53 protein-coding genes (1 of these 53 only partly in view) are annotated in these 56,240 nt (G+C 72.5%); 29 read left to right on the top strand and 24 right to left on the bottom strand.

Annotated elements, in window-relative coordinates; all coding sequences use genetic code 11:
• The 3 genes from AB0D99_RS07795 to AB0D99_RS07805 all read left to right on the top strand — a co-directional run.
• A protein-coding gene (locus AB0D99_RS07795) for a PP2C family protein-serine/threonine phosphatase (RefSeq protein WP_362358098.1) crosses the window boundary here: on the top strand, window positions 1-641 show its 3' portion. 553 nt of this gene lie to the left of the window's left edge; 641 of the gene's 1,194 nt are visible here — the last part of the coding sequence; its start codon lies beyond the left edge, outside the window; it ends in the stop codon at window positions 639-641.
• A gap of 183 nt (window positions 642-824) precedes the next feature.
• Entirely contained in the window at window positions 825-1,424 is a 600-nt protein-coding gene (locus AB0D99_RS07800; protein ID WP_362358167.1) for a hypothetical protein, read from the top strand.
• 235 nt (window positions 1,425-1,659) lie between these two features.
• Window positions 1,660-2,034, top strand: a complete 375-nt coding sequence (locus AB0D99_RS07805) for a luciferase family protein (protein WP_362358100.1) — start codon at window positions 1,660-1,662, stop codon at window positions 2,032-2,034.
• A gap of 28 nt (window positions 2,035-2,062) precedes the next feature.
• Here the strand turns inward: AB0D99_RS07805 and AB0D99_RS07810 are convergent, their stop codons facing one another.
• Window positions 2,063-2,551 carry a PaaI family thioesterase gene (locus tag AB0D99_RS07810; protein WP_362358102.1) on the bottom strand — a complete coding sequence of 163 codons (489 nt, stop codon included), beginning with the start codon at window positions 2,549-2,551 and terminating at the stop codon, window positions 2,063-2,065.
• A gap of 107 nt (window positions 2,552-2,658) precedes the next feature.
• On the opposite strand from AB0D99_RS07810, the gene AB0D99_RS07815 reads away from it, so the two are divergent.
• From AB0D99_RS07815 to AB0D99_RS07825, 3 genes are all read left to right on the top strand, one after another.
• Window positions 2,659-3,132, top strand: coding sequence for a helix-turn-helix domain-containing protein (locus AB0D99_RS07815; protein ID WP_362358104.1), 474 nt, complete (start codon window positions 2,659-2,661; stop codon window positions 3,130-3,132).
• Between the two features lie 76 nt (window positions 3,133-3,208).
• Window positions 3,209-4,087, top strand: coding sequence for a YhjD/YihY/BrkB family envelope integrity protein (locus tag AB0D99_RS07820; protein WP_362358106.1), 879 nt, complete (start codon window positions 3,209-3,211; stop codon window positions 4,085-4,087).
• Between the two features lie 214 nt (window positions 4,088-4,301).
• Window positions 4,302-4,802, top strand: a complete 501-nt coding sequence (locus AB0D99_RS07825; RefSeq protein ID WP_362358108.1) for an NUDIX hydrolase — start codon at window positions 4,302-4,304, stop codon at window positions 4,800-4,802.
• A gap of 46 nt (window positions 4,803-4,848) precedes the next feature.
• Here AB0D99_RS07825 and AB0D99_RS07830 read toward each other — a convergent pair whose 3' ends face one another.
• Window positions 4,849-5,370: a hypothetical protein gene (locus AB0D99_RS07830; protein ID WP_362358109.1), complete on the bottom strand. Its 522-nt coding sequence runs from the start codon at window positions 5,368-5,370 to the stop codon at window positions 4,849-4,851.
• A gap of 173 nt (window positions 5,371-5,543) precedes the next feature.
• Here AB0D99_RS07830 and AB0D99_RS07835 point away from each other — a divergent pair, with 173 nt between their 5' ends.
• The 3 genes from AB0D99_RS07835 to AB0D99_RS07845 all read left to right on the top strand — a co-directional run bounded on the left by AB0D99_RS07835 (window position 5,544) and on the right by AB0D99_RS07845 (window position 7,719).
• Entirely contained in the window at window positions 5,544-5,762 is a 219-nt protein-coding gene (locus AB0D99_RS07835) for a hypothetical protein (RefSeq protein ID WP_362358110.1), read from the top strand.
• A 57-nt stretch (window positions 5,763-5,819) separates the two neighbouring features.
• Window positions 5,820-6,317 carry a peptidylprolyl isomerase gene (locus tag AB0D99_RS07840; RefSeq protein ID WP_362358111.1) on the top strand — a complete coding sequence of 166 codons (498 nt, stop codon included), beginning with the start codon at window positions 5,820-5,822 and terminating at the stop codon, window positions 6,315-6,317.
• A gap of 256 nt (window positions 6,318-6,573) precedes the next feature.
• Window positions 6,574-7,719, top strand: coding sequence for an epoxide hydrolase family protein (locus tag AB0D99_RS07845; RefSeq protein ID WP_362358112.1), 1,146 nt, complete (start codon window positions 6,574-6,576; stop codon window positions 7,717-7,719).
• 148 nt (window positions 7,720-7,867) lie between these two features.
• Here AB0D99_RS07845 and AB0D99_RS07850 read toward each other — a convergent pair whose 3' ends face one another.
• Entirely contained in the window at window positions 7,868-8,125 is a 258-nt protein-coding gene (locus AB0D99_RS07850; RefSeq protein WP_362358113.1) for a type B 50S ribosomal protein L31, read from the bottom strand.
• 181 nt (window positions 8,126-8,306) lie between these two features.
• On the opposite strand from AB0D99_RS07850, the gene AB0D99_RS07855 reads away from it, so the two are divergent.
• Entirely contained in the window at window positions 8,307-8,522 is a 216-nt protein-coding gene (locus tag AB0D99_RS07855) for a hypothetical protein (protein ID WP_362358114.1), read from the top strand.
• Window positions 8,523-8,540: 18 nt separating this feature from the next.
• On the opposite strand, the gene AB0D99_RS07860 is transcribed toward AB0D99_RS07855, so the two are convergent.
• On the bottom strand, window positions 8,541-11,039 hold the full coding sequence (locus AB0D99_RS07860) for a SpoIIE family protein phosphatase (protein ID WP_362358115.1): 2,499 nt from the start codon (window positions 11,037-11,039) through the stop codon (window positions 8,541-8,543).
• A gap of 208 nt (window positions 11,040-11,247) precedes the next feature.
• On the opposite strand from AB0D99_RS07860, the gene AB0D99_RS07865 reads away from it, so the two are divergent.
• The 6 genes from AB0D99_RS07865 (at window position 11,248) to AB0D99_RS07890 (ending at window position 15,703) form a co-directional block, all read left to right on the top strand.
• Entirely contained in the window at window positions 11,248-12,012 is a 765-nt protein-coding gene (locus AB0D99_RS07865) for an alpha/beta hydrolase (RefSeq protein ID WP_362358116.1), read from the top strand.
• Between the two features lie 75 nt (window positions 12,013-12,087).
• Entirely contained in the window at window positions 12,088-12,357 is a 270-nt protein-coding gene (locus AB0D99_RS07870) for a hypothetical protein (protein WP_362358117.1), read from the top strand.
• A gap of 88 nt (window positions 12,358-12,445) precedes the next feature.
• Complete coding sequence (locus AB0D99_RS07875; protein ID WP_362358118.1) at window positions 12,446-12,955, top strand: DinB family protein; 510 nt, start codon at window positions 12,446-12,448, stop codon at window positions 12,953-12,955.
• Between the two features lie 118 nt (window positions 12,956-13,073).
• Window positions 13,074-14,480, top strand: coding sequence for an FAD-binding oxidoreductase (locus tag AB0D99_RS07880; RefSeq protein ID WP_362358119.1), 1,407 nt, complete (start codon window positions 13,074-13,076; stop codon window positions 14,478-14,480).
• A gap of 52 nt (window positions 14,481-14,532) precedes the next feature.
• Complete coding sequence (locus tag AB0D99_RS07885) at window positions 14,533-14,799, top strand: hypothetical protein (protein WP_362358120.1); 267 nt, start codon at window positions 14,533-14,535, stop codon at window positions 14,797-14,799.
• A 112-nt stretch (window positions 14,800-14,911) separates the two neighbouring features.
• The gene (locus AB0D99_RS07890; RefSeq protein ID WP_362358121.1) at window positions 14,912-15,703 is read left to right on the top strand and encodes an SMI1/KNR4 family protein; all 792 of its coding nucleotides are present in this window, start codon (window positions 14,912-14,914) and stop codon (window positions 15,701-15,703) included.
• Between the two features lie 26 nt (window positions 15,704-15,729).
• On the opposite strand, the gene AB0D99_RS07895 is transcribed toward AB0D99_RS07890, so the two are convergent.
• Complete coding sequence (locus AB0D99_RS07895) at window positions 15,730-17,565, bottom strand: hypothetical protein (protein WP_362358122.1); 1,836 nt, start codon at window positions 17,563-17,565, stop codon at window positions 15,730-15,732.
• Window positions 17,566-17,814: 249 nt separating this feature from the next.
• On the opposite strand from AB0D99_RS07895, the gene AB0D99_RS07900 reads away from it, so the two are divergent.
• The gene (locus AB0D99_RS07900; protein WP_362358123.1) at window positions 17,815-18,492 is read left to right on the top strand and encodes a SigE family RNA polymerase sigma factor; all 678 of its coding nucleotides are present in this window, start codon (window positions 17,815-17,817) and stop codon (window positions 18,490-18,492) included.
• Between the two features lie 19 nt (window positions 18,493-18,511).
• On the opposite strand, the gene xylA is transcribed toward AB0D99_RS07900, so the two are convergent.
• Window positions 18,512-19,705 (bottom strand): xylose isomerase, encoded by a 1,194-nt coding sequence (gene xylA, locus AB0D99_RS07905; RefSeq protein ID WP_362358124.1) that lies wholly within the window; start codon window positions 19,703-19,705, stop codon window positions 18,512-18,514.
• Window positions 19,706-19,851: 146 nt separating this feature from the next.
• On the opposite strand from xylA, the gene xylB reads away from it, so the two are divergent.
• Together xylB and AB0D99_RS07915 are read left to right on the top strand one after the other, a co-directional pair.
• A complete protein-coding gene (gene xylB, locus AB0D99_RS07910; RefSeq protein WP_362358125.1) occupies window positions 19,852-21,330 on the top strand; it encodes a xylulokinase in 1,479 nt (492 codons plus the stop codon).
• Window positions 21,331-21,538: 208 nt separating this feature from the next.
• On the top strand, window positions 21,539-22,372 hold the full coding sequence (locus AB0D99_RS07915) for an NAD(P)H-binding protein (protein ID WP_362358126.1): 834 nt from the start codon (window positions 21,539-21,541) through the stop codon (window positions 22,370-22,372).
• Window positions 22,373-22,499: 127 nt separating this feature from the next.
• Here AB0D99_RS07915 and AB0D99_RS07920 read toward each other — a convergent pair whose 3' ends face one another.
• Complete coding sequence (locus tag AB0D99_RS07920) at window positions 22,500-24,059, bottom strand: pectate lyase (protein WP_362358127.1); 1,560 nt, start codon at window positions 24,057-24,059, stop codon at window positions 22,500-22,502.
• A 193-nt stretch (window positions 24,060-24,252) separates the two neighbouring features.
• Here AB0D99_RS07920 and AB0D99_RS07925 point away from each other — a divergent pair, with 193 nt between their 5' ends.
• Complete coding sequence (locus AB0D99_RS07925; RefSeq protein WP_362358128.1) at window positions 24,253-25,308, top strand: rhamnogalacturonan acetylesterase; 1,056 nt, start codon at window positions 24,253-24,255, stop codon at window positions 25,306-25,308.
• Between the two features lie 106 nt (window positions 25,309-25,414).
• On the opposite strand, the gene AB0D99_RS07930 is transcribed toward AB0D99_RS07925, so the two are convergent.
• Window positions 25,415-28,294, bottom strand: coding sequence for a glycoside hydrolase family 2 TIM barrel-domain containing protein (locus AB0D99_RS07930; RefSeq protein WP_362358129.1), 2,880 nt, complete (start codon window positions 28,292-28,294; stop codon window positions 25,415-25,417).
• 337 nt (window positions 28,295-28,631) lie between these two features.
• Window positions 28,632-29,009, bottom strand: coding sequence for a MerR family transcriptional regulator (locus AB0D99_RS07935; protein ID WP_362358130.1), 378 nt, complete (start codon window positions 29,007-29,009; stop codon window positions 28,632-28,634).
• Between the two features lie 65 nt (window positions 29,010-29,074).
• On the opposite strand from AB0D99_RS07935, the gene AB0D99_RS07940 reads away from it, so the two are divergent.
• On the top strand, window positions 29,075-30,190 hold the full coding sequence (locus AB0D99_RS07940; protein ID WP_362358131.1) for an alkene reductase: 1,116 nt from the start codon (window positions 29,075-29,077) through the stop codon (window positions 30,188-30,190).
• Between the two features lie 155 nt (window positions 30,191-30,345).
• Here the strand turns inward: AB0D99_RS07940 and AB0D99_RS07945 are convergent, their stop codons facing one another.
• The 13 genes from AB0D99_RS07945 to AB0D99_RS08005 form a co-directional block, all read right to left on the bottom strand.
• Window positions 30,346-31,581 (bottom strand): polysaccharide lyase family 1 protein, encoded by a 1,236-nt coding sequence (locus tag AB0D99_RS07945; RefSeq protein WP_362358168.1) that lies wholly within the window; start codon window positions 31,579-31,581, stop codon window positions 30,346-30,348.
• A 44-nt stretch (window positions 31,582-31,625) separates the two neighbouring features.
• Complete coding sequence (locus AB0D99_RS07950) at window positions 31,626-31,763, bottom strand: hypothetical protein (protein ID WP_362358132.1); 138 nt, start codon at window positions 31,761-31,763, stop codon at window positions 31,626-31,628.
• The gene (locus AB0D99_RS07955) at window positions 31,760-33,100 is read right to left on the bottom strand and encodes a sugar ABC transporter substrate-binding protein (protein WP_362358133.1); all 1,341 of its coding nucleotides are present in this window, start codon (window positions 33,098-33,100) and stop codon (window positions 31,760-31,762) included. Before AB0D99_RS07955 ends, AB0D99_RS07950 begins: the two co-directional genes overlap by 4 nt.
• Window positions 33,101-33,139: 39 nt before the next feature.
• On the bottom strand, window positions 33,140-34,588 hold the full coding sequence (locus AB0D99_RS07960; RefSeq protein WP_362358134.1) for a family 43 glycosylhydrolase: 1,449 nt from the start codon (window positions 34,586-34,588) through the stop codon (window positions 33,140-33,142).
• Window positions 34,585-35,424, bottom strand: coding sequence for a PmoA family protein (locus AB0D99_RS07965; protein ID WP_362358135.1), 840 nt, complete (start codon window positions 35,422-35,424; stop codon window positions 34,585-34,587). The genes AB0D99_RS07960 and AB0D99_RS07965 overlap by 4 nt, the downstream gene beginning before the upstream one ends.
• The gene (locus tag AB0D99_RS07970; RefSeq protein WP_362358136.1) at window positions 35,421-36,584 is read right to left on the bottom strand and encodes a Gfo/Idh/MocA family oxidoreductase; all 1,164 of its coding nucleotides are present in this window, start codon (window positions 36,582-36,584) and stop codon (window positions 35,421-35,423) included. Before AB0D99_RS07970 ends, AB0D99_RS07965 begins: the two co-directional genes overlap by 4 nt.
• The gene (locus AB0D99_RS07975) at window positions 36,581-37,414 is read right to left on the bottom strand and encodes a carbohydrate ABC transporter permease (RefSeq protein WP_362358169.1); all 834 of its coding nucleotides are present in this window, start codon (window positions 37,412-37,414) and stop codon (window positions 36,581-36,583) included. The genes AB0D99_RS07970 and AB0D99_RS07975 overlap by 4 nt, the downstream gene beginning before the upstream one ends.
• Window positions 37,415-37,491: 77 nt before the next feature.
• Window positions 37,492-38,430 carry a sugar ABC transporter permease gene (locus AB0D99_RS07980; RefSeq protein ID WP_362358137.1) on the bottom strand — a complete coding sequence of 313 codons (939 nt, stop codon included), beginning with the start codon at window positions 38,428-38,430 and terminating at the stop codon, window positions 37,492-37,494.
• Between the two features lie 91 nt (window positions 38,431-38,521).
• Entirely contained in the window at window positions 38,522-40,243 is a 1,722-nt protein-coding gene (gene araD / locus AB0D99_RS07985) for an L-arabinonate dehydratase (protein WP_362358138.1), read from the bottom strand.
• On the bottom strand, window positions 40,240-41,148 hold the full coding sequence (locus AB0D99_RS07990) for a dihydrodipicolinate synthase family protein (RefSeq protein ID WP_362358139.1): 909 nt from the start codon (window positions 41,146-41,148) through the stop codon (window positions 40,240-40,242). Before AB0D99_RS07990 ends, araD begins: the two co-directional genes overlap by 4 nt.
• Complete coding sequence (locus AB0D99_RS07995; protein ID WP_362358140.1) at window positions 41,145-41,786, bottom strand: GntR family transcriptional regulator; 642 nt, start codon at window positions 41,784-41,786, stop codon at window positions 41,145-41,147. Before AB0D99_RS07995 ends, AB0D99_RS07990 begins: the two co-directional genes overlap by 4 nt.
• A 225-nt stretch (window positions 41,787-42,011) precedes the next feature.
• Complete coding sequence (locus AB0D99_RS08000) at window positions 42,012-42,938, bottom strand: universal stress protein (protein ID WP_362358141.1); 927 nt, start codon at window positions 42,936-42,938, stop codon at window positions 42,012-42,014.
• A gap of 104 nt (window positions 42,939-43,042) precedes the next feature.
• Window positions 43,043-43,942: an Lrp/AsnC family transcriptional regulator gene (locus AB0D99_RS08005; RefSeq protein ID WP_362358142.1), complete on the bottom strand. Its 900-nt coding sequence runs from the start codon at window positions 43,940-43,942 to the stop codon at window positions 43,043-43,045.
• A 208-nt stretch (window positions 43,943-44,150) separates the two neighbouring features.
• On the opposite strand from AB0D99_RS08005, the gene AB0D99_RS08010 reads away from it, so the two are divergent.
• The 4 genes from AB0D99_RS08010 to AB0D99_RS08025 all read left to right on the top strand — a co-directional run bounded on the left by AB0D99_RS08010 (window position 44,151) and on the right by AB0D99_RS08025 (window position 47,144).
• Complete coding sequence (locus AB0D99_RS08010) at window positions 44,151-45,206, top strand: C-terminal binding protein (protein ID WP_362358143.1); 1,056 nt, start codon at window positions 44,151-44,153, stop codon at window positions 45,204-45,206.
• The gene (locus AB0D99_RS08015; protein WP_362358144.1) at window positions 45,203-45,970 is read left to right on the top strand and encodes a class II aldolase/adducin family protein; all 768 of its coding nucleotides are present in this window, start codon (window positions 45,203-45,205) and stop codon (window positions 45,968-45,970) included. Before AB0D99_RS08010 ends, AB0D99_RS08015 begins: the two co-directional genes overlap by 4 nt.
• An 81-nt stretch (window positions 45,971-46,051) precedes the next feature.
• A complete protein-coding gene (locus AB0D99_RS08020) occupies window positions 46,052-46,249 on the top strand; it encodes a hypothetical protein (RefSeq protein ID WP_362358145.1) in 198 nt (65 codons plus the stop codon).
• Window positions 46,250-46,547: 298 nt separating this feature from the next.
• Window positions 46,548-47,144, top strand: a complete 597-nt coding sequence (locus AB0D99_RS08025; RefSeq protein ID WP_362358170.1) for a hypothetical protein — start codon at window positions 46,548-46,550, stop codon at window positions 47,142-47,144.
• 56 nt (window positions 47,145-47,200) lie between these two features.
• Here AB0D99_RS08025 and AB0D99_RS08030 read toward each other — a convergent pair whose 3' ends face one another.
• A complete protein-coding gene (locus AB0D99_RS08030) occupies window positions 47,201-48,565 on the bottom strand; it encodes a serine hydrolase domain-containing protein (RefSeq protein ID WP_362358146.1) in 1,365 nt (454 codons plus the stop codon).
• A 181-nt stretch (window positions 48,566-48,746) separates the two neighbouring features.
• Between AB0D99_RS08030 and corA the strand changes: the two genes are divergently transcribed.
• A complete protein-coding gene (corA, locus tag AB0D99_RS08035) occupies window positions 48,747-49,829 on the top strand; it encodes a magnesium/cobalt transporter CorA (RefSeq protein WP_362358171.1) in 1,083 nt (360 codons plus the stop codon).
• A 46-nt stretch (window positions 49,830-49,875) separates the two neighbouring features.
• Here corA and AB0D99_RS08040 read toward each other — a convergent pair whose 3' ends face one another.
• Window positions 49,876-51,240: an NAD(P)/FAD-dependent oxidoreductase gene (locus tag AB0D99_RS08040; protein WP_362358147.1), complete on the bottom strand. Its 1,365-nt coding sequence runs from the start codon at window positions 51,238-51,240 to the stop codon at window positions 49,876-49,878.
• A 169-nt stretch (window positions 51,241-51,409) separates the two neighbouring features.
• Here AB0D99_RS08040 and AB0D99_RS08045 point away from each other — a divergent pair, with 169 nt between their 5' ends.
• From AB0D99_RS08045 to AB0D99_RS08055, 3 genes are all read left to right on the top strand, one after another.
• The gene (locus AB0D99_RS08045) at window positions 51,410-54,031 is read left to right on the top strand and encodes a SpoIIE family protein phosphatase (RefSeq protein WP_362358148.1); all 2,622 of its coding nucleotides are present in this window, start codon (window positions 51,410-51,412) and stop codon (window positions 54,029-54,031) included.
• A 122-nt stretch (window positions 54,032-54,153) separates the two neighbouring features.
• A complete protein-coding gene (locus tag AB0D99_RS08050; protein WP_362358172.1) occupies window positions 54,154-55,638 on the top strand; it encodes a carboxylesterase family protein in 1,485 nt (494 codons plus the stop codon).
• Between the two features lie 95 nt (window positions 55,639-55,733).
• The gene (locus AB0D99_RS08055; RefSeq protein WP_362358149.1) at window positions 55,734-56,075 is read left to right on the top strand and encodes a hypothetical protein; all 342 of its coding nucleotides are present in this window, start codon (window positions 55,734-55,736) and stop codon (window positions 56,073-56,075) included.
• Window positions 56,076-56,240 lie beyond the last annotated feature (165 nt).

Below are 56,240 nucleotides of genomic sequence, written 5' to 3' on the forward strand. Positions count from 1 at the left end.
CCGGCCGCTACCTGCCGGTCGGCGCCAGGACGCTGGTGGGCGGCGACTGGTTCGAGACGGTACGGCTCCACTTCGGGCGCAGCCTGCTCGTCGTCGGCGACGTGATGGGGCACGGCCTCGACGCGGCCGTCGACATGAACGCGTACCGCTCGGCGCTGCGCGACGTTGCCTCCACGGACCTGCCGCCCCACCGGGTCCTGCGCCAGCTCGACACCGTCGTCGCCGACGACGGCGGGCTGCGGCCCGCGACCTGTCTGCTGGTCCAGGTCGACCCGGCGCGCGGCTCCGCCACCTTCGCCAGCGCCGGGCATCTGCCACCCGTGATCTTCGCCGCCGACGGCTCCGCCGACCTCGTCGAGCTCCCCGTCGGCCCGCCGCTGGGCACCGGAGTCGGCGGCTACGAACCCGTCACCCGCGCGATCGCCCCCTCCGACACCCTCGTCCTCTTCACGGACGGGCTGGTGGAGCGGCGCGGCGAGGACATCGACGTCTCGCTCGCCCGGCTGTCCACCCTCCGGCTCCGTCCCGGCTCCGGCCCCGAGGAGCTCGTGGAGGAGGTCCTCCAGCGCCTCGACGCCCACCACGCCGAGGACGACGTCGCCGTCCTCGCGGCCCGCCTCCGCGAACGCCACGCGCCGTAGCGGGGCAGGCCGCCACGACCGGCGGGGTCCGGTCACCCGAACGCCCCGGCCCGGGTGCGCCCCGGCGGGCCAGGCCGTCGCATGGAGCCGGGAGGCGGGTCCACCCGGGCTCGCCCATGCCCGGCGAGCCCACGCGGGCCCCGCGCCGGGCACGACGAAGGGACCGCTGTGTACGTGCGCACGATGTATGCGACAGGAGATCCGGCCGGACTCGCCGCCGCCGTCGACGCGACCGCTTCCGAAGGCCGCGCACTGGTGTCGGAGCTACCGGGATTCCGGGGCATGGGGCTCTTCGTCGACCGCGAACTCGGCAAGCTCCTGACGGCGACCTGGTGGGACGACGAGAAGTCCCGGCGGGAGAGCGACGAGCGGCTGCGCGAGCGGCGGGCGGTCGAGCTCGCTCCGTTCGCCCGGACCGCGGCCGTCGACAACTGGGAGGCGGCGGTCGCCAAGCCTCCGCGGTCCGTCGGACCCGGGGCGTGGCTCCGGCTGGCACGGCTGGAGTTCGACCCCGCCGACACGGACCTCCTGACGACCTTCTTCCGGGACGTGGCACTGCCCCGACTCGAATCCCTGACCGGCTTCCTGGGCGGCTCCCTGCTCGTCGACCGTGCGCAGGGGCGGGCGACCGTGGGCGTCGTCTGGAGCGACCGGGACACGCTGGCGGCCTCCCGCGCGGGCGTCGCGGCGCTCAGGGGCGAGGCCGGCGAGCGGGCGCGCGTGATCACGCGGAGCATCGAGGAGTTCGAGGTCGTCTTCGCCGGTGTCACCCCGCCGTCCTGACCGCGCACACGACCACCGCGCACGAGGCCGGAATCGCGCCATCCGAGCGCGTCATGACGGGCGCGGCCCGCCCCCTCACGGACCGTGCCGGAGCTCCCGAACAACCCTCTTTACGAGGCGCTTTGTGAGCCCCTGCGCGCCGTGCGTCACCAGGGACGTATCGGTTTCACGCCTCGGCGCGATTCTTTTCCCCGGACGCTTGTGCAAGGCCCTCCGCCCCGGCACGCTCCTGGGTATGAACACAGCCCGGCACGCCGGTGAACGACTGATGAGCTGGCCCTCGCTGGTCCCCGGCCGCACCCCGTGCGGCGCCGAACTCGGACTGGGTACCCCGACACAGGACATCGTGCACTTCCACGGCGAGCACGAGGCCGACGTCCACCTCACCCGAGCCATGATCGCCAAACTGCGCCCCGCCCTGCTCGGCTCCAGTGCCGTCCGACTGCGCGCCGGATCGGGCTGGGTGACGGTCCGTCTGGACACGGGCTCCGACATCGACCTCCTGGCGACGCTCGTCAGCGCCGCCCTCCAGGCGTCCACCCGGCTCCAGGACGCCGCACCCGACGGCTGCACCCGCACCCGAACCTGCCTCACCTCCCGACCCGCCTGAAACGCACGCCGCCGGGGAGGCGACCGCGTCACCCCGTCGGGAACAGCATGCACGTGCTCGTGGCGTGGCCGAGGAGGCGGTCGGAGGAGTCGTAGAGCCCCGCCTCTGCGAGCGCCGTGCGGCGGCCCTGGCTGATCACGGTGCCGATCGCGCGGATCTTCCCCGTGTCCACGGTGATCGGGCGCAGGAAGCGGGTCGACAGGTCCAGCGAGGTGTACGCCATGCCCTGGGGGAGCGTCGAGTGCACGGCGCACCCCGCGGCCGAGTCCAGCAGCGTCGCGTACACGCCCCCGTGCACGCTGCCGATCGGGTTGTAGTGCTCCTCGGCCGGTTCGAAGCCGAAGACCGCGCGGCCGTGCTCCACCTCCTCCAGCGAGAAGCCCATCAGGGCCCCGAGCGGAGCGCCCGGAAGGCGGCCGGCGGCGATCTCCCGCAGGAAGTCCAGACCCGCCATCGTCCCCGCCGCGCTCGCGGTGGCCGCGGCGTCCTCCCACTCGACCGTGCGTGACCGCTTCATGCCCGTTCCGTTCCCTCGTCCGACCGCGCCACCTGGCTGCGAAGATCGAAGCTAGCCCCGTCGTCAGCTGACTGTCAACGACGAAGCCAGCTCGGTAGAGTGTGGCGATGAAGTGGCTGGAGACGGACACCGCGAACTGCTCGGTAGGCCGTACGCTCGACGTGGTCGGCGAGAAGTGGTCCCTGCTCATCGTCCGTGACGCCTTCAACGGCGTGCGCCGGTACGAGGAGTTCCGCCGCCACATCGGCCTGTCCGAGGCCGTGCTCGCCGACCGGCTGCGCAAGCTGACGGCCGCCGGCGTCCTGCGCGCCGAGCCCTACCGCGAGCCCGGGGCCCGTACCCGCTCCGAGTACCGGCTCACGCCCAAGGGGCGTGATCTGTGGCCCGTCCTGCTCGCGCTCAAGCAGTGGGGCGACGCGCACGCCGCCGACCCCGAAGGGCCCTCCCTCGACATCCGGCACGCCGGCTGCGGCGCGCCCGTCCGTGTCGTCGTCGAGTGTCAGGGAGAGGAGCACGCCACCCTCGGCCCGCGTGACGTGTCCGTCCGTCCGGGCCCCGGCGCCCGGCCGCTCACCCGCTGAAACCCGCGCCCCTCGCGTTCCCTCGTTCGGCCGCATGACGGAGGGGTCCGGGCGCCCGGCGGGTACTCCCCGTGACATGCCCTCCACTCCCGGTGCGCCCCACGACGGAGCCCCCCACGAGCACGGCCATTGGTTGCACCGGCTCCATCGGTCCGTCCTGACCTCGGTCGTCGGACTCGCCTGGAACCGGGGGCGCGAGGTGGAGCTCATGCACCGCGCGATGGGCTTCGCGGCGCTCAGCCTGCTCACCCTCGTCCCCCTCCTCATCGTCGTCGCCGCCGCCGACCTCGCCAGCGGCCAGGGCTTCGCCCGCTGGCTCGTCGAGGGACTCGGCGTCTCGGAGGTGTCGCAGGAGGAGATCGAGCGGCTCTTCGGCCAGCCGGGAGCGGCCCTGCAGGGCACCACGGCCTTCGGTCTCGCCGCCCTCGCCGCGTTCGGCGTGACCTTCGGATCCGCCGTGCAGACCGGCTACGAACGGGTCTGGGACCTGCCCACCGCCCGCTGGCACACCATGTGGCGCCACGTGGTCTGGCTCGCGGTCCTCATCGCCGCCCTCCTGATCTTCGTCGAGGCGCCCGAGAACGGATCGAGGACCATCACCGTCTTCGTCGCCGTCGGCGACATCATCGGCGCCTTCCTGTTCTTCTGGTGGTCCCAGCGATTCCTCCTGTGCGGCCGCATCCGCTGGAGAGCGCTCGTCCCCGGGGCCGTCTGCACCGCCCTCGGACTGTTCGGGCTGCGGATCTTCTCCCAGTACGTCTTCTCCCCGCTGATCGCCTCCAACGCGGTGACGTACGGTCAGTTCGGCACCGTCCTCGTGCTGCAGTCCTGGCTCGTGGGCGTCGGCTTCGTCGTCTACGGAGCGGCCCTCGTCGGACGCCTGATCCACGAACACCTGGTCCTGCGCAGGATCGACCGGCTGCCGGGCGAACTTCCGCACGACGAGTCCGGCTGACGGCGGTGCCCGCCCCCGCTCAGCCGGTGCGCCGCCGCCGTCGTGATCACGGCGCCGGCCGGCGCATGCGACCGGGCGGCATCGTCGCGTACGGGCGGACCCGGAGGTTCCGTGATCACACCATCCGGTGACGCACCCCCGGCACGCCGGATGCGGACTCCCGCGACCGATTGGATGGACGTGTTCCATCCGTCCGTCGAAAGAGAGCCGCCCCATGGCGAACACCTGGCTGCCGCCCGCCGAGTACATCGCGACGCTGCCGAGAGCGACGGCGTACGCCTGCCTGTACTTCACGGACACCGACGGCCGGCCGTTCCAGTTGCGCGCCACCTACCGCTCCGAGCTGTGGCAGTGGCCGGGCGGCAACATGGACCCCGGTGAGACCCCGTGGGAGACCGCCGTGCGCGAGTGCCACGAGGAGACCGGGATCGTCTTCGAGGGGGAGCCGCGGCTGCTCGGCACCCACTTCGTGTCCGACCGCGGCGACGAGTGGCCGGCCAACCACATCGGTTTCATCTTCGACGGGGGCGTCCTGACGGACGAGCAGTTGGCCGGTGTCGTGCTCGACCCGGCCGAGCACAGCGAGTTCCGCCTGCGGACCCTGGCCGAGTGGCGGCGGGAGATGACGGCGGACAGCTTCGCACGGCTCGTCGAGATCGACCGCGCCCGCCGTTCCGGCACGACGGTCTACGTGGAGACCGGCGCCGGCCTCTGAGGTCCGGGCGGGGCCGTCACCGCGGCGGCCCCGCCCGGCTCCTTTCTCAGGCCCGGCAACCGACCGGGTGCTTGATGTCGAGCACGAAGCGCTCGGGGGAGTGGAGCGTGAAGGTCTTGTAGCTCGGCTTGGTGTCGAAGGCCGCCCCGATGGTCACCACGCCCTCGAAGTCCCCGGTCAGGGCGACGCCCTTCAGCACGGGCAAGGAGATCTTGACGAGCCGGGGGCCCTGGTAGACGGACCGGCCGGAATCGTCGTGGGCCGCGGCGGGTGAGAACCGGATCTCCAGGAAGTACTTCCCCTTGAGCGGAACGCGCTCGCCCGAGCCGTCGTAGTGCAGTGCGCCGACCGGGGTCACCGTGACCGGGGGCATCGCGCCCCGGACGTCGACGACGAGCCGGTCGAACGAGGGGTGCCCGCCCCAGCGGGCGTTGACCACCAGGGCGGTCGAGGGCGGTGCGGTCGCCCGGGACCGGTCCGTGGAGGCGCCGGCGGGGATCGTGGCACCGATCCCGGCGGCCAGAAGAATGCCGGCGGCCACAGCCGCGAGGCTCTGACGATGAAGCATGACGTCCCCCATTCCTGCCTGTACGGGGACAGTGGTGTCACTGGGAAAGACATCCACCACAACCATACGGTTGCGGCTGTTTCATAGGGATTTACGGTGATATGAACTTCGCGTTCTGTCTCACCTGGAACGCAGGCCGTAACCCGCCGGGCCTCTCGGCAGTTGACCAGGGCATGAAGAAGCGCAGCATGCTCGCCATCGCCTCCCTCGCCGCCGGTGTCGTCACGGCCCTCGTCACCCCGCCGCCGCACGCCTCGGCGGCCGACCACGGCGCGACCGGCACCACCGGTCTCCTGCAGAACGACAACCCGGTCGCCCCCCTCCTGGACGGGGCCGCCCCGCACGTGAGCGACGCCCTGCCCCAGACGCCGGACGCCGGCGGCCTGCTGTAACCCTCCGATGGGCAGCCCGTGCGCGCGCTGCGTGAGCGGGAATGACAGGATGTCCCCATGAGCAACAACGTGTACTTCGACATCACGATCAACGACGAGCCGGCCGGCCGGATCGTCTTCAAGCTGTTCGACGAGGTCGTCCCGAAGACGACGAAGAACTTCCGTGAGCTCGCCACCGGCGAGCACGGCTTCGGCTACGCCGGTTCCCCGTTCCACCGCGTCATCCCCGAGTTCATGCTCCAGGGTGGCGACTTCACCAACGGCAACGGCACCGGCGGCAAGAGCATCTACGGCGAGAAGTTCGCCGACGAGAACTTCGAGCTGAAGCACGACCGTCCGTACCTGCTGTCGATGGCGAACGCGGGCCGCAACACCAACGGCTCCCAGTTCTTCATCACCACCGTGCTGACCCCGTGGCTCGACGGCAAGCACGTCGTCTTCGGCGAGGTCGTCGAGGGCCAGGACCTGGTCAAGAAGATCGAGGGCCTGGGCTCCCGCTCCGGTGCGACCAGCGCCAAGATCTTCGTCTCCGCTTCCGGCGTCGTCGAGGGCTGAGCCGTACCGGTTCGCACACCGCCCCCGTGAGGGGATCCGCCCGGCCGTTCCCGCGCATCATGCCGCGGGGACGGCCGGACGGCGTTTACCGGGATGCGCCGCTCCGGCGCTGCCGGTACGGTCGGAGCACACGCCGAACCAGGAGGTGAGCCCGCATGTACGACGACCCGCACATCGAACGGGCCCTCCGCGTCGCGTCCTTCTGAACCACGCACCGGGAGCGCCCGTCGGCCGAGCACTCCTGAGCGAAGGAACCATGACCGTCACACCTTTCCGGATCTCCGTGTCCGACGACGTCCTGCACGACCTGCGTCACCGCCTGAACCGCACCCTCTTCACCGAACCCTCCGACTCCACGTACTGGGCGGCCGGGGCCGACCCCGGGCATCTGCGCGAGCTCGTCGCCCACTGGGCGGACGGATTCGACTGGGCCAAGGCGGAGGCGGTCCTCAACACCTATCCGCACCACCTCGCCCAGGTGGCCGGGCGACCGGTGCACTACGTCCATCTGCGCGCCCGCCGAACCGGGCACGGCCGGGAGCCGCTGCCCCTGATCCTCACCCACGGCTGGCCGAGCAGCTTCGTGGAGATGCTGCGCGTGGCCGACCTGCTCGCCGACCCGGCAGCCCACGGCGGCGACCCCGCCGACGCCTTCGACGTCGTCGTCCCCTCCCTGCCCGGCTTCCTCTGGTCCGCGCTGCCCGCGGGGCCCTTCACCCGCCGAGGGGTCGCCGAGACCTGGCACACGCTGATGACCCGAAACCTCGGGTACGAGCGCTTCGGCGCCTTCGGCGGGGACATCGGCGGTGGCGTGACACAGTGGCTCGGCGCCCTGTACCCCGGCGAGGTCGCCGGAGTCCACATCACCTCCGCCGTCGTCACCGGGGACTTCGAGGCGCACCCGCCGACCCCCGAGGAACGTGCCTACCTCGACGCGCTCGCCGTCCACGACGAGGCCGACCAGGGCTACAGCGAGATCATGTGCACCCGGCCCGACACCATCGCCGCCGCCCTGCGGGACTCACCCGCCGGACTCCTCGCCTGGATCGCCGACAAGTACCGCGACTGGAGCGACTGCTCGGGCGACCTCGAGTCCCGCTGGGACCGGGACACGCTGCTGACGGTCGCCACCCTGTACTGGGCCACCGGCACCATCGGTTCGTCGTTCCGGCAGTACTACGACTACCACCACAACCGGGCGGTCCCGCCCGTCGAGGTCCCCGCCGCGGTGACCCTGAGCCATGAACCGGCCTACGCGGACTTCCCCCGGAGCCTCGCCGAGCGCACCTTCCGCGATCTGCGGCACTGGAACACCCCGCGCCGTGGCGGCCACTTCATGGCCCATGAGGAGCCCGAGCAGGTGGCCGCCGAACTGCGGGACTTCTTCCGCCCGTTGAGGTGAGAGAAGGGTTCGCGGAGGAGCGTCGGCGCCCGGCAGGCAAGGCCCGCGCGCCGGCGCCTCCGCGAACCCGTACCGGGACAGGACGCGTGTCGGTGCCTCCGCGAATCCGTACCGGGTCACGACGCGTGTCGGCGTCGGCGGCGCCGGATCAGGACTCCTCGCCGCCCTCGCCGTAGCGGCGCTCGAACCTGGCGACACGGCCCTCGGAATCCACCGTGCGGGCCTTGCCCGTGAAGAACGGGTGGCTCTCGGAGGAGATCTCGACGTCGACCACCGGATAGGTCTGCCCGTCGTCCCACTCGATGGTCTCCTCGCTGCTCGCCGTGGACCGCGTCAGGAACGCGAACCCCGCGGAGCGGTCGCGGAAGACCACCGGACGGTACTCGGGCTGCTTGTCCTGCTGCACTCTTCCTCCTCGGGCTGCCTGTTCGATGGGCCCAGCCTCGTCGGGACGGGCCCGGCCGACCAGCGCCGCGGGGCCGACCGGGTGAGGCCGCCGCCGGCGTTCCCGTGTGATCGCTCCCGGAGTAGGCTGGTGCGACGGCGACGTCCGGGGGGACGGCGCGGCGACGTGGGGGGAGCCCGTCTTGACCTCGATCCTCGTGTTCTTCGGTGTGCTGGGCGCGCTCGCCGTGCTGCTCATCGCGAAGTTGCTGCGCCGGGGGAGCGGCCGGACCGAGAACGCCGACGGCCTTCTCATCGAGCAGGCGCGGCGCCACCGGGCACGCGACGACCGCACGTCGTACTCCTCCTTCTCGGCCCACAACGCACCACCGAACCAGACCGACAGCTACCGCTTCTGACCTCCGCGGTACGGCCGTTCAGTCCGTCCAGCGAGCGGCGAGCAGGACGGCGATGTCGTCCGGCCGGTCGGTGGCCTGGCGGGCGTCGCGGATCAGCCGGTCGGCCGTCTCCGTGAGGGGGATCTGACCCGTCACGGAGAAGGTCCGGCGCAGCCACTCGACCCCTTCGTCGATGTCGTGGCCGGGACGCTCCACCAGGCCGTCGGTGTACAGGGCGAGGACCGCTCCCGGGTCCAGAGTCAGCTCCGTGACCGGGTACCTGGCATCGGCGTCGATCCCCAGCACCAGGCCGCCGGCGAGCTCCAGCACCTCCGCCCTCCCGTCCGAGTGCCGCAGCAGGGGCTGCGGATGTCCCGCCCGGACGGCCTCGGCGGCGCCCGTCGTCGGGTCGAGCACCACGTAACAGCAGCTGGCGAACTGCCCGGGATCGAGGTCGATCAACAGCCGGTTGGTGCCCATCAGCACATCCTCCGGCGCATGACCGCCGAGGGCGAAGGCCCGTACCGCGCTGCGCAGTTGCCCCATGGTCGCCGCCGCGGCGACACCGTGGCCCTGGACGTCGCCGACCACGAGGGCCAGCAGCCCGCGCCCCGTCTCGACCACGTCGTACCAGTCCCCGCCCACGTCCATGCCCTGCGTGCCGGGCAGATACCGCGCCACGGTGTCGACATGGTCGCGGACCGGCAGCCGGGCCGGGAGCAGCGCGTCCTGCAGCCCCCGGGCGAGGGCCGACTCGCTGTCGTACCGCCGGGCCCGCTCCAGAGCCTGGGCGATGAGGCCGGCCAGCGCCGTCAGGACCGTGCGCTCCTCCGGACTGAAGCCGCGCGGCCGGTCGAAGCCGAGAATGCACGAGCCGACCGGCCGCCCCGAGGCGATCAGGGGAAGGAAGGCCCGGGCGCCCGAGAGGGAGTCCAGCGGAAGCCCCGGATAGGCGCGGCTCATCTGCTCGATCGACTCGAAGAACAGCGGCCGGCCGGTCGTGAGCGACTCGACACCGGGCAGGTGGGCATCCAGCCCGACACCGTCGAAGGGCTCCAGGAACCCCGGCGGGAACCCGGTCTCCCACGCCAGGTACAGATGCCGTTCGCTCAGCAGGTAGATGGCCAGTTGCCGGCCCCCGAACGCGGGCAGCAGCTCGTCGGTGACCACCGCCGACACCTGGCGGGCCGTGACCGCCTCGGTGAGCGCGATCGCGAGCGCCACCGGCCGGTACAGCGCCGACGCCCGGTCCGCGGGAGAACCGAGACCGGCATCGGGGTTGGCGACCGATCCGGGCTGGTAGGCCGGGTCGGTCTCGGGGAGCAGCACCATCGTGACGCCGTCGTGGCCGGGATAGAGCGAGACCGAGAGCCACTCCTCCGCCGGGACATGGGCGAGGAAGTGGACGGGCTCGTCGGAGAGCAGGGCGGCGCGCAGATGCTCCTCGTACCCCGGGTTGTTGAACCACGGCAGGGCCTCCCACACGGTCAGCCCGGCGAGGGACGCACGGGGCTTGCCGAGGAGGGCCTCGGTCAGATGGTTCACATAGGTGATCCGGCCCAGGCGGTCGATGGCGACGATGGCGCGGGGCAGCCGGTCGGTGGCGTCGGAACCGACAAGGCCGGTGCCGAGGTCGACGAGCGAGCCCTTCAGCCGTCCCGGGCGGTCGCCCGCCGCGCGGGCGGAGATCTCCAGGAGGTGGAGCCCGCCGTCGGGTCCTTTGAGCCGGATCCGGCGCGCCATCTGGGCACCCGACTCGGCCGCGCGGCGGGCCATCGTCCACAGCGCGGCGCTGTCCTCAGGAGCCAGCCGCGCGGTGAGCGCCTCCATGGTCCCCGGCAGGGCAGAGGGGTCGTCCTCGCCGATGATGGCCCGCAGCCCGGCGTCGGCGGTGACCGTTCCGGTGGTCAGATCCCAGTCGAAGTAGCCGATCCGTACCGGCTTGGTGCCGCCCGAGGGGAGCTGGACGCACACCGGTTCACCGGGCCACTCGACGAGAACACCGGTGTCGGAGAGGTCCGCGAGGGCGTCCCCGAGCCGGCGGGCCTCCCGTGCCAGGCGCATCCGGTCCCGGGTGTTCACCGGCACGCCCGGGCTCGGCGCGCGCAGTACGACGAGCACGCCGAAGCGTTCCCTGCCGCTGACGACCGGCGCGTACAGGGATCCGAACGGGAAGGGCAGGCTCGCCACCAGCTGCGGGAACTGCCGCATCGCCTCCTCGACGTCGGCGAGGTGGACCGGCTGGCCCGAGCGGTGGGCCTCGGCGACCGGGAACGGGCGGTTCACGTGCATGCGCCACCAGGGCCGGAACAGCGGGCCCGGGAGTCCCGCGAGCACCGCCATGCGCAGCAGGTCCGGTGTCCCGGAGCGCAGATAGACCCCGCCCGCGTAGCCGCCGACCGCCTCGATCGTCCGGAGCGTGCCCTCGGCCAGGACCAGCGGCAGGGCGTCGAGCAGCTCCCCGTCGGTCTGCGCGCTCCCGGGGACGTACCCGGTCCCGGCCGACGGGGCAGGGCCGGCCGCGCCGTGCGACGTCACACAGTCAGCATGCTCCCGGGCCGCGTGGCCCCGCATCTCGGGGTGATCGCGGGGCGCGCCCGCCTGGGCACACCCGGTCACGCCCGCCGTGCCGCCGTGCGCCCGGCCGGGAGCGTTGACCCGGTCGCCGCGGCTCGCGACACTCGATCGTCGGCGCCGAACGGACCGCGTCGGCGCGACGGCACCCACCTTCTGACCAGGGGGCATCATGACGGGCCAGGTTCTTCCGTACGACATCGAGGGAAGCGGGCCCCGGCGGGCCCTGGTGCTGCACAACTGGTTCGGTGACCGCACGAGCTTCGACGCGCTGCGCCCCCATCTCGACGGCGACACCGGAACGTACGCGTTCCTGGACTGCCGCGGGTACGGAGAGGCGATCGACACCGAGGGCGCGTTCACGATGGACGAGGTCGCCGCGGACGCGCTGGCCGTCGCCGACGAACTGGGCTGGGACGCGTTCACCGTGATCGGCCACTCGATGGGCGCCAAGGCGGCGCAGCTGATGCTGCTCGACGCCCCCACGCGGGTCCGCTCCCTCATCGGCATCTCGCCGGTCTCCGCCGCCGGCTTCCCCCTCGAAGGCGAGAGCTGGGAGCTGTTCGCCGGGGCCGCGGAGGATCCCGCCGCCCGCAGGGTCATCATCGACACGACCACGGGCGGCCGCTACGACGCGGCCTGGCTGGACCCGCTGGTGAAGCGCTCGGTGGAGCGCTCCTCGGCGAGAGCCTTCCGCGCCTATCTCGACTCCTGGTCCCGCACCGACTTCCACCACCGCGTCAAGGACAATCCGGCCCCCGTCCTGCTCGTCGTCGGCGCCCACGATCCGGCGCTGGGCGCCGAGGCGATGGCGGCCGGCTGGCTCCGCTGGTACCCGAACGCCCGGCTGGAGGTCCTCGCCGAGGCCGGCCACTACGCCCCTGAGGAGAGCCCGCCGGCGCTGGCCAAGGCGATCGAGGACTTCCTCGCCCGCTGATACGGGCCCGACACCGCCCCGGCCGGTGCGTTTCCGGCCGGGGTGCGCGAGCATGGACGGCGAGAGGCAGGTGCCATGGAGCCGTCCGTGCTGACCGCGGTGGTCGCCGCCGCGGCGCTCGTGTGCCGGGCGGCGGTGCTGGAGATGCGTACGCCCGGCGCGGGCCGACGCGCCTGGGCGTTCGCCACCGACCGGCGGGCGCTCGGGGCGGGAGCGGGGGCGGCCTGCGCGCTCGGCGCGGTGGGCTGGGCGACCGTCGGCGGAGCCGAGGTCGTCGTGTGGGCCGTGCTGGCGGGGATCATCGTCGCCTCGCTGACGGCCGAGCGGCGCCCGCCGGGGGAGTGACCACGGTCCGTGCGTAAGTCGGTGGAAGCCCGGCCCCGAGGCCACTAGGTTCGGTACCCCTACCGGATCATGACGAGGAGCAGAGACCGTGACCACCGACCCGCGCGTCGCACCGCCCCACCTCGGCAGCGAACGCGACACCCTGCGGGCCTTTCTGGACTATCAGCGCGCGACGCTCGCCATGAAGTGCGAGGGGCTCGGGGACGAGCAGCTGCGGGAGAGGTCGATGCCGCCGTCCACCCTGTCGCTGCTGGGTCTGGTCCGGCACATGGCCGAAGTGGAACGAGCCTGGTTCCGCCGCGTCTTCGAGGACGGCGAGGCGCCGATGGTCTGGTCGGACGAGATCGACTTCCAGGCCGCCTACGACGCGAGCCGGTCGACCCGCGCCGAGGCGTTCGCCGCCTGGGAGGCCGAGGTCGAGACGTCCCGGCGGATCGAACGCGAGGCCGCGTCCCTCGACCTCACCGGCCATCAGCCGCGGTGGGGCGGGGACGTGTCCCTGCGGATGGTGATGGTCCACGTCCTGCTCGAATACGGCCGCCACAACGGGCACGCGGACTTCCTGCGCGAGGGCGTCGACGGGACCGTCGGCGCCTGACCCGCCCACGAGGGAGACGGGGGACACCTCCCACGATCGCGGCCGTACGGCCAGGGCTGGCATCGGATCCCGGCCGGTGGGAGCCTGGCAGGAGGGGCCGATCGGTCGAGGAGTGACGATGGGCGCAGTCCCCGCTGCGGCACACATGGACGAGGCGGCCTTCCAGGAGCTGGAGCGATCCTTCTCCGGACGGCTCGTCCGCCCCGACGACCCCGACTACGACGAGGCCCGGAAGATCTGGAACGGGTCCATCGACAAGTTCCCCGCCCTGATCGCGTACTGCACGGGCGTCGCCGATGTCGTCGCCGCGCTGAAGGGTGCGACGCGCGGCGGGCTGCCGGTCGCGGTCCGGAGCGGAGGCCACAGCTTCCCGGGCCAGTCCCTGTGCGACGGCGGTCTCGTCATCGACCTGTCCACCATGAACGGCATCCGCGTCGATCCGGTGAATCGCACGGTCAGGGCCCAGGCAGGTGTCCTCCTCGGCGCGCTGGACCGCGAGACGCAGCACTTCGGGATGGCCGTGCCGGCCGGGATCGTGACGCACACCGGCCTCGCCGGACTCACCCTCGGCGGCGGGATCGGCTGGCTGATGCGCAAGTACGGCCTGACCGTCGACCAATTGCTCCGCGCCGACATGGTCACGGCCGACGGCGGCTTCGTCACGGCCGACGAGAACCATGAGCCCGAACTCTTCTGGGGACTGCGCGGCGCGGGCACCAACTTCGGCGTGGTCACCGAGTTCGAGTTCCGCCTCCAGCCCGTGGGCCCCACCGTGCTCGCCGGGCCGATCCTGTGGCCGCTGGAGGAAGCACCGCACGTGCTCGCCTTCTACCGGGACTGGATCACCGACATCCCCGACGAGCTGACCACCATCGTCGTGCACCGCATGGCCCCGCCCCTGCCCTCGATCCCTCCCGAGCTGCACGGCAGGCCCGTCATCGCGGTGATCAGCTGCTACGCGGGAGACATCGAGACCGGGGAGGAGGTGCTCCGTCCGCTGCGGCGGTTCGGGACGCCTCTGCTCGACCTGTGCGCGCCCAAGCCGTTCCTGCAGCACCAGTCCATGTTCGACCCGTCGTTCCGCCCCGGCTGGTGGTACCACGTCCGCTCCTGCGACATCGAGCGGCTCGACGACGAGGTCATCGGCATCAGCGCGGCCCACGCCCTGCGCATCACGTCCCCGCTCTCGACGTGCAACATCTTCCACCTGGGTGGTGCGGTGGCACGCGTGGGTGAGGACGACACCGCGTGCAGCGGGCGGGGCGTGGGCCACACCTTCAACATCAACGGCAACTGCGTCGACGCCGAGGGCTTCGACGAGGCGCGCTCCTGGGCGCGCTCCTGGTGGTCCGCCCTGGAGCCGTACCACGCCGGTGTCTACGTCAACTTCCTCATGGACGAGGGCGCGTCGCGCGTCGAGCAGGCATACGGTGCCGACAAGCTCCGCAGGCTGCGCCTCCTCAAGAAGGAGTACGACCCGGGCAACGTCTTCCGCTCCAACCAGAACATCGCCCCGGCCGCCTGAGCGCACCCTCGTGAGCGGGCGAGTGTCAGTGCCGGGTGCGATGCTGCCGGGTATGGACGAGCTGATGAGAGGCCGTGTCTACGGCGCCGACCACGACGATCCCGATCCCGGCCCCCGCCCCGGGCACGTCTACCGCGAGCTGGTGGCGGGCCCCCTGGACGGACTCCTGCTCGACGTGACCGGATGGACCGCGACACAGCTGGAGGAGGGCGCCGCCCTGGCCACGGAGATCGGCTCCTACGGCCCGGGCGGCCACGCCCGCTACGGGCCGCGCGAGGGCGACGCCGTGCACTGGGACTGGGAGGGCGACACCCGCTAGGGAGCAGGCGGACGGTGTCGCCGTCCGCCCGCGGGGCGTCGCGAGCAGGGCGGGACCTTCCGGCCGTTCCCCGGGAACCCCGCCGTCAGTGCCGTGCGCTTGACTGTCCGCCATGGAGCTCACGCACGCGACCCTCGACGACCTGCTGGTCCGGCTCGCCCCGGGGGGCGCCCCCCTGTACCTTCCCGAGGAGCTGGACCCGCATGACCTGACCCGTCTGCTCGACGACAGGTACGGCACCCCTCGCACCCTCGTCCTCGACGGCTTCACCGATCCGACGGCCGACGAGTCCAAGGGCTCCGCCCTCCTCGCCTTCTTCGAGGACCGGGCCGTGACGATACGGGCGTGGGCGTACGGAGACCGGTGGGTCGGCACGGGCACGGCACGGGACGTCGCGGGCGCCGAACGGCCGGTGCTGGTGGTCGCTCACCGGGAGGTGCCGGAACAACCGGCGCCCGCCCCGGAGGGGAACGTGGACGTCGACTGGCTGGAGCGGCTCCGCGGGATCACCGGCTGGACACAGCCCGACCAGCGGCCCGACGTGGACTGGGCGGAGGTCCAAGCGCGCCTCGGCACCGCGCTGCCGAGCGACTACAAGCGCATGGTCGAGACGTTCGGCAGGGGCTCCTTCGACGGGTATCTGGACCTGAACCAGGAGCCGTGGACGGCCTTCCGAGAGGACGCTCTGCTCATGTGGGCGGGCACCGAGCACGAGGATCTGTACTGCTGGCGTGTCGACGGCGACGACCCCGACCGTTGGCCCGTCGTGGTCCGGTCCTGCGACGGCGAGGACGTCGCCTTCGACTGCGGGGCCGCGGAGTTCGTCTGCCGCATCCTCGTCGACCCGCACCACCGCTTCACCATGGCCCACTACTTCGACACGCATTGGTTCATGAGCCACTGAGGCCGGCCCCCGCAGGGGGACCGGACTCAGCCGGACTCCGGCCACGGGAAACCGAGTTCGCGGGCGTGCTCCCGACTGCCGCCACTGACCCGGGCGAAGGTCTTCGGATCGGTCGCCTCCAGGCGGGCCAGTGCGGCGGCCGCCCGCGCCTCCGGGGGCGCGTCGTCGGCCGGCAGCTCCCAGTGGAACTGCAGCCATGGACCGTCCCTGTCCTTCCTCCCCTCGGCCAGGCCCGGCAGGAACGTGAACGACAGGACGGTGGTGTCCGGGTCGCGGTGGTCCGTGGAGACCCAGGCGGGCCGGCAGTCCCAACGCGTCAGGAGCTCCGGCCTGTCACGCAGGCCGGCCGTGAGCAGGCGAGCCGTCATTTTGGCCGGCCACGCCCAGGAGTGGTCGTTCTCGGCACGCGAGATCTCGGTGTCGTACGCGGCACCGTCGAATCGGTACGCCGGCAGCTGCGGCTGCCCGCGTCGACCGGCCTGGGTGCGGCGCCAGTCGCGCCACACGACCTGGTCCCCCTCCCGCCGCACGGTGACGGAGAGCGCGCCGCAGCAGCCCTCGGTGCAGTACGCCTCCGCGAGCTGGACCTCCCGCGGCTCCGAGGTGGCCCGCAGCCGTCCGCTGTCGAGCAGTTCCTCGGGAGCGTTCCCGGGGCCGAGGTCGAACGCCTCCGGCAGGACGGGCCGTCCGCCGACGAGGATGCGGGTCTCCGCGACGTCCGGGTCGGCGGGGTCGCGTACGGCGACCTCCACCCGGAGCCCGGTTCCGCCTGCCCCGGGGTGGCCGAAGGGCTGCCGTGCGGTGCGCCGGATCCAGTCGGCGCGACGGCGGTCGACGGGCTCGACGGGCTCGGCGGGCTCGCCGTCCGCGGCGCCCGCCCACGCGGGCGAGTGCAGCAGGGACTCCAGATCGGTCAGGAGCGCCTCGCGACGGCCCGGAGGCCAGGAAAGGACGTGGCTCGGGCCGCTGTGCAGGTCGAGGGCGAGCGCGAGCAGGATCGCGTGCTGGTCCAGTGTCGGGGGGAGGTCGGAGGCCCGCGCCACGACCGCCTCGTAGACGGTGACCGCGTCCTCGTACAGGAGGATCTCGGGGCGTTGGTCACGCCGGCTCGCCATCCGATTCAGCAGCCAAGCCGCCTTGGCCAGGACGCCGGCGTTCGCCCGATCCTCACGCAGGACGTCGGCGAGCCGGACGGCCTCCGCGATCCTGCGAGCGGTCTCCGGCCCCACGGCGCGCGGGTGCCGGGGGAGCGTCACCAGCCGCGCGCGGGCGGTGTCGCCGTCGCCCGCCGCGAGGGCGTCGACCAGGGCGCGCACGTCGCGGTCCCTGACGCGCACCGCGAGCCGGACGAGCGCGGCCGCGGGGCGGTCGAGCGGCTCGAGCGCCCGCACCGCGTAACCCGTGAAGTCCCGGAGCAGCCCGATCGTCCGCAGGTACGGGATGTCCTCCGGCTCGCCGAGCCGGTCCAGCAGGCCCAGTCCGAGGCTCATGGCCGCGCCGCCGGTGCACGTGCGGGTCAGCCGGCGGCCGAGCGCCCGCGCGGTCGCCTCGTTCTCCAGCGGCAAGTCGGTGAGGGCCCAGCGGACGTGGTGGTCCCGTACGCCCAGCTCGTCCAGGCGACGCTCCACCTCGCCGGCGGCGCGCACGGCGTCCGGGTCGGTCAGGAAGGGAGTGATGGTGTCCGCGGCGATCCGGCGCGCGTTCCGCCGGTCGTTCGGGGAGAGCGGCCGCAGCGGCCGTTCGGGAGAGGGGTATCCGTGCTCGGGGAGGCGGCCGTCGGGCTCAGCGCGGGACAGGCGCAGGGCGTACGCGTACAGAGAGGGCCGAGCGGTGAGCGCCTCGCGCTCGTCCGGGGCGCTCACCGGGCGGAGTGGAACTCGATTCCGTAGGTCATGCGGGGGATCCTGCCAGATCGCGTGCCACCGGCACGAGCCGTTTTCTCCGAGCCCCCCGCGGACCGCGGGGCGAGGCGGGAGCGCTTGTGCCCGCCACCCCCTTCGTCGTGGGCACGCCAAGCGGTACAGTCGCTCCGGCGACACGTAGAAAGCGCTTGCCCCCGGCTGCTCCCGGGTCCGGGTCGGCGCGCAGCGATGCCAGGGAGGGAGGCGGATGTGGTCACAGTCGTCGACGAGGACGCGGCGGAGTTCCGTGAGTTCTTCGCGCGTCACTTCGCCGAACTCGCCCGTCTCGCCCATGTGCTGACGGGCGAGACGGACGCGGCCGACGATCTGGCGGCGGACGCGATGGTCGCCCTCTGGCACCGCTGGGACCGGGTGCGCGACGCCGACCACCCCGTCGCGTACGCCCGTGGAGTCGTCGTCCACCTCGTCCGCAGCCGCATCCGCGGCGCCGTCCGTGAACGGCGCCGCGTCGCCCTGTTCTGGGACCGGCGCTCCGAGCACGTCGACGACCCCGACGTACCGGCGGTCGTCGACGTCCGGAGCGCGCTGCGCACCCTGCCGTTCCGCAAGCGCGCCTGTGTGGTGTTGCGGCACGCCTTCGACCTGTCGGAGCGGGACACGGCGCAGGTGCTCGCCGTCTCCGTCGGTACGGTGAAGAGCCAGACCTCCAAGGGCGTGGTCGAACTGCAGCGTGTGCTCGGGCCGGGGGCGGGGTCCGAACCGGCCGCGCGCCGCGCCGTCCCGGCCGGACGTCATGGTGTCGCCGGCCGCGACGAGCGCACCGAGGGCGGGCACGCCGCCCGGTCGGCCACGTACGCGGTCGCGGCCGGGGACGCCTCCGGCCGGCGGACCTCCGCAGGCGGTGGCCTCGCTCCCACGGCTCCCTGAGGGACGGTCGGCTGCCGCGTCAGCGGACCGCCAGCAGATGTTCCAGAGCCAGCTGGTCCAGGCGCTCGAAGGCCATCGAGCGGCCGGCCGCCTCGGCCGGGTCGAAGGACTCGTAGGCGGTGGGGTCCGCCAGCAGCCCCGCGAGGCCGTCGGCCGCCGTGGGGGTGGCCAGCTCCGGAAGCCGGGAGGCGACCAGGGCCGCCTGGACCTCGGGGTCGGCGCGGAAGGCGGCCGCGCGCTCCTTGAGGATGAGGTAGTTGCGCATGCAGTTCCTCGCGGACTCCCACACCCCGTCGAAGCCGTCGGTGCGCACCGGCTTGAAGTCGAAGTGCCGCGGCCCCGCGTAGCCGGCGCTCTCCAACAGGTCCACCAGCCAGAACGCCTGGCGCAGGTCGCCCGCCCCGAAGCGGAAGTCCTGGTCGTACTTGATGCCGGACTGGCCGTTGAGGTCGATGTGGAAGAGCTTGCCGGCCCACAGCGCCTGGGCGATGCCGTGCGGGAAGTTGAGGCCGGCCATCTGCTCGTGGCCCGTCTCCGGATTGACGCCGACCAGCTCCGGCCGCTCCAGGCGCTCGATGAACGCCAGCGCGTGCCCGATCGTCGGCAGCAGGATGTCGCCACGCGGCTCGTTCGGCTTGGGCTCGATGGCGAACCGCAGCTCGTACCCCTGCTCCGTGACGTACTGGCCGAGCAGGTCGAAAGCCTCCTTCATCCGGTCGAGCGCCACCCGCACGTCCTTGGCCGCGCCCGACTCGGCACCTTCCCGGCCGCCCCAGGCGACATAGGTCGTGGCGCCCAGCTCGACGGCCAGGTCGATGTTCCGGATCGTCTTGCGGAGCGCGAAGCGCCGCACGTCGCGGTCGTTGGCGGTGAAGCCGCCGTCCTTGAAGACGGGATGTGTGAAGAGGTTGGTGGTGGCCATCGGCACCTTCAGGCCGGTGCTCTCCAGCGCGGCCCGGAACCGCTTGACCGCGGCCTCGCGCTCGGCTTCCGAGGCGCCGAAGGGGATGAGGTCGTCGTCGTGGAACGTGACCCCGTACGCGCCGAGTGCGGCGAGCCGCTCGACCGACTCGACCGGGTCGAGCGCGGGGCGGGTGGCGTCGCCGAAGGGGTCGCGGCCCTGCCAGCCCACGGTCCACAGTCCGAAGGTGAAGCGGTCGGCGGGGGTGGGGGTGAAACGGTCTCCGGGGGTGGGGGTGAGGCGTTCCGCCATGCTCTGTCCCTCTTTGCTGCTCGGTCGCGGCGTACACCGCGAACTGATACCCGGCCGGGTCTGGCCCGCGTATTTGTTTTCTGAGATAACTAATACGGCAACGTGCGAGACCGCGCCAGAGGCCGAGTCGAGGAAAGGTGAACGCCATGTCGGCGACACACCCCGTGGTGATCGGCGTGGACAGCTCCACGCAGTCCACGAAGGCAGCCGTGGTCGATGCCGCCACCGGCGCCCTGCTCGCGGTCGGCCGCGCCCGGCACACCGTCGACGGCACTGGCGGCGCACGCGAGAGCGCCCCCGACCAGTGGTGGTCCGCCCTCGCCGAGGCCGTCGCGCGCGGACTGAAGGAAGCGGGCGTCGCCGCCTCCGCCGTCACCGGGATCGCGGTCGCCGGACAGCAGCACGGCCTCGTCGTCCTCGACCCCGCCGGCCGCCCCCTGCGCCCCGCGCTGCTCTGGAACGACACCCGCTCCGCGCCGCAGGCCGCCGACCTCACCGACGCCCTCGGCGGCCCAGACGCCTGGCTGGCACGGACCGGTTCGGTCCCCGTCGCCTCCATGACGGCCGCCAAGTGGCAGTGGCTGTGCGAGCACGAGCCCGCCACCGCCGCGGCCACGGCAGCGGTCCGGCTGCCGCACGACTTCCTCACCGAACGGCTCAGCGGCGTCGCCGCCACCGACCCCGGGGACGCCTCGGGCACCTGCTGGTACTCCACCGCCGACGGTGCCTACGATCCCGCGCTCCTCCAACTCCTGGGCCTCGCACCGGAATCGCTCCCCACCGTCGCCCCGAGCGGCGCCACGCGCGTCGGCACCCTCACCCGCGACGCCGCCGCGACGCTCGGCCTGCCGGAAGGCGTCGCCGTCGCCGCCGGAACCGGCGACAACATGGCCGCCGCCGTCGGCCTCGGCCTCGGCGCCGCCGGACACCTGGACCACCCGGTCGTCAGCCTCGGCACCTCAGGCACCGTCTTCGCCGCCACTCGCACCCGCCCCGCGGCTCCCGGGCTCGCCGGCTTCGCCGCCGCCGACGGCACCTTCCTCCCGCTCGGCTGCACCCTCAACTGCACCCTCGCCGTGGACAGGTTCGCCGACCTGCTCGGCCTCGACCGTGAGGACGCCGTCCCCGGCGACGGACTCGTCGTCCTGCCCTATCTCGACGGCGAACGCACCCCCGACCTGCCCCACGCGGCCGGACTCCTCACGGGACTGCGCCACACCACCACCCCGCGCGCCATCCTCGGCGCGGCCTACGAAGGCGCCGCCTTCACCGTCCTGCGCGCCCTCGACGAACTCCTCTCCGCCTGCGGGCTCGATCCCGCCGATCCGGCGGTCCGGGACCGTCCGCTGCGCCTGATCGGCGGGGGCGCCCGGGGCAAGGCGTGGACGGACACCGTCCGCCGGCTCTCCGGACGGCCCCTGCTGATCCCGCACGCGACCGAACTCGTCGCCCTCGGCGCCGCCGCCCTCGCAGCGGCGGCCGCCGCGGGTGAGGACCCGGTCGCCGTGGCCACCGCCTGGGGTACCGGCCATGGGGAGGTGCTGCCGGCCTCGGCCAGGGACCACGAGACCTGGGACCGCATCGCAGGGACGCTCGATCGCGCCGCCCCCACCCTGCTCTCCTGACAGGAGCCGCGAGGGCCCGAAGCCTCGCCGACCACCCCGGCACGGTCTCCATCGAGGCCGGCCCGGGGCCTGTCGGTAAAGGGCGTTGCGGAGTGAAGGCGAGGCCGTCACGCCCGAACTCGCCCGGTGCGGCTTCCTCTTGACCTGAAGCGCGATTGAGCTCCTAGCGTCTCCTTCAGTCGATCACCTTCGAGAGGGGAAGGCGCTCATGATGCTCGTGACCGGAGCCACCGGGAACATAGGCGGTGCTCTGCTGAGGGAACTGCACGCCTACGGCGCGGGACCGCTGCGGGGCCTGACCCGCGATGCGTCGCGGGCCTCGTTCCCGGAGGGAGTCGAGGCGTGTGAAGGGGACTTCGCCGAGCCCGACTCGCTCACGTCGGCGCTGGACGGCGTGCGGTCGCTGTTTCTCGTGTCACGGCTGGGCCCGGACGCCGAGATCATCGACGCCGCCCGGCAGGCGGGTGTGGAACACGTGGTGCTCGTGTCCTCCATCACCGTCGAGACCCACCCTCATCTGGGCCCGGCCGCCGAGAACCTGGCCGTGGAGCGGCTGCTCAAGGAGAGCGGCCCGGCCTGGACGATTCTGCGGCCGACGCAGTTCGCCTCGAACGCCCTGTGGTGGGCGGAGACGATCCGCGGGGGCGCGACGGTCCGGGTGCCGTACGCGGACGTCGGGCTTCCCGCGATCCATCCGGCGGACATCGCGTCGGTCGCGCGCGTGGCTCTCACCGAGCCCGGTCATCGGGGCCGGACGTACGCCCTGACCGGTCCGGAACGGGTCACGCCCCGAGGCCAGGTGGGAGCTGTCGCGGCGGCTCTCGGACGGGAGGTGCCGTTCGCCGAGATCGGCCGGGAGGAGGCACACCGTCACCTGGCGGCGTTCCTGGGGGACGAGGCCGCGGCCGCGGTGCTCGACCTGACGGGCGGGGACGTGAACGACGCGCTGCTGAGGGTGCGCGACACGGTGCCGCGCGTCACCGGCTCGCCCGCCAGGCCGTTCGGCCGATGGGTGGCGGAGAACGTCGCCGCTTTCCGTTGAGGGCGGTGGCGGCCCGCGGACGACGGTGATGGGGTACGGGCCGCGGGCGAACGTGACAGCGGCGGACGACGGCCGGCCACCCGGCAGGGCGGCCGGACGTCGATGCCCGGGAGCGCGGACCGTGCCGCTACCCGGCGTAGGTCTCGAACTCGGCGACCTTCGGCGTGCCGGTCGAACCGGTGATCTCGAACGTGATCTTGCTCAGCGTGGTCCGGGGGAAGGCGATGGCGCCCGCCCCGCTGCCGGAGGCGAGCACGGCGCCGGTGTCGGCGTCGACGACCCGCCAGGACCCGATGGCCCCCACGGAGCCGGACGCCTCTCGGACGGCGATCGCCGACACGGAGACGGCGGAGCCCCACTTGATCGAGATCGCGCCGGTCGAGCCGGCCGGGGACCAGTACGTGCTCATGTCGCCGTCGCGGACGTTGCCGTAACTCGTCCCGCTCGCCTTGCTGGAACCGTCGGAGCCGGCGCCGATGCTGAGGTTGCCGCCGGACGGCTGGGTGGGCGTCGCCGTCGGAGCGGGTGTGGACGGGGTCGCCGTCGGGCTGGTCGTGGTGGGGGTCGGGGACGGAGTCTGCGGCGCGCAGGAGCCGTCCGACACCAGCAGTCCCTTTCCGGCGCCGGCGGTCCTGCTCACGACGGCCGGCACACAGGAGGCGGCGTCGAGGGAGTAGCCGTACGGGATGGCGACGGTGGTGTTGGACTGCGGGTCCGGTCCGGCCGGGTTGGTGTCGGTGCCCGGGCTCGACCAGGTGACGTTGTCGAAGACGTTGCCGCTGACCTGCCAGTACCCGGCCGCGTCGGTGTAGAAGGTGCCCAGGACGTCCTTGGAGTCCTCGAAGTAGTTGTTCTCCACCTTGGCGCGGGCGCCGGCTCGGGAGTTGATGCCCGACTCGTTGAGGCGCGTGTAGTGGTTGTTGTACATGTGGGCCGTGCCGCCCCGGAGCAGAGGTGCGCGGGAGTCGATGTTCTCGTACAGGTTGTGGTGGTACGTGATGAAGCCGTTCGAGACGTCGCTCTCGCTGGACCCGACGAGGCCGCCACGGCCGGAGTTGCGCAGGACGCTGTAGGACAGGGTCACGTACTGGGTGCCGTCCTTCATGTCGAAGAGTCCGTCGAAGCCCTCCGACTCCCCGCCGGATGCCTCCAGGGTGACGTGGTCGACCCAGACGTTGCGGACGTCGCTCTCCATGCCGATGGCGTCACCGCCGTTGGACGTGGGCGAACCGGACTTCTTCACGTTCCTGACGGTGACGTTCTGGATGACGATGTTGCTGGACTCGCGGATGTGGATGCCCACCTGGTCGAAGAGCGCCCCCGCCCCGACCCCGACGATGGTGACGTTGCTGATCTGCTTGAGCTCGATCACCCCGTCGGCGGTGCTGCAGCTGCCGCCCGACACCTTGGCGGTGTTGCCGTGGTCGATCGTCCCCTCGACCTCGATGGTGAGCGGGGTGGCGCTGTCGGCCCGGCCGCACAGGGCGGCGTGGATCTCGGCCCCCGTGGTCGCCCGCACGGTCCGGCCACCCGCCCCGCCCGTGGTACCGCCGTTCTGTGTCGCGTACCCGGTCGCGCTCCCGGTCGCCGCCGATGCCGAGGGCATCAGCAGCACCGCCCCGGTCCCGGCCGCGACCGCCATCGTGGCCATCGCCGCGGACAGGCGCCGTGCGACTGGTCGTCTCATCGTGGTCTCCCTCTGACGTCGAGCACCGGCTCTCGGGGCTCCGAGCCGTAGTCGCCACCACCGACAGGGAGGTTGCCGCCCCGCGGGGCGTTTCCGCCGACACGCCGAGCCGCCCGGGGAAGGGTCCGGACTCGCCGCCGCCCGCAGCCCCGTCCTCACGGTCGACGGCCCGTCGGCGTAGTAGGCAGAGGCCATGACACGCATTCCCCGGCTCACCGCCACCGCGACCGTCGTCGCCGCGCTCACCGCCGCGACCGTCGGCGCCGCTCCCTCCCACGCCGACGGCCCCCGCGGCCGGGGCCTGGAGCACTGCACCACCGCGGCGCCGTTCGTCTGCCGCTTCGACGTGCCGCCCGGCACCTACCACGTCCAGGTCATGCTCGGCGGGGACACCGCGGGCTCCACGTCGGTCACCGCCGAGACGAGGCGGACCGTACTCGCCGAGACGGCCACGTCGACCGGGGAGAGGATCCACCGCTCGTTCACCGTCGACGTGCGCGTCCCCGAGGGGCAGCCCACGGGACCCGCGGGCAGCCCCGGACTCGACCTGACCTTCGGAGGCACGGCACCGCTCCCCGCCGGGGTGGTCGTCACTCCGGCACCCTCCGCGACACGGATGTTTCTGATCGGGGACTCGACGGTCTGCGACCAGCCGGGGGCACCGTACGCGGGCTGGGGCCAGCAGCTCCCGCAGTACCTCAAGCGCGGCGTCGCGGTCGCGAACCACGCCGACTCCGGTGAGAGCACGGTGAGCTACCTCGCCCACCCCGCGCTCTTCCCGGCGGTCCAGCCGCTGATCAGGGGAGGCGACCCGGTCCTCATCCAGCTGGCTCACAACGACAGGCAGACGGACGCGGCCACCTACCGCGCGAACCTCACCACCCTCGTCGACGGCGTGCGGGCGCGGGGCGGCAGGCCCGTCCTGGTGTCGCCGATCGTCCGCCGCTGGTTCGGCACCGACGGCACCTTGGACAACGGCACCGCCCTGCTCGTCAACGGCCTCGGCGTGGACCATCCCGCCGAGGTCCGCCGCCTGGCCGCCGACCTGGCCATCCCGCTGATCGACCTCACCGCGCTCACCAAGGCGCGGGTCGAAGCGCTCGGCCAGGAGGCGTCCAAGGCGCTCTACCTGACGACCGAGCGGAACGACGACACCCACACCTCGGTGCGCGGGGCCACCGAGTACGCCGCCCTCGTCGTCGCCGAACTGAGGGCCCAGCGGATCGTCCCGGTGCGCCTGATCCGCTGAAGGCCGCTCCGCCGTCCGCACCCGAGAGGGCGCGGCCGGCGAATCGATTCGCGGCCACGGCCGCGATGCCGCGAGGATTCCGAAGGCGGACGACCAGTGGACCGACTCAACAAGGAGAGCCCTGGCCTCCGAACGGCGTGAGGGTGAAGGAGAACGTCGCGGGGGCGGCGTCCAGCCGGTACGAGGGCAGGACTCCCGGGCCGCAGGACTGGGAGCCGACGCCGTGCTGGGCGTGGTCGAGGGTCATCCAGAGCGTATCGCCGGGCGTGAGGTCGGTCCGGTGCGCGGCGGCGTCGAGCTGTTCGCTGGTCCAGCGGCGGGCCGTGAACCCGAACAGCGGGTCGCCCTCGACCCTCAGCCCGGCCGTTCCGTCGTCCAGTTCGACCCACCGGGTGTCGATCCGGGCGCCGTTCTCCTGCGGCCGCGCGTAGGGCGTCTGCAACTCGTCCACGGTGGCCCCCCAGCGGCCGGTCCGCGCCGCCGTCCGGGTGTCGGGGTACGCCTCGCCCGGCCCGTCACCGAACCACACCACCCGGTCCAGAGCCGCCGGAAGCCCGAGCCGGACGCCGAGCCGGGGCAGGGGCAGCCGCCACTCGCCCTCGGGCGTGACGCTCACCGTCAGCCGGAGCCGAGCTCCGTCCGACGTCCAGCGGTACGTGGTCACGAGGCCCAGGTCCAGGGCCGCCGGCGCGACCCGGGTCCGTACCGTCAGGGCCTCCCCGTCCGTCTCCACCGCGTCCGTCCGATGCCTCATCCGGTGCAGACCGAGCTCGCGCCAGAGCGTCCCGAGGCGCCCTTCCGGAGCCCCGCCGTCGTCGTTGTCCGTCGGCGCCCGCCAGACGTCCAGGCGCAGCCCCGTGAGCGCGATGCCGCCGACGGCCAGCGGCTCGCCCGTGCGGGCGTCGAAGACGGCCGGGCCGAGGCGGATCCGCCCGCTGTCCCGCACCGGCGGCACCCCGGCCGCCGCCGTGGGCGGAACCGGCTCGGACACCGGGAGCTGGCCCCAGGCGATCTCGTGCCCGGACGCCGCCCATGGCGTGTCGCGCGCGAGCACCGCCCGGACCGTCCAGTGCGCCTCTCGGCCGGCCCGGTCGACGGGCGGCTCGGGCAAGCGGGTCTCCGCGCTCTCGCCGGGGCCGATCGCGGGCACCGTGAGCGCACCGCTCCCGACCGTCTCCCCGTCGACCGCGAAGGCCCACTCGAAGGCGAGGTCGGAAAGACCGGCGAAATCGTGTCCGTTGGCGATCCGGACCGTGCCCGGGGCGGTGCCCGCCTCGATCCGGACCGGCTCGATCACCTTCTTGTACTCGATCAGGGCGGGCGACGGCGTCCGGTCGGGGAAGAGCAGCCCGTCGCAGACGAAGTTCCCGTCGTGCAGCTCCTCGCCGAAGTCTCCGCCGTACCCGTGGCCGTACTCCGGGTGGACGAGCCCGTGGTCGATCCATTCCCAGACGAAGCCGCCCTGGCACCGCTCGTAGGTCTCGAAGAGCCGCTGGTACTCGGCGAGTCCGCCCGGTCCGTTGCCCATGGCATGCCCGTACTCGCAGAGGATGAAGGGGAGTTCCCGGCGGGCTTCGGGGCCCGGATCCTCCCGGCGGCCGATCTGCTCGACCTCCGCGTGCGGGGCGTACATCCGCGCGTAGACGTCCGTGTCGCGGCAGGAGGGGTCGCCCTCGTAGTGGACGAGCCGTGAGGGGTCGCGATCGCGGATCCACTCGGCCATCGCGCTGAGTCCGGCGCCCGTACCGCACTCGTTGCCGAGCGACCAGACGATGACCGACGCGTGGTTCTTGTCCCGCTCGACCATCCGCGCGGCCCGGTCGAGCAGCGCGGGGGTCCAGCGGGCGTCGTCGACCGGGTTGGCGTGCCGGCCGAGATCCAGGAAGCCGTGCGTCTCCAGATCGCACTCGTCGATCACCCAGAGGCCGTACTCGTCGCACAGGTCGAGGAAGGCGGGATGCGGGGGATAGTGGGAGGTGCGCACGGCGTTGATGTTGTGGCGCTTCATCAGCTCCACGTCCTGGCGCATCGTGGCCTGATCGACGCTGCGGCCGCGCTCCGGATGGAACTCGTGCCGGTTCACGCCGCGGAAGAGGACGCGGCGACCGTTCACCTTGATCACACCGTCCTCGACGGCGACCGTCCGGAATCCGAGGCGCAGGGGGATGCGCTCGCCCCCGGTGGCCAGTTCGCCGTGGTACAGGCGGGGCGTCTCCGCCGTCCAGGGTTCGACGGGCACCGTGGCCGACTCGCCCGTCGCGATGTCGACGCCGAGCTCGGGCACCGTGACCCGACCGGGCACGTCGCACTCCACCCGTAGCGTCCCCGTGCCGTCGGAGTGGTCGTACCCGACGTGGGCGAAGAAGTCGCCGGGCGCGCCCTCGGGGCGGTGCAGCAGGGTCACCCCACGGAAGATGCCCGGCAGCCACCACTGGTCCTGGTCCTCCAGATACGAACCGGAGGACCACTGGTGGACCCGGACGGCGAGGACGTTGCCGCGCCGCTGCAGCAGCGGCCCGACCGCGAACTCGTGCGGCAGCCGCGAGCCCTTGAAATCGCCCAGCTCCTCGCCGTTGAGCCAGACGCGCGCCGCGGACTCGACACCGTCGAAGCGCAGCACCGCCCCGCCCGTCTCCGGCCAGCCCGCCGGCAGGTCGAAGCGGCGCAGATGGTCACCGGTGGGGTTCTCGGTCGGTACGCGCGGTGGGTCGACGGGGAAGGGATAGACGACGTTGGTGTACGCGGGCGACCCGTGGTCCTTTCCCTGGAGCACCCAGTGCCCCGGCACCGCGATCTCCTCCCAGCCCGAGGCGTCGTACTCCGGGGCGGCGAAGGACTCGTCCTCGATGTCGGCCGCCGGCGAGAGCCGGAATCGCCAGGACCCGTCGAGGGCGAGCGAGTCGGCATCGGAGCGGGCGTACCAGGCCCGGGGCGGCAGTCCGCCGCGCCCGGGGGAGACGTCTTCGTACCAGGGCGGGCGGTCCATGGGGCTCCTGTGGTGAGGCGGGGATCGGAGAGGCTGACGACGGCAGAAAGCGCTTGCCCCCGTGTTCATCCCACCCTGCCCGTCGGGATCGTCGCAAGCCCGGGCGCCTGCCGGACCGTTGGACTCTTGTGCGCGCGGTTGGACCGAGGTGGGCCGGGTGGCTGCGGGGTCTCCACGTCTGCGGTAGATCTCAAGGCCATGAGCTGCGGTTCTTCAGTCCGTCTCAGGCCCCCCCACGACGGCAACGCCACCGTCGACATCAACCGCCCTGCGTTCACCGCCGACAGAAACCGCCGCAGTCACCGCCGACAGAAACCGCCGCAGTCACCGCCGAGACTCACGCCGTCCCCGGCCGCACACCTCCCGCGGCCAGTTCGATCACCTCGTCGAGGACGCCGCGGGAGCGCACCAGATCCGCGATCATCGCGTCGATCCGCTCGCGCTCCGTGGTCAGTTCCTCGGCGAGAGCCGGGGTCGCGAGCTCGCTCGGGCCGCCGTCCGCATCCCGCATGCAGGGCAGCAGTCGGGCGATCTTGCGGCTGTGCAGTCCGGCCGCGTACAGAGCCTGGATGAGGACCACCCGGTCGACCGCCTGCTCCAGGTAGTCGCGATGACCGCCCGGGGTGCGGTCCGAGGCGAGCAGCCCCTGCTTCTCGTAGTAACGCAGCGAGCGCTCACTCACGCCGGTCCTTGCGGCCAGTTCACCGATGCGCATCTCCACCCCGCCTGCCGCCCGAGGGACTTGAATCTGACACTAATGTCAACTTCTACGGTACCCCCATGACGAACTCACTCTTCACCCAGGCCCGCATCGGCACCCTCGACCTTCCGAACCGCCTGGTCATGGCTCCGCTCACCCGCAACCGCGCTCAGTCCGACGGTGTTCCGTCCGACCTGATGGTGCGGCACTACGCCGACCGCGCCTCGGCCGGCCTGATCATCGCCGAGGGCACCACACCCAACGCCGTCGGACAGACCTACCCGAACATTCCCGGCATCCACACCGACGCCCAGGAGGCGGGCTGGCGCCGGGTGACCGAAGCGGTGCGGGCACGGGGCGGGCGGATGTTCCTGCAGCTGCAGCACGGCGGCCGCAACGGACACCCCGACACCAGCGGACACACCCCTCTCGCGCCATCCGCGATCGCGCTCCCCGAGGATGTGGAGACTCCTTCCGGACCCCAACCCGCTCCCGTCCCGCAGGAGATGACAACGGAGGACATTCGCGCCACCATCGCCGATTTCGCCGCGGCCGCCCGCCGCGCCGTCGCCGCCGGCTTCGAAGGTGTCGAGGTCCACGGCGCCAACGGACAACTGCTGCACCAGTTCCTCGCCGAGAACACCAACCGCCGTACGGACGGCTACGGAGGCTCTTCCGGACAGCGCGTCCGGTTCGCCGTCGAGGTGGTCCGCGCGGTCGCCGAAGCCATCGGGCCCGAGCGGGTAGGGCTTCGGATCTCCCCCGACGTGACGGTGAACGGGATGGCCGAGGGCGATACGCACGCGATCTACCGGGCGCTCGTCGCGGCGCTGGCCGACGACGGACTCGCGTATCTGCACCTCGTGTACGCGGACAAGGACCCGGAGCTGTTCCGGGAGCTGCGCCGGCTGTGGCCGGGAACGCTGATCGGCAACCCGGTGCTCACCCGTGAGGACGTCGCCACCGACGGTGGGCTCCGCAAGGGCGAGGCGCTGCGCGCGGCCGGCGCCGATCTGGTCTCGCTGGGCCGGGCCTTCCTCGCCAACCCCGATCTGGTCGAGCGGCTCCGGGCCGGTGCGCCGCTGAACCTCGTGCGCGACAAGTACCTGATGTACACGGGCGGTGCGACGGGCTACAACGACTACCCGGCACTCCCCGGAGCCGCTGCCCTCCGACCACGAGCCGTCGCTGTCTGACACGCGACCCTCCGCCACCGGCCGGAACCATGGCCACGCGCTCCCGCGCGGGAAGCGCGCCAGGAAGAGGGCGTACGGAGGGAGGCGAGGCGACGGCGCCGGGCGGTCCGCGGCAGCGTCGCCTCGCCTCCGGCAGGACGACCGGGTCGGTCCCGTCAGCGGATCCGGCCCGCACCGGCGCGGCGGTCGATCAGACCCGGCAGCGCACTCGGGGCGTCGACCCGGGTGCGCAGCACCGGAGTCCAGCCCGCTCCGTCGCGCAGGATCTCGTCGGGGAACTCCGCGTTGTGGACCGCGAGCAGATCGACGGGCCGGCCGTTGACGACATTGCCCGCCGTCGTGACCGGGGCGTCCTTCCACTTCTTCAGGATGGTCCCCACGGCGACGCCCTGCGGCACCGTGAACGCGTTCCTCTCCGCGACGAGCTGGGACTCCTGGCCGATGCCGAGGCTGTACGCGTAGCCGGAGGCCGGCACCACGAAGTGGTTGTTGTACGCGTCGACCTTGCCGAAGCGGACCCGGGGAGCCCGCTCGATCACGTTCCTGAAGAGGTTGTGGTGCAGGGTCACCCGCAGCCTGTCGCGGTCGGTGGCTCCCGCGCTGTCGCTGTTGCCGATCATCAGCGTCTTGTCGTGATCGGCGAAGACGTTCCAGGACACGGTCACCAGATCCGCGCCCCGCACGATGTCCAGCTCGCCGTCGTGCTGCTGGTACACCTCGCCGTAGTACCTCGGCAGCGAACTGTCCGGGTGCGCGCCGTCGGTGAACGTGTTGTGGTCGATCCAGACGTGCGTGGAGCCGTACACGACCATGCTGTCGTACTCCGAGTTCCACGCACCGGTCGCACCGTCGGTGGGGTCCCACTGCGGGAAGCAGTCGAGCGGGCTCTCCAGGGTCAGATTCCGGATCACCACGTTGTCGACGCCCTGGATCTGCAGGCTGCCGCCGACGATCCCGGCCCTGGCGCCGACCCCGACGAGGGTGGTGTTCGCGGGGACGTACGCCTTGATCGCCTCGCCCTGCCTGGTGGCGGAGGCCGCCCGCAGATCCTCCTGCGGGCCGCTCACCGGTGTGTCGTGGCCCCAGACCGCCGGGTCGAAGTCCGCGAGATAGCGGGCGAAGTCGTAGCCCGGGGCCTCGAAGGCCGAGCATCCCGCCGCCGTCGCGTTCAGCGTTCCGACGACCTTCACGATCCTCGGCGCGGTCCCCGGTACGGCGAGCGCGGCACGGAGCTGCTCCCAGGTCCTGACCGTGAAGACCCGTGAGGCATCGGCCGCCGCCCCGCCGCTCGTCCCCGCGCCCTCCGCCGCCCAGCCGTCCCCGGCCGGCAGGGTCTGACGGGCCGGATCGCCCGCCGCCCGCGCGATGCCGGTGGGACCGGTGACGCCCAGGACGAGCGCGGTCGCGCCCGTCAGCCAGAGGCACTTGTGTCGTCTCACGTGCGGCTCTCCTCGGAATCGGGCCGGGTGGTCCACTCGGTGGGGATCTCTTCGTCGACACGGCGCGTGTCGCGCGGGGTGGGCACCCGCTGACGCGGCAGCCCGGCCGTGACCGGCAGGCGGGTGTCGGTCACCTGTTCTGCGCCTTCCACTCGGCCTGCGCCGTGTTCAGCTGCTCGGCCAGGCCGTCCAGGAACTCCTTGGCGGAGGTCTTGCCGAGCAGGACCTTCTGGAACCCGGGCTCGTTGTCGGCCTTGGAGATGGTGTTCCAGTCGGGCAGGTAGTACGGCAGCTCGACGATGGTCGCCTTCCCGCTGAACAGGACCTCGGCGGCCAGCTTCGTCGGCTCGGCCCGCTGGATCCAGGCGTCCTTGGCGGCGTCGGTGTGGGCGGGTATCGCGCCCGCGGACTCGTTCCACTTGCTGTTCGAGGCATGCGAGGCCGCGAACTCGATGAACCTCCAGGCCGCCGCCTTGTTCCTGCTGGACGAGAACAGGCCCAGACCGTCCACGGGGTTGGACACCATGACCCGGGCGCCGTCGTCGGTCGTCGGGTTCGGGATGCCCCGGAACTTCCCGGTGCCCAGCGCCTTCACATGGTCCTGGTACGAGCCCAGGTTGTGGTTGAGCATGCCGATCTCGCCGCTGTCCCACTGGGCGACCATCTTGGTGAAATCGTTGTTGACGTCCGCCGCGGGAGTGTTCTTCCTGAACAGCCCCACGTACTTCTCCAGCGCCGCCACGTTCTTCGGATCGTTGACGGTGGTCCTGTCGCCGTTCCAGAAGTCGGTGATCCCGCTCTGGCCGTACATGGCGTCCAGCGCCTGGGCGATCGAACCGGCGCCGCCGCGGATCGTGTAGCCGAACCTGTTCTTGTCCTTGGCGGTCAGCTTGTCGGCCGCCGCGTAGAACTTCGACCAGGTGTCGGGCTCCTCCAGACCGGCCGCCGCGAACAGGTCGGTGCGGTAGTAGAGGACGCCGTTGCTGGCGGAGGTCGGGACCGTGAAGAGCGTGTCCCGGCCGCCCGCGGACTTCACGCTCGCGACCATGCCCGCGTTGAGCTTGCCGTCGAGCGGGCTGGAGGCGAGGCGCGCGTCGAGCGGCTCCAGCGCGTTCTGCGCGGCGATCCCGGCGAGCATCGCCGCGCCGACACCGCCGACGTCCGGCAGGCCGCCGCCCTGGATGGCGGTGTCGTACTTCGACTGGACCTCCTTGGCGGCGATCCCGACGTACTCGACGTCGATGTCCGGGTTCGCCTTCTCGAAGTCCGCGATGATCTCCTTCCAGACGTCGGTGCGGACCCCGCCGTTGTTGTCCCAGAAGGTGATCTTTCCCTTGCCGGATCCCTCGGTGCCCTTGTCGCCGGCCGCGCCGCTGCCGTCGTCACCGCAGGCGGTGGCGGTCAGGGCGAGGACGGTCGACAGGGCCAGGGCAGAGGCGGCTCTGCGCCGGCCGCCGCGGAAGATGGTCATCGTCGGCTCTCTTCTCTTCGGATGTCGTGCGGTGTGGGTTCAGGAGGGGGAGGAGATACGGAACGAGGTGAAGGTGCCCGTGCCCGCCGGGCCGCCCGCACCGGGCGGAGCGGCGGCGAACAGACCGAGCAGGGCGCCGACCCAGCGCCAGGGCGTCGCGGCGAAGACCCGTCCGACCGGAGCGAAGCCGCCAGGAGATCCGGGGCGGTCGTCGACGGCGTACCAGAACCTGCAGCGAGCGCCCCGCAGCAGCTCGATCCGCAGCCTCACGCGACCGCCGGGGACGGCAAGGGGCGGCGCCGCGTCCCGTTCGCGGTCGGCATGGGGCGGTGTGAAACGGTGCGTGAGGCGGACCGTGCCGTCCGCCTCACGGCACAGCCCGATCCAGCTGTAGGCGTCGCCGAGCACCACGAGGCCGGCCCGGGCTCCGGGCTCCTCGCTGTCGAGCCACAGCCCGACCTCCACGGTGCAGGGGCGCGCGGGCAGCCGTTGGGTCAGGACGTGCGGCACCGTCCGCAGGTCGTCGATCCCCTCCGTACGACCGCAGTTCAGCCGCAGGCCGTCGCCGCCGTGCTGCGAGGCCCAGCCGTCCCGGGGGTTGGCGGTCCACTGCCACTGGCGCCCGAACCGCCCGCCCGGGAAGTCGTCGTCGACCGCGGGCGCCGAGCGCGGCTGCGGAGGCAGAGCGGGTTTGGCGTGGACGAGGACGGGGGAGCCCGCGTCCCCGAGCACGGGCCAGCCGTCCTCGTCCCAGCGCATCGGCTGAAGGTGGACGAGGCGCCCGTACGCCCCGCACTGCTGGAAGTGCACGAACCAGTCCTCGCCACCCGGGGTGCGCACCCAGCCGCCCTGGTGCGGGCCGTTGACGTCGGTGTCCCCCTGTTCGAGGACGACCCGCTCCTCGTACGGGCCGAGGAAGTGGCGGGACCGCAGCGCGCCCTGCCAGCCGGTCGCCACGCCGCCGGCCGGGGCGAGGATCCAGAACCAGCCGTCGTGGCGGTACAGCTTGGGTCCTTCGAGCGTGAACCACCCCGGGATCGTGTCCGCGTCGACGATCGTCCTGCCCTCGTCGAGGAGGGCGCTGCCGTCGGGGCTCATCCGATGGCCCGTCAGCCGGTTGCCGATCCCCGAGCGGGACCTCGCCCAGCCGTGCACGAGATGGGCGGCGCCGGTCTCCTCGTCCCACAGCGGACACGGGTCGATCAGTCCGCGGCCGGCCTTGACCAGCTGGGGTGCGCTCCACCGTCCGCGTACGGAAGGCGAGTTGGTCTGCCAGATGCCGTGGTCCGGGTCGCCCCAGAAGATCCAGAACCGGTCGTCGTGGTGGCGCAGCGAGGGTGCCCACACACCGCCGTCATGACGGGGCGAGGCGTACGCGGCCTCCGGCGGGAGCCGGTCCAGGGCGTGCCCGACGAGCGTCCAGTTGACCAGGTCGCGGGAGTGCAGGAGAGGAAGGCCGGGCGCCCGGCCGAAGCTGGAGGCGGTCACGCCGTCACCGCCTTGCGGACCAGGGCCGCGGCGGCGTCCCGGTCGAGCCGTCCGTCGGCGACGACGGTCACCACCCGCCGTACCACCGCCGCACCCGCGGCGACCGTCAGCCTTCCCGCGGAGGCGAGGGAGGAGCCCACGCCCGGATACGCGGCGGCCCGCACGAACCAGGGGTCGCGCCGGGTCTCCGTCGTGGCTCCGGCGAAGACCAGTGTCCACCCCCGGCCCGCCAGCGCCACCCACTCCGCGGGCCGCCCATGGACGGACGTCTCCCCGTCCGCGTCCGCGCCGAACACCTCGGGGGGAGCGATCTCCAGGGGAGCCCGCCAGAAGAAGCCGCCGTAGGCCGCGCCGGGCCGCCCGTTGGTGGCCGGGCTTCCGACGGACAGCTCCTCGCCCGACACGTTGGCGAGGGAGAAGGTGAGGTCGAGCGCCCACGAGGAGTCGGTGAGCGCGGTCGCCGAGACGGTCCGGTGCTCCCGCAGCAGCGCGCGCCCGCCGGCCGTCCAGCTCAGCTCCTCGACGAAGCCGTCGGGGTCGCGGAGCTTGAACCCCTCGTGCCGCTGGACACCGTGGTTGTCGAGCGCGACCGGCCCCTGGTCGCGCACGAACGTGCGCCCTCCCCAGAAGTTGAACCCGGCGACGTCCGCGACGGCGACGCCCGCCCCCAGGTGGTGCGGATGGTCGGCGGGCAGCCGCTCGGTGACCGTGACACCCGCGAGGGTGGACACGGGGTGGAGATGGGGGCGGGGGGAGTGGCCGGGAGCGAGGTCGGCATGCAGGACGTAGCGGGCGACGGCACGGCCGGCGCAGCGCAGCACCGTGGGTGGGTTCATCGGGCATCCGCCTTCGGGGTCAGGGACCAAGGGGGAGCGAGCTCGGAGTAGAGGCTGAGGGTGTCGGCGCTCGCGGCGACGAGCCCGTCGACGCCGGACACCACCCGGCGGGACGCGCCCTCGCCGGGCTCCGTGCGCCAGCAGTCGCCCGGAAGCTCCACGGGATCGGGCGCGGTGCGGATCGCCTCGACGACCCGCATGAACGCCCCGGTCTCCTCGGGCGGCACGGACAACGCCTCGCCGTGGGTCACATGCGCGACCAGGTTCTCCAGCAGATCGGTGCGGCCGTACACCGTCTCCACCGGGCCGTGCCCGCCGCGCTGGAGCAGGACGCGGTCGTCCTTGTACCAGAGCGTGATCCGGCCCCGGGTGCCGTGGACGATCACATACGGCTCGGAGGCGGTCTCGGCGCAGAGTGTCGCCGCGACCGTGACCCGGGTGCCCCGCGCGGTGACGATCCGGACGCTGGAGGTGTCGTCGGACTCGATGGCGTTCGCGCGCAGCAGTTCCGTCTCGATGTGAGCGACGTCCTCCTCCCGCGCGCTGTCGGCCAGGGCGAGCGCCGTCGCGACGGCGTGGGCGAGCGGGTTGGTCAGCGCCCCGTCGACCACGTCCACGCCGTCGAGACGGCGGTGCCCCGCCCAGGGAGCACGCCGGAAGTACGCCTCGTCCCGCACCCACGCCCCGGCTCCGCCGACGCCCAGGAGCTCGCCGACGGCGCCCTCCTCGACGAGTCGGCGGATCGCGGGCACGGCGTGGGAGCCGAGCGACTGGAAGCCGATCTGGCAGGCCACCCCGGCCTTCGCGACCCCGTCCGCCATGCGCCGGAACTCGGCGAACGAGGGCGCCGGCGGCTTCTCCAGCAGTACATGGGCCCCGTGGCGGGCCGCGACGAGCGCGAGTGCGGTGTGCGTGGGGATCGGTGTGCAGATGACGGCGATCCGTGCTCCGGTGGAGGCGAGCAGCGCGTCGAGGTCGGCCGACTGCTCCGGCCTGCCGAAGCCGTCCAGTTCCTCGGCGTCGAGCGGCCGCAGCTCGCAGACGCCGACGAGGCGCACCCGGCCGAGTCGTGCGAGCCGGCCGATGTTGACCAGGTGCGAGCGGCCGTGGCCGCGGGCTCCCGCGAGGACCACGGGTAGCGGGGCGGGTACGGCGCTCACCCCTTCACCGCCCCCGCGCTGAAGCCGGTGACCAGCCACTTCTGGATGAAGCCGAAGACGATCACGACCGGCACCGCCGCGATCACACCACCGGCGGCGAGCGCTCCGAGGTCGACGCTGTCGGCACCCATCAGGGTGTTGAGGCCGACCGGGATGGTCTGCTTGTCCTGGCTGCTGAGGAACATCAGGGCGAAGAGGAAGTGGTTCCAGGAGTGGACGAAGGCGAAGGAGCCGACGGCCACCAGGCCCGGCCGCAGCAGCGGGAGCACGACGATGCGGAAGGCGGTGAACCGGCTGCAGCCGTCCACCCAGGCGGCCTCTTCGAGCGAGTACGGCACGTTCTTGATGAAGCCGCTGATGAGGATCATCGACAGCGGGAGCTGGAAGACGGTCTCGGCGATGATGACGCTGCCGAGCGAGTTGATCATCCGCAATTCGGCGAAGATCTGGAAGAGCGGTACGAGCAGCAGCGCGCCCGGCACGAACTGGGAGCACAGCAGTGCCAGCATGAAGCCCTGTTTGAGCCGGAAGTCGAAGCGGGCCAGGGCGTAGCCGCCGGCCAGCGCGACGACGGTGGTGGTCACCAGGGTGGCCAGGCCGATGAGCAGGCTGTTCTGGAAGAAGGTCGCGAAGCTGCGTTCGTTCCACACCTTCTCGAAGTGCTCGGTCGTCATCGGCCAGGGCACCAGCGAGGTGGAGCCGGCCGGGCGGACCGCGAAGAGCAGGACCCAGTAGAAGGGGACGAGGGTGAAGAGCAGGTAGACGCCGAGCGGGAGGTAGATCTGCCAGCGGGGGACCTCGTCCCAGGCGCGCCGCCGCTTCCGGCTCACGGACGGGGGCGCGGCCGGCGGCTCCGGTGGCCCGGCCGTGGGCCGTACGGCGGTGTCGGGGGTGGTGTCCTGGACGATCACGTGCTCTCGCCTCCGAACTTGCTCAGGCGCAGATAGACCATCGAGCAGAAGAGAAGGATCACGAAGGCCACCGTCGTGAGGGCGGAGGCGTAGCCGAAGTTGTGGGCGTCCACACTGGTGTTGGCGATGTACAGCGGCAGCGTGGTCGTCTCGCCCGCGGGACCGCCGCCCGTCAGGGTGTAGAGCAGGTCGACGTTGTTGAACTCCCAGACCGCCCGCAGCAGCGTGGACAGGATGATGGCGTCCTTCAGGTGCGGCAGGGTGATGTGGAAGAACTGCCGCAGCCGGCCCGCGCCGTCGACCTCCGCCGCCTCGTACAGGTCCTTCGGGACGGACTGGAGGTCGGCGAGGATGAGGATCGCGAAGAAGGGGACGCCGCGCCACAGGTCGGCGACGACCACCGCGGGGAAGACCGTGGCGGTGTCGGACAGCCAGGACGTGCCGTACTCCCCGATGCCCAGGTCCGCGAGGTAACGCGTGATGCCCGTCTGGGAGTTGTACAGCAGCACCCAGATCGCGGAGGTCAGCACCCCGGAGACGGCCCAGGGGGAGAAGACCAGGGCCCGCCCCAGCGCCCGTCCCACGAACGTCTGGTTGACGATCAGGGCGAGCGCGAGCCCGAACAGCAGCTGGAGGGTCACCTCGACGGCGACCCACTTCAGCGAGAAGGTCAGCGTTCCCCAGAAATGCGGGTCCTCGGTGAAGACGCGCGTGAAGTTGTCGAGGCCCGCGTAGCCGTTCCGCCACGGCTTGGTGGGGTTGTAGTGCTGGAGGCTGTAATAGAAGACGCTGAGCACCGGGTAGGCGATGAAGCCCAGCATCAGCAGCCCCGCGGGGGCGATCAGGAGGTACGGCAGCCGGCGCGGCGTCGCCCCCGTGCGGCGTCGCCCGGGTGCCTCGGCGGCCCGGGGTGGTGAGGTCACAGCTGAGGCCATGACGGCGGCTCCGATCTCGGCGTGAAGCGCTTCACGGATGGTGTTCGAGGTACCGAACGGGCAGGTGCGGACGCGGGGTGGTCCGCAGGGATCAGCCGGCGTAGGGGTCCGGGGTCGTCCCGGGCCTGGCCAGGAACGCGAAGTCGCAGCCCGTGTCGGCCTGGGAGATCTGCTCCATGTAGAGCGCGCCGTAGCCACGCTCGTACCGCGCCGGCGGAGGCGTCCACGCCCGACGGCGCTGCTCCAGCTCCTCGTCGGAGACCTCCAGACGGAGCGTCCTCGCCTCGACGTCGAGCGTGATGACGTCCCCCGTGCGCACGAGCGCGAGCGGCCCGCCGACATACGACTCGGGGGCGACGTGCAGCACGCACGCGCCGTAACTCGTACCGCTCATACGGGCGTCGGAGATCCGCACCATGTCGCGCACCCCCTGCTCCAGGAGATGCCGGGGGATCGGCAGCATGCCGTACTCCGGCATCCCCGGACCGCCCTTCGGGCCGGCTCCGCGCAGGACCAGCACATGGTCGGCGGTGATACCGAGCGCCGGGTCGTCGATGGTCCGCTGCATCGTGCGGTAGTCGTCGAAGACCACCGCCGGACCCGTGTGCTTCAACAGACGCGGCTCGGCGGCGATGTGCTTGATGACCGCCCCGTCGGGGCACAGGTTGCCGCGGAGCACCGCGACCCCGCCCTCGGCCGCGAGCGGCCGTTCCCGCACCCGGATCACCTCGTCGTCGTGCACCAGGGCACCGGCGAGCTGCTCCCGCAGCGTGGTGTGCGCGACCGTCGGCCGGTCGAGATGGAGAAGGTCGGTCAGGCGCGACAGGAAGGCGGGCATCCCGCCGGCGAAGTGGAAGTCCTGCATCACGTACCGCCCGCCGGGCCGGAGGTCGGCGAGCACCGGCACCGTCCGGGCGATCCGGTCGAAGTCGTCCAAGGTGAGCTTCACGCCCGAGCGCCCGGCCATCGCGATCAGATGGATCACCGCGTTGGTCGACCCGCCGAGGGCCAGGACGGCCGCCACCGCGTCCTCGTACGCCTCGCGGGTCAGGATCCGGGACAGCCGCAGGTCCTGCCGGACGAGTTCCACGATCCGCATCCCGGAGGCGGCCGCCATCCGGTCGTGGCCGGAGTCGACCGCCGGGATCGAGGACGCCCCGGGCACCGTCACACCGAGCGTCTCGGCGGCGGCCGTGAGGGTGGACGCCGTCCCCATCGTCATGCAGTGCCCGGGGGAGCGGGCCAGACCGCTCTCCAGCTCGGCCATCTCGCAGTCGCCGATCAGCCCCGCCCGCTTGTCGTCCCAGTACTTCCACATGTCGGTGCCGGACCCGAGGGTCTCGCCGCGCCAGTGGCCCGGCAGCATCGGTCCGGCGGGCAGGAAGACGGTGGGCAGGTCCACACTGGCCGCACCCATCAGCAACGCCGGGGTCGACTTGTCGCACCCGCCCATCAGCACGGCGCCGTCGACCGGGTAGGAGCGCAGCAACTCCTCGGTCTCCAGGGCGAGAAGGTTGCGGTAGAGCATCGGGGTCGGCTTCTGGAAGGTCTCGGAGAGCGTGGAGACCGGGAACTCGAGCGGGAAGCCGCCCGCCTGCCACACCCCTCGCTTCACGGCCTGCGCGCGGTCGCGCAGATGGACGTGACAGGGGTTGATGTCCGACCAGGTGTTGAGAATCGCGACGACCGGCTTGCCGAGGTGCTCCTCGGGGAGATAGCCGAGCTGACGGGTGCGGGCACGGTGGCTGAAGGACCGCAGGCCGTCCGTGCCGTACCACTGGTGGCTGCGCAGCTCCTCGGGTGAACGGCTCATGCCGGCCACCCGGCGGCTATCGCGGCGACCTCGGCCCGCTCGGACTCGGGCAGCTCGCGGGCGGGCGGCCGGACGTCACGGCGGCAGTGCCCGAGGACGGCGAGGGCCTCCTTGACGACCGTGACGTTGTCGGCGCCGGCGTGCGCGGCCCGCAGCTCCTCGAAGCGGCGGATCTGCTCCCACACCTTCATCGCCGCCGGGTAGTCGCCCGCCCGCAGCGCCGTCAGCATCTCCAGGGAGACGGACGGGGCGACATTGACGAGGCCCGAGGTGAACCCCGTCGCGCCGCTCGCGAAGTAGGACGGCGCGTACGGCTCCGCGAGGCCGGCGACCCACACGAAGCGGTCGAGGCCGGCGTCGCGGGAGAAGGCCGCGAAGCGGGAGGCGTCGGGGACGGCGTACTTCACCCCGACGACGTTCGGGCACGCGGCGCCGAGCTCCGCGAGGCGCGCGCCGCCCAGCCGGGCGTTGCGGATGTACGGGACGACACCCAGCTCGGGCACGGCCTCGGCGATCGCCCGGTGGTAGTCGACCCAGCCGCTCTCGGAGACGTACGGATGCACGGGCTGATGGACCATGAGCATCGTCGCGCCCGTCTCGCGGGCATGCCGGGCCGCCTCGATCGCGGTGGGAACGTCGTGCCCGACGCCCACCAGGACCGTGGCCCGGTCGCCCGCCTCCTGGACGGTCAACTCCGTGACGACGAGGCGCTCTTCGGGAGTGAGGGCGTAGAACTCACCCGTGTTGCCGTTCGGGGTGAGCGTCCGCACGCCGGCGTCGAGGAGTCTGCGCAGCAGCCCGCGGTGCGCGTCCGTGTCGAGCGAACCGTCCTCGGCGAAGGGGGTCACCGGTATGGCCACGACATCGGCGAGCGCGGCCTTCATGGACGCGAAGGCCATGGTCACTCACTCTCCTGCGGGAAGGCGCGCTCGACGAACGAGGCGATGTGGTCGTGAACGGCCCGTCCGGCGCCGTCGGCGTCTCCCGCGGCGGCCAGGCGCAGGATCTCCTCGTGCTCCGCGGCCTCCCGCTCCCAGGAGGGGACGGCGGCCCAGGCCACGGTGGAGACGAGCGCGGCCTGGTCGCGCACCTCGTCGAGCATCCGGCCGAGGAGCGGATTGCCGCACGGGACGTACAGCGCGCGGTGGAAGTCCCGGTTGGACAGGGACCGTTCGGCCGGATCCTCGGCCACGGAGGCCCGCCGCAGTGCCTCGCGGGCCGCTTCGAGCGGAGCCGCGGCGGCGACGGTACGCCGCACCGCCTCCGGCTCCAGGAGCAGCCGTACGTCGTACACGGAGCGGGCCATGTCGGCGTCGACCATGCGGACGGTCACGCCCTTGTACTGGCTCATCACCACGAGCCCGCTGCCCGCCAGGGTCTTGAGGGCCTCACGCACCGGTGTCTTCGACACCCCGAAACGAGCCGCGAGTTCGGTCTCGACCAGTGCCTGTCCCGGTCTGAGTCCTCCGGTCAGGATGTCGTGCTTGATCGCCTCCAGGACGTACTGGGTGCGGGAGGGTATCGGGCTCGGGGCGAAGGCCATGGGCGCTCTCAGATCTCGTGTATCGCGTCTCATATATGACGTACGACGTGCGGTGCGCATGAAGTTAGGGCTACCGCTGTGTGTCGTCAATGGGTCGCGCGGCACTTTCGGAAAGCGCTTACTGAGCTGAGCCGTCCAAGCTACGGGCCATCAGAACCCGTCGGTGCGGCCCGCGATGGCCCCGAGCGGAGTCGGGCCGGGAAGTGTGGGTCGGGCGACCCGAGCTCACGACGAGGCGGGAGGGGCGGGTGGCACGACCGCGACCGGGCAGTGGGCGTGGTGCAGGACGGCGTGGGCGACGGAGCCCATGAGCAGCATCTGCATCCGGTGCCTGTGGTGCCGGCCCACGACCACGAGCCCCGCGTTCCGCGACCCCTCGACGAGCCGTCCCGCCGCGTCCGCCGGGACGACGAAGGGGACGACCTCGACCTCCCGGTACCGCTCGGTGAAGGGCCGCAGCCGGTTCTCCTGGTTCCGCGCCGTCTCCTCGACGATCTCCGGGGTCTCGTCCACGGGGATCGGCGGGGGCATCTGGAGTGCGGGCGCCGGGGGCCCCACCAGCATGACCGGCGAGGGTGGGAGCGGAAAGGCCGTCACCACCTCCAGGGCGACGCCTCGTTGCCGGGCGGCGTGGAAGGCGAAGTCGACGACCTCGTCGGAGGTCTCCTCCGGATGGAGGCCGAGCAGGATCCGGCCCGCCTCGGCGCCGCTCTCCAGTGACGCGTCCCGCGCCTCGTGCGGCACGACGACGACAGGGCAGGGCGCATGCGAGGCGAGGGCCCGGCTCGATGAGCCCAGCAGCAGCGTCGCGAACCCGCCGCGCCCCCGGGACCCGGTCACCAGGAGGCGCGCCGTCCTCGCCTCGGTCAGCAGGGCGTCCGGCACGGAGCCGTCGAGCGACTCGTACCGTACGGGGACGTTCGTGCCCTGCTCCTCGATCCACTGGCGGACGCCGTCGACGACGCTGTCGGGGATCTCGGCGGTCTCGCCGAGCGAGGCGATGCGCGCGGCCCCGAGCTGCAGCGCGTCGGAGCGCACATGCGCCACCACGAGCGGAGCATCGAGATCGCGCGCGGTGCTCAGCGCCCACTCCAGGGCGCGGTGGCTGTGCTCGGACCCGTCCACACCGACAACAACGGACTTTGCGCTCATACCGGGATTCATACCATCTGCCCGTGGCGCCACACCGGGACGCGGCGGGGTGGGAGGAGTGTCGGGGCTCGGTGGGAGCGGCGCCTCGGGGGAGTGGGTCGCCGCTACGGCGTCGGCGCACCCAGGTCGTAGCGCTCCTTGACCAGCTCCAGGTGGATCCAGCTCTCCACCGCGCGCACCCCCGGTTCGGCGCGGATGGCGTCGAGGGTCGCCCGCACGGCCCCCAGGGACTCCGCCGTGACGGTGCCGACCAGTTCGGCGCGCCCGAGGCAGGCCGACAGGAAGGTCACCCGCTCCCGTCCGGCGAGCGCTCGTGCCACGGGCTCCCGCGCCCCCTCGACCCGGACGGCGAACCCGCACAGGTATCCGAGGCCCAGCAGTTCGGGGCGTACCAGCGCGAGGACCTTCACCACGCCGCCGTCCAGCAGGCGCAGCGTACGGGCGCGGGTGGCGCCGGGGGACAGGCCGACGCGTTCGGCGAGTTCGGCGAAGGGGAGGCGGCCGTCCCGTTCGAGGGCGTCGAGGATCCGCAGGTCGGTGTCGTCGGGCGTGGCGGCGGTCGGCTCGTCCGCCAGCAGGTAGGGGTCCTTGAGGTGGCGCGTGCCGATCAACGTGTCGACGACCGCGACGCCGGGCACCGAGCGCACCTGCTCGATGGTCCTTTCGAGCGCGTCGAAACCGTCGGTGCGCAGCTCCGTCATGATGGCGCGCGGCCCGGCCGTCAGGCTGACGAAGGGTGCCTCCGGCAGGGCGGCGATCGCGCGGGCCACCGGTTCCGCGGGTCCGTCCACGTCGATCGACAGGTGCGCGGACGCGGTGAGTCCGCGGATCGAGGGGTGGACGACGGCGACGACCCGGACCGCACCCGACTCCAGCAGTCGCCGGACCCTCGCGCGGGTCGCGGGCCGGGACAGGCCGACGCGCTGCGCGAGCGTCTCGTAGGCGAGGCGCCCGTCCTCCTGCAGGGCGCGCACGACGGCCAGGTCGATGGGGTCCAGATCCACCCGCTGATCTCCTCGGCTCGATGGCCCGGGGCGGTGTTCGGGCCCGGGTCCGCAGTCATTCTCGGGTACCGGGGCGAGGCCCGGCCGTGTTCGTGACATGCGTCACGGATATCCGTTGCATCTGTCTGTGGACAGCGTGATCGAATGAATCGTAAGTTCTCTGCATCTTCGACAGACGAATCATCCGCACGAGCGCGAAGGGGGCGGTGTGAACCAGCCCGTCGCCGTTTTCACCGACACCGATGACCTCGACCCCACGCCGGGCGTACGTCTCCTGGAGGAGGCCGGCTTCGAGGTACGCGTCGCCGGCACGCGGGACCCGGACGTCATCGCCGAGGTCGCAGCGGACGCCGTCGCCCTGATCGTCGGCTACGCGCGGATCGACGCCGCGCTGCTCGACCGGCTGCCCGCGCTGCGGATCCTCGCCACGATGTCGGCCGGACACGACATGGTCGACACGGCCGAGGCGCGACGCCGCGGCCTGTGGGTGGCGAACCTCCCCGACGCCGCGACCGAGGACGTGGCCGTCCACGCGCTCGCCTCCACGCTCTCGCTCGTACGCCGCCTCCCGCAGGCCGACGCCGTCGTCCGCACCGGCGGCTGGAACGCCGACTTCGCCCGACAGGCCCACCTGCCGCGCCGCGCGAGCGAACTGACCCTGGGCCTCGTCGGACTCGGCCGGATCGCCCGCTCCTTCGCGGCGCTCGCCGCCCCCGTCTTCGGGCGGATCGCCGCCCACGACCCGCACACCGACCCCGCGCACTGGCCGGCCGGCGTCGCACGGTACGACGACCTCGGTGCCCTCGCCGCGGCGAGCGAGGTGCTCTCCCTGCACGTCCCACTGACCCCGGACACCCGCGGGCTCGTCGACGGAGCGCTCCTCGGGCGGCTGCGCGCGGGCGGCTTCCTCGTCAACGTCGCGCGCGGTGAACTCGTCGACCCGGCCGCCCTGTCGGCGGCCCTCGACTCCGGCCGCCTGGCGGGCGCCGCACTCGACGTCTTCCCCGTGGAACCGCCCGCGGCGGACGACCCGCTGCGCACCCACCCGGGTATCCAGCTCTCCCCCCACAGCGCGTTCCTGTCCGACACCTCGCGCCGCGCCTATGTCCGCGGGCCCGCCGAGAACGTCCTCGCCTGGCACCGCACCGGCCGCCCCCTGACCCCCGTCGTCGACCCGAGCGCCCCCGCCCCCGGCGTCGACCCGAACACTCCGGCCCCCGTCGTCGACCCGACCGCCCCCGCCCCCGAAGGAGCCGCCGCATGACCACCGCAACGCCGACGAGGACCGCGGAGGAGCTGCGGCTGCGCCGTGAACTGGCCGCCGTCTACCGGCTCGTGGCGCACTTCCGGATGACCGACCTGATCTTCACGCACATCTCCCTCCGGCTGCCCGGACCCGAGCACCACTTCCTCATCAACCCCTACGGACTGCTCTTCGAGGAGATCACCGCCTCCAACCTGGTGAAGATCGATCTCGCCGGAAACCCCGTCGAACCGACGCCCCACCCCGTGAACCCGGCCGGCTTCGTCATCCACAGCGCCATCCACGCCGCCCGAACCGACGCGCACTGCGTCCTGCACACCCACACCAAGGCCGGCTGCGCCGTCGCCGCGCAGGCCGGCGGTCTGCTCCCGCTCAACCAGATGTCGATGGAGTTCCACGACCGCGTGGGCTACCACGACTACGAGGGGGTCGCCCTCAACCTGGACGAACAGCGGCGCCTCGTCGCCGACATCGGCACGCACCCGGCGCTGATCCTCAGGAACCACGGCCTGCTGACGGTCGGAGAGAGCGCCGCCCAGGCGTTCCTGCGCATGTACTACCTGGAGCGGGCCTGCGAGATCCAGGTCACCGCCCAGGCCGGCGGCGGCCCCCTGGTGATACCTCCCGCGGAGGTCTGCGAGTACACGGCACGGCAACTCACGGGCGAGGCCACGGCCGATCTCCAGGACGACGACGCCTACGAACTGGCCTGGGCGGCCATGCTGCGGCTGCTGGACCGGACCTGCCCGGACTACAAGGACTGAGGCGGCCGGAGGCGCTCGCGGGCGGCTCGGGCGCCGGTGAGAGGATGACGAGGACCGCAACACCAGAAAAGGGGGAGGAACATGGCTCTGATCATCCTGTCCGGCGTCCTCGTGCTCGCCGTCGGAGGGTGCGTCTGTGTCGTGTGGGCGGCGCGCGGCGGCCCGCGCTGGGTGCGCGGTGTGGCCACCGCGACCCTGGCCGCCGGCGAGCTGGTACGCCGCTCCGGCCGCACGAACCGCAACGGCGCCGGCGACCGCGGCGGCGACTCCGACGCGTAACGGAGCGCGATCCCGCAGGCTCGACGGCCGGGACGTCCTGGAATGCGCCCGCCTCGGCGCGCTCGCCCGCGCCCACGCCTGTGCGGCCCCGGGCTCGACCGCCCTCATCCCCGAGGACGCCCTCCTCTCGGCGGCCCGGGCCTGACCCACGCCCGGTGGACGGGACGCGCCCGCGCGCCCGTCCACCGAGGTCAGGGCCATCCGTTCGTCGACGCGGGAAGCGACTTTCGATGACTGCGGCGGCCTCGGCCCGGGCGGGATCATCGTCGTGAAGTCAACGACGAACGTGGAGTGCACCGTGGGTCTCGAGCAGTCGCAGCACCGCTTCCACATCCGCCAGAAGCTCACGCCGATGGCCAATCGGTACGTGGTTCACGCGGCAGGACCCGACGGTACCGACGGAGAGGTCGTCGCGTTCGCCCACCAGAAGAGGATGGCTCTCAAGGAGCGGATCACCTTCTACACGGACGAGTCCCAGCGGCAGGTCCTCTTCACCTTCCAGGCGCGGCAGATGGTGGATCTCGGAGCGACCTACGACATACGCGCGGCATCCGGCAGCCCCGTCGGCACGCTCCGCAAGAACTTCGCCGCCTCCCTGCTGCGCAGCACCTGGCACATGAACCAGGAGGGCGTCGGCGCCGAGAGCACCGGCGTGGAGCGCAACATGACCGTGGCCGTCGTGCGCAGGGTCTGGGACCTGATCCCGTTCGTGGACGTGCTGCCGTTCGCCTGGCCGTACCACTTCGACTTCGCCGCCGACGGCCGTCCGGTCATGTCGGTGAACAAGCGGATCGGCCTGCGGGACCGGTACGTCCTGGAGATCGGCGACGAGCACCTCGACCGCCGCCTCGCGATCGCGCAGGCCGTCGCCCTGGACGCCCTGCAGTCCCGCTGAACGCCGGTTCCCGGCCGCCGGGGGGCGGCCGGGAACCGGACCATCCGGGGGAGCGCCTACCGGAGGGACGCCTGATGCAGGGCGTCCGGGCCGATCGGCAGCCCGGGCAGCGTCTCGGTCCGCTGCGGCGCCACCCCCCGGGCGGCCGCCGGAGTATCCCCGAGGGCGGGCTTGGGAGCACCGGACAGTGCACCGCTGACGTGGGCGTACAGCGCGTCGGTGATCGGGTCCGGCAGCGGGCGGCCCTGCTCGTCGAAGCGCTGGTACTTCATCAGGTTGTAGCCGATGGCGACCTGCCGACGGCCGTCCTCGGTGGACAGGGCCCAGCTACCCGCGCCGAAGACGCCCCCGTCATGCCCCCAGAACCAGCCGCCGTCGGGCATCTGCAGGGTGGAGATCCCGAGGCCGTAGCGCATCCTGGGCTCCTCGCCCGGCTCCGTCTCGTAGGCGGGGACGGTGGTCTTCATCGCCCGCAGCTCGGCCGGACCGAGGAGCCGCCCCTTCAGCAGGGCGCGGTAGAAGTCGTTGAGGTCGCCCGTCGTCGAGACGAGGGCGCCGGCCGTCCCGGCCCACGACATGTCGTACTCGCTGTAGTCGCGGGCCGGGTCGATCAGCCCGAAGAAGGACTCGTACATCTTGGCGTGCGGACCCTGGAGGGACGCCGAACGCGGGAAGTAGGTGTGCCGCAGGCCGGCCTTGCGAATGACGTGCCGGGTGATGTACGCCTCGGCCTTCTGGCCCGTGACGCGCTCCAGGACCATGCCCGCCAGGATGTAGTTGGTGTTGGAGTACGAGTGCTTCCCGGGCTGGGCGACCGGCGGGGCGGCCAGACCGAGGCGGGCGAGTTCCTCGGGGGCGATGTGCCGCAGCCGGTTCTCGTCGAGGGTCTTCCCGGGGTTCTCCAGGATGCCGGGGAAGGCGGGCAGGACGTAGTCGGCGATGCCGCTGGTGTGGTTGAGCAGCATCCGTACGGTCACCTGCCGGCCTCGCTCGCCGGGCACGACGTCGGGAAGGTAGCGGCCGACGGGGGCGTCCAGGTCGACGCGTCCGGCACCGACCTGCTGGAGGACGGCCACGGCGGTGAAGGTCTTGGTGATGCTGCCGACCCGGTGCTCCAGGTCCGGCCGCATGGGGCGGCGGGTGTCGATGTCGGCGAAACCGGTGGCGCCGCGCCACTGCGCGGAACCGTCGCGGACCGCCGAATAGGCGCCGTACATCCCCGCCTTGTGGAAGGCGTCGAGCGAGCCGCGCAGCGCCGCCCGGTCGAGACCGTGGCCGGACAGGGACGCGGAGCCGGCCGACGCGGCCGCCGGGGAGGCGGGGCCCGCGGTGACGGCCTGCGCGGGTAACGCCGAGGCGGAGAGGGCTATCAGCGTGGCCGCGGCGACGGACGAAAGTCGGGCCCTACGGGACGAAGACATGGGTGGATCCTGCTTCCCTCGTTGACATGCGGTGGATTCATCCTCGTCCGGGCCGCCCGTCCGTCCCTCCACCCTCGGGAGGATCTTGCGCACGGGAACCCGGTGACATTTGTCAGGAGTCCCGCTCACGCTCGGTGGATGGCACACTGACCGCTGATCGTCCAGAGGAGCCCACGTGCCCATCATCCGCAGCCTCCGGCGCACCGTCCGTCGCGCCTACCGCCGCACCGTCGACCTCAGCCACCCGGCACGCTCGCCGCTGGGGAGCGCCGTCGTCAACTGCGTGGTGTACGAGGACGGGGCGCGGCAGCGGGGCCCGTGCCCCGCGGACGAGGCGGTCCGGCGGGTGCGCAAGTCCGGCGACGGGTTCGTCTGGATCGGTCTGCACGAGCCGTCCGTCGAGGAGTTCGCCGGACTCGCCGAGCTGTTCGGGCTGCATCCGCTGGCCGTCGAGGACGCGGTGCATGCCCATCAGCGGCCGAAGGTGGAGAGGTACGACCAGACGCTGTTCTCCGTCTTCAAGACCGTCCGTTATGTCGAGCACGAGGAACTGACCGCCACCAGCGAGGTCGTCGACACGGGCGAGCTCATGGTCTTCACCGGTGCCGACTTCGTCATCACCGTCCGGCACGGCAGGCACGGCTCGCTCGGGCCGTTGCGCGAAGCGCTGGAGGCGGAACCCGATCAGCTGGCCAAGGGGCCCGCGGCGGTCCTGCATGCCATCGCCGACCACGTCGTGGACGACTATCTGGCGGTCGCCGACGCCGTGCAGAACGACATCGACGCCGTGGAGACGGCCGTCTTCAGCGAGCAGTCGTCCCGCCGCGACGCCGGCCGCGTCTACCAGCTGAAGCGGGAACTGCTCGAACTCAAGCGGGCGGTGACCCCTCTCGACCGCCCGCTGCAGATTCTCGCGGCCCAGCCGCTGGCGCTCGTCGGCGCGGACATACAGCCGTACTTCCGCGACGTCGCGGACCATCTCTCGCGGGTCACGGAGCAGATCACGTCCTTCGACGCCCTGCTCGACTCGATCCTCCAGGCGCATTTGGCACAGGTGACCGTCGCCCAGAACGAGGACATGCGCAAGATCACGGCATGGGCGGCGATCATCGCCGTCCCCACGATGGTCTGCGGGGTGTACGGCATGAACTTCGATCACATGCCGGAGCTCCGCTGGACCTACGGCTACCCCGTCGTCATCGTCGCGATGGTCACCGCGTGTCTGCTCCTCCACCGCAGCTTCCGCCGCAACGGATGGCTCTGACCCTCGGGCGGAGGAGGCCCGGACCGGCCGGGCCGGGCGGCGGGCGTCAGCCCTTGGCGCGCAGGGACGCGGTGTGCTCCCGGATCTGCTCAGGGGTGAGGTAGGCGTCGGTGTACTCGAAGTCGGCGAGGGTCCCGGACCGGGACGCCAGGAATCCCGTACGGACGAAGTCGTCGCCCGCCACCGCGTTGAGCAGCCAGTTCGTCATCACCCGCGCCTTGGCCACCTGGGTCCGCAGCGCCGCCCAGTGGTACGCGCGGGCCACGGCCTGGGCGGGCGTCCCGTGCAGCTCCACGCCGAGCGGCTTCGAGACGGCGTCCCGCCCGCCGAGGTCCACCACCAGTCCGAGGTCCCGGTGGAAGTAGGGCTGCGTCGGTTCACCGCGCAGGGTCGCCACGATGTTGTCGGCGACCTGCTTGCCCTGGCGATGGGCATGCTGCGCGGTCGGCGGGCAGATCGCCCCTTCCTCCCCCTTGGCCAGGTCCGGTACGGCCGCGGCGTCGCCCAGGGCGTGCACCCCGTCCACGCCGGGCACGACCATGTCCGGCGTCACCACGAGGCGACCCCGCAGCGTCTCCGCGCCCAGCGTGCCGATCAGGGGGCTGGCGGCCACCCCGGCCGTCCAGATCAGGGTCCGGCTCGGCAGGACGCGGCCGTCGGTGAGCGTGACCGCGTCGTCGTCCACGGAGGCGACCGAGACGCCGAGCGAGACCTCGATCCCGCGCCGGCGCAGGATCTCCAGCGCGGCGCCGCCGAGCCGGTCGCCGAGCTCGGGCATGAGCTTGGGGGCCAGGTCCACCAGATGCCACTTGATCAGCTTCGGATCGAGACGCGGATAGCGTTTGACCGCGTTGTGCGTGAGCCGCTGCAGACAGGCGGCCGTCTCCGTCCCCGCGTATCCGCCACCCACCACCACGAACCGCAGCCGGGCCGCCCGTTCGGCCTCGTCCTGGCCCGCGTCGGCGAGATCGAGCTGGGCGATCACATGATCGCGGATGTACACGGCCTCGGCGAGCGTCTTCATGCCCCGCGCGTGCTCGCTGAGACCGGGGATGTCGAAGGTGCGCGTCACACTGCCCGGCGTCAGCACCAGATGGTCGTACGTCTCGTTCAGGAGCTCACCCGTGATCGTCCGGACGACGCAGACCTTCGCCGCGGTGTCCACCCCCACCGCACCGCCCGGAATGATCCGCGTCCGGTGCCGCTCGCTGCGCCGCAGTGACAGCGCGACCGACTGAGGGGTCAGCACACCGGCCGCCACCTGCGGGAGCAGGGGCAGATACAGCTGGTACGAGAACGGCGTGAGCAGCGAGATCTGCGCCTCCCTCGCGGTCAGCCGCCGCTCGAGTCGACGCACGCAGGCGACCCCGGCGAAGCCGGCGCCCACCACGAGGATCTTCGGTCGAGTCACGTGCCCGCCTCCCGGGTCTTCGGTCCTTGAGTGCTGACTAACCTCTCCGGCCGCTCGGGAACCCGGCCCGTCCGCCGAAGGGGTGACGCCCGCGCAGCACCCGGAAGGAAGGTGCACAGTGTGATAAAAGGGAAAAACAGGGTGGGAGCCGAGAACGGAGCCGACGGCCGTGGGGAGACCCGAGGACAGAGACGCCACCGGGCAGCCGTCCGCGCCCGGCGTCGCGGACTCCGCTGTCGTCCTCTTCGACGGGAACGGGGTCGTCATCGGCCGCCCCCACATGGCCGGGCGACTCCTCGGCCACCCGCCCGAGGCGCTGCGGGGCCGGCACGTCGAGTCCCTGCTCGCACCGGGCGAGGCCGCGCGCCTGCCCGCCATCGTGGAGCGCTGCACCGCCGACGGCGGCTGGTCGGGTGTCCTCCTGGCCCGTCACTGCGACGGCCACGACATCGCCGTCGAGATCACCCTGCTGCCGCTGCCCGCGGACGCGACTCCGGCACGCTGGCTCGCCGTGGCCGCCGGAGCGGCACCCTCCCGCCAGTGGACGATGGGTCCCGCGCTGCTGGAACGGATGGTCACCGACGCCCCCGTCGGACTCGCGCTGGTCGACACCGAGCTGCGCTGCGTCTGGTCCAACACCGCGCTGGAGCACTTCGGCGGAGGCACCGCCGACGAGCGCCGCGGCCGACGCATCGCGGAGATCCAGCCCGGTCTCAACGCGGACATGCTCGAAGCGAAGATGCGCCAGGTCCTGGAGACCGGCGACCCGGTCACGGGGTACGAACACGTCGGCCGCACCCGGGCCGCACCCGGCCAGGACCGAGCCCACTCCATGTCGATCGTCCGGCTGGACGACGACGGCGGCCGGCCCCTCGGCGTCTGCTACGCGGTCGTCGACATCACCGACCGCTACCGCGCCCGCCTCAGACTGGCCCTGATGGCGCTGGCCAGCGAACGCATCGGCCGCAGTCTGGACATCATCGGGACCGCCCAGGACCTCTCCGACGTGGCCGTGCCCGGACTCGCCGACGTCGTCGCCGTCGACCTGCTGGACTCCGTCATCCGGGGCGCCGAACCCTCCCCGGGGCCCACGGCCGGTGCCACCGCCGTGCGACTGGTGCGCGCGGGCGTCCAGACGGTGCGCGCCGGCGCGGCCGAGACGGTGGTGGAGCCGGGGGAGGAGACCGCCTATCTGCCGTCGTCCCCCCAGATCGACTGCCTGGCGCACGGCCGGTCCTGGCGCACCGCCCGACTGGACGCCGCGGGCCGGGAGTCGGCGCTCCCGGTGAGGGGGCGGGCGACCGACGACGGCAAGGGCCCCGAACCGCCGGCCGGGACGTCCGGAACCGCGCGGGCGCCTCAGGGCGGACCCGCCGGGCCCGCACAGTCTCCGTCGGCCGGTACCGCACCGGCCGCACCGACGCAGCCCCCCTCCGCCGACCCCGCCCCCCGGCCCTCCGCCGACCCGGTGGCGCACACGGCCATGGTCGTCCCGATCCTCGCCCGGGGCGGCACCCTCGGCGTGGCCACCTTCTTCCGCTCCCGGCGCGACGAGGCATTCGACGAGGACGACCTGCGCCTCGCGGAGGAGCTCGTCGCCCGGGCCGCCGTCTGCCTGGACAACGCCCGCCGCTACGCCCGCGAGCGGGCCGCCGCACTGGTCCTCCAGCGCAGCCTCCTCCCGCACGGCGTACCGCAGCAGGACGCCGTCGACGCGGCCACCGTCTACCGTCCCGCCGACGAACTCTCGGGCCTCGGCGGCGACTGGTTCGACGTCATCCCCCTGTCGGGAGCGCGCGTCGCCCTCGTCGTCGGCGAGGTGCCCGGGCACGGCATCGAGGCCGCCGCGACCATGGGCCAGCTCCGTACCGCCGTACGGACCCTCGCGGACCTCGACCTGTCGACCGAGGAACTCCTCGCCCATCTGGACGACCTCGTCCTCCAGGCGACCCGGGAGGGGCGCGAGGCGGGCATCGGCGGGGAGGTCAACCTCGGTGCCGTCGGCGCCAGTTGCCTGTACGCCGTCTACGATCCGGTCAGCCTGCGCTGCGACCTCGCGAGCGCCGGACACCTCGCCCCCGTCGTCGTCGCCCCCGACGGCACCGTCGAGTTCCCCGATCTTCCGCCCGGCCCGGCCCTGGGCATCGGCGGCCTGCCGTTCGAGTCCGTCGAGCTGCCCCTGCGGGAAGGCACCCTGCTGGCCTTCTACACCGAGGGCCTGATCGCCGCGCCCGGCGCGGGCAAGGAAGGACTGGGCCGCCTCCTGCGGTCGCGCGAGCTGCCGCTCGACGAACTCTGCCGCAACGTCGTCGACGAACTGGCCCCCAGCAGGCCCTACACCGACGACGCGGCCCTGCTGCTGGTCAGGACCCGAAGCCTGGCGTCCGGGCAGGTCGCCGTCTGGGACCTGCCCGCCGATCCGGCCGTCGTGGCCCGGGCCCGGGTGATGGCCGCACGCCAACTGGCCGCATGGGGGCTGGAGGAGCTCGCCTTCACCACCGAACTCGTCGTCAGCGAGCTGGTCACCAACGCCATCCGCCACGCCGCGGGACCGATCCGGCTCCGTCTGATCCTCGAACGCACCCTGATCTGCGAGGTCTTCGACGCCAGCAGCACCTCACCCCATCTGCGGCACGCGCGCACCACCGACGAGGGCGGCCGCGGCCTCTTCCTGATCTCCCAGTTCACCCGGCGCTGGGGCACCCGCTACACCGCGGAGGGCAAGGTGATCTGGGCCGAACAGCCCCTGGAGCGCGATCCCGCCGAGCCGGGCTCCGCCTCCCCGGAATGATCTTTAAACCGATTGTCCGGCCACAGGCCGCGTGCGAGGGTGTCCTGTCGCGCGGAGACACCGGTGACGAGGAGCGAAACGGGGGAGTCCCGCCTGTGTGTGCGCATGCCGCCGAGGACATCGTGGCGACCGAGCAAGGACCGGTGCGGGGGACGGTGACCGACGGGCTGCGGGTCACCCTGGGCATCCCCTACGCCGCGCCGCCGTTCGGAGCCGGCCGGTTCCGGGCTCCGATGCCCGCCCCCGCCCGGGACGCGGTCCGGGACTGCACCCGCTTCGGGCCCGTGGCGCCCCAGTCGGCGCAGCTGCCCGGCGCACCGGCCTGGCGCGCCGGCCAGGAGGACGTCCTCACCCTCAACGTCTGGTCCGCGACGGACACCTCGCAGCCGAGGCCCGTGCTCTTCTGGATCCACGGCGGCGCCTACACCTTCGGCTCCTCCGCCCAGCCCGACTACGACGGGACCGCCCTCGCCCGGGCCGGACTCACCGTGGTGACCTGCAACTACCGCCTCGGGTTCGAGGGGTTCGGCCGCGTCCCCGGCTTCCCCGACAACCGGGGGCTCCTCGACCAGATCGCCGCGCTGGAGTGGGTGCGGGACAACATCGCCGCCTTCGGCGGCGACCCCGGGAACGTCACCGTGGCCGGCCAGTCCGCCGGCGGCGGTTCGATCGCCTGTCTGATGAGCAGCGCGCGGGCCGAGGGACTCTTCCACCGCGCCATCGTCCACAGCGTCCCCGACGCCTTCTTCCCGCCGGAGTTCGCCGAGCGCCTGACCCGGCAGGTGGCCGAGGCCGCCGGCGTCGCGCCCACCGCCGACGGACTGCTCCGCGCGACCCCGGCGGCGCTCGTCGACGCCTCGGACCGGGTGGCGGCACGGTACGCCGACGACCCTGACTCCGGATTCCTCCACTACGACACCGTCCTCTACGGCCCGGTCCTCGACGGCGAGTTGCTGAAGCGGGATCCCGTCGACACCCCTGCCGTCGACGCAGCGGCCGGTCCCGTCGACCTCCTCGTCTGCCACACGACCGAGGAGTACTGGCTGATGCACCGGGTCGGCAGCATGCCCCCGGTCACCACGGACGACGGCCTCGACCGTTTCGCCGCCGACTACGGCCTTCCACAGGGCCTCGTCGCCGCCTACCGCGCCCTCATGCCCGGCGCGCCGGTGCTCGACGTCTTCCTGGCCCTCGCCGGCGACGCCGTCTTCACCGTTCCCACCGTCCGCCTCGCCGAGGCCCATGCCCGCGCCGGCGGCCGCACCTTCCTGTCCCGCTTCGACCGCCGCCGTCCCCGCCCCGACGGGGAGCCGGTGCGGGCCTGGCACGCGGCCGACGTGCCCTTCGCCCTCGGCACCCTGGACGCGACGGGCGTCGACTTCCTCACCGGCGGACCCGCCGACGCCGGCGACCACGCCCTGTCCCGGCGGATGGTCGACGCCTGGACCGCCTTCGCCGCCACCGGAGAGCCGGGGTGGGCCCCGCTCACCGATCCCGCGGCGCCCGCCGTCCACGTCTGGGACGTGCCCGACGACCGGACCGAGGGCGCGAGCCCCGCGCACGCCCTGTGGCACGGCACACGGATGGCCCCGCCGTCGCTCCCGTAGGGGACACGGGATAATCGCGGGGCGCGGAGGACCACCGCGGACGACGGAAGCACACGACAGGCCGGCCCATGGTGGAGCGGCGAGAGGGAGACCCGATGGACGTCCAGCACTTCGAGCGGATCACCGCGTTCATCGAGGACCGCCTCCGGCCGCTGTTCGACCCCGAGAACGGCAGGGACCACGGATTCGGCATGGACGACACCTCCCGCGCCCTGAGGGCCCTCCTCGGCACCGTGAGGGCCGCCGCGGCGATCAAGGGCCTCGCGGAGCAGCGCGCGGGGGCGGACCCCGCGATGCGCAACATCTTCGACCAGGCCCTGGAGCACAACTGGGACGTCCTGCGAGGAGTGGCCCGCAACTGGGAGGACCACCCCGACTTCGCCCGCGATTTCAAGCGCCACGCCTGGGAGCTCGACGAGGCCAAGGCGAGCGACTGACACCGGATCACGCGATCGACGGCCGGGACCGCGGTCCCGGCCGTCGACGACCTCGTCACCACCGCGGCCCGGCGGTCGACGAGGCGTGATGTCCCGTGAACACCGCTCCGACGACAGGGCACCGGGGTGGCGGGACAGCCGGGCCGACGCGTCTTCCTGACGGTC

The sequence above is a fragment of the Streptomyces sp. NPDC047971 genome, from assembly GCF_040653355.1.
In the GTDB taxonomy this organism is placed as follows: Bacteria; Actinomycetota; Actinomycetes; order Streptomycetales; family Streptomycetaceae; genus Streptomyces.

Coding starts and splice junctions, on each gene's coding strand:
- AB0D99_RS07800 (WP_362358167.1), top strand. CDS start 825: ATGTATGCGACAGGAGATCCGGCCGGACTCGCCGCCGCCGTCGACGCG.
- AB0D99_RS07805 (WP_362358100.1), top strand. CDS start 1,660: ATGAACACAGCCCGGCACGCCGGTGAACGACTGATGAGCTGGCCCTCG.
- AB0D99_RS07810 (WP_362358102.1), bottom strand. CDS start 2,551: ATGAAGCGGTCACGCACGGTCGAGTGGGAGGACGCCGCGGCCACCGCG.
- AB0D99_RS07815 (WP_362358104.1), top strand. CDS start 2,659: ATGAAGTGGCTGGAGACGGACACCGCGAACTGCTCGGTAGGCCGTACG.
- AB0D99_RS07820 (WP_362358106.1), top strand. CDS start 3,209: ATGCCCTCCACTCCCGGTGCGCCCCACGACGGAGCCCCCCACGAGCAC.
- AB0D99_RS07825 (WP_362358108.1), top strand. CDS start 4,302: ATGGCGAACACCTGGCTGCCGCCCGCCGAGTACATCGCGACGCTGCCG.
- AB0D99_RS07830 (WP_362358109.1), bottom strand. CDS start 5,370: ATGCTTCATCGTCAGAGCCTCGCGGCTGTGGCCGCCGGCATTCTTCTG.
- AB0D99_RS07835 (WP_362358110.1), top strand. CDS start 5,544: ATGAAGAAGCGCAGCATGCTCGCCATCGCCTCCCTCGCCGCCGGTGTC.
- AB0D99_RS07840 (WP_362358111.1), top strand. CDS start 5,820: ATGAGCAACAACGTGTACTTCGACATCACGATCAACGACGAGCCGGCC.
- AB0D99_RS07845 (WP_362358112.1), top strand. CDS start 6,574: ATGACCGTCACACCTTTCCGGATCTCCGTGTCCGACGACGTCCTGCAC.
- AB0D99_RS07865 (WP_362358116.1), top strand. CDS start 11,248: ATGACGGGCCAGGTTCTTCCGTACGACATCGAGGGAAGCGGGCCCCGG.
- AB0D99_RS07870 (WP_362358117.1), top strand. CDS start 12,088: ATGGAGCCGTCCGTGCTGACCGCGGTGGTCGCCGCCGCGGCGCTCGTG.
- AB0D99_RS07880 (WP_362358119.1), top strand. CDS start 13,074: ATGGGCGCAGTCCCCGCTGCGGCACACATGGACGAGGCGGCCTTCCAG.
- AB0D99_RS07885 (WP_362358120.1), top strand. CDS start 14,533: ATGGACGAGCTGATGAGAGGCCGTGTCTACGGCGCCGACCACGACGAT.
- AB0D99_RS07890 (WP_362358121.1), top strand. CDS start 14,912: ATGGAGCTCACGCACGCGACCCTCGACGACCTGCTGGTCCGGCTCGCC.
- xylA (WP_362358124.1), bottom strand. CDS start 19,705: ATGGCGGAACGCCTCACCCCCACCCCCGGAGACCGTTTCACCCCCACC.
- xylB (WP_362358125.1), top strand. CDS start 19,852: ATGTCGGCGACACACCCCGTGGTGATCGGCGTGGACAGCTCCACGCAG.
- AB0D99_RS07915 (WP_362358126.1), top strand. CDS start 21,539: ATGATGCTCGTGACCGGAGCCACCGGGAACATAGGCGGTGCTCTGCTG.
- AB0D99_RS07920 (WP_362358127.1), bottom strand. CDS start 24,059: ATGAGACGACCAGTCGCACGGCGCCTGTCCGCGGCGATGGCCACGATG.
- AB0D99_RS07925 (WP_362358128.1), top strand. CDS start 24,253: ATGACACGCATTCCCCGGCTCACCGCCACCGCGACCGTCGTCGCCGCG.
- AB0D99_RS07930 (WP_362358129.1), bottom strand. CDS start 28,294: ATGGACCGCCCGCCCTGGTACGAAGACGTCTCCCCCGGGCGCGGCGGA.
- AB0D99_RS07935 (WP_362358130.1), bottom strand. CDS start 29,009: ATGCGCATCGGTGAACTGGCCGCAAGGACCGGCGTGAGTGAGCGCTCG.
- AB0D99_RS07940 (WP_362358131.1), top strand. CDS start 29,075: ATGACGAACTCACTCTTCACCCAGGCCCGCATCGGCACCCTCGACCTT.
- AB0D99_RS07955 (WP_362358133.1), bottom strand. CDS start 33,100: ATGACCATCTTCCGCGGCGGCCGGCGCAGAGCCGCCTCTGCCCTGGCC.
- AB0D99_RS07965 (WP_362358135.1), bottom strand. CDS start 35,424: ATGAACCCACCCACGGTGCTGCGCTGCGCCGGCCGTGCCGTCGCCCGC.
- AB0D99_RS07980 (WP_362358137.1), bottom strand. CDS start 38,430: ATGGCCTCAGCTGTGACCTCACCACCCCGGGCCGCCGAGGCACCCGGG.
- araD (WP_362358138.1), bottom strand. CDS start 40,243: ATGAGCCGTTCACCCGAGGAGCTGCGCAGCCACCAGTGGTACGGCACG.
- AB0D99_RS07995 (WP_362358140.1), bottom strand. CDS start 41,786: ATGGCCTTCGCCCCGAGCCCGATACCCTCCCGCACCCAGTACGTCCTG.
- AB0D99_RS08000 (WP_362358141.1), bottom strand. CDS start 42,938: ATGAGCGCAAAGTCCGTTGTTGTCGGTGTGGACGGGTCCGAGCACAGC.
- AB0D99_RS08015 (WP_362358144.1), top strand. CDS start 45,203: ATGACCACCGCAACGCCGACGAGGACCGCGGAGGAGCTGCGGCTGCGC.
- AB0D99_RS08020 (WP_362358145.1), top strand. CDS start 46,052: ATGGCTCTGATCATCCTGTCCGGCGTCCTCGTGCTCGCCGTCGGAGGG.
- AB0D99_RS08030 (WP_362358146.1), bottom strand. CDS start 48,565: ATGTCTTCGTCCCGTAGGGCCCGACTTTCGTCCGTCGCCGCGGCCACG.
- AB0D99_RS08055 (WP_362358149.1), top strand. CDS start 55,734: ATGGACGTCCAGCACTTCGAGCGGATCACCGCGTTCATCGAGGACCGC.